Origin of the sequence: Nocardioides luteus (genome assembly GCF_014648595.1) — a bacterium.
In the GTDB taxonomy this organism is placed as follows: Bacteria; Actinomycetota; Actinomycetes; order Propionibacteriales; family Nocardioidaceae; genus Nocardioides; species Nocardioides luteus.
Window position 1 is genome coordinate 1 of the sequence record NZ_BMRK01000005.1, and the last position, 53,161, is coordinate 53,161.

At 70.1% G+C, this 53,161-nt stretch carries 61 protein-coding genes (1 of these 61 cut by a window edge); 41 read left to right on the forward strand and 20 right to left on the reverse strand.

All coding sequences use genetic code 11. From position 1 onward, the window contains the following. The 4 genes from IEY81_RS07810 to IEY81_RS07825 all read left to right on the forward strand — a co-directional run. On the forward strand, window positions 1-524 hold a 524-nt coding region (locus IEY81_RS07810), incomplete at its 5' end, for an HNH endonuclease (RefSeq protein ID WP_189117914.1). Between the two features lie 19 nt (window positions 525-543). After that, complete coding sequence (locus IEY81_RS07815) at window positions 544-960, forward strand: limonene-1,2-epoxide hydrolase family protein (protein ID WP_189117915.1); 417 nt, start codon at window positions 544-546, stop codon at window positions 958-960. A 78-nt stretch (window positions 961-1,038) separates the two neighbouring features. Continuing rightward, complete coding sequence (locus tag IEY81_RS07820) at window positions 1,039-2,364, forward strand: alpha/beta hydrolase family protein (protein ID WP_189117916.1); 1,326 nt, start codon at window positions 1,039-1,041, stop codon at window positions 2,362-2,364. 33 nt (window positions 2,365-2,397) lie between these two features. Beyond that, window positions 2,398-3,045, forward strand: coding sequence for a hypothetical protein (locus IEY81_RS07825; RefSeq protein WP_189117917.1), 648 nt, complete (start codon window positions 2,398-2,400; stop codon window positions 3,043-3,045). Window positions 3,046-3,062: 17 nt separating this feature from the next. On the opposite strand, the gene IEY81_RS07830 is transcribed toward IEY81_RS07825, so the two are convergent. Continuing rightward, on the reverse strand, window positions 3,063-3,644 hold the full coding sequence (locus IEY81_RS07830) for a dihydrofolate reductase family protein (protein ID WP_189117918.1): 582 nt from the start codon (window positions 3,642-3,644) through the stop codon (window positions 3,063-3,065). A gap of 64 nt (window positions 3,645-3,708) precedes the next feature. Here IEY81_RS07830 and IEY81_RS07835 point away from each other — a divergent pair, with 64 nt between their 5' ends. Together IEY81_RS07835 and IEY81_RS07840 are read left to right on the forward strand one after the other, a co-directional pair. After that, window positions 3,709-4,809: an NAD(P)H-dependent flavin oxidoreductase gene (locus tag IEY81_RS07835; protein WP_189117919.1), complete on the forward strand. Its 1,101-nt coding sequence runs from the start codon at window positions 3,709-3,711 to the stop codon at window positions 4,807-4,809. After that, window positions 4,806-5,324 carry a mycothiol transferase gene (locus IEY81_RS07840; protein WP_189117920.1) on the forward strand — a complete coding sequence of 173 codons (519 nt, stop codon included), beginning with the start codon at window positions 4,806-4,808 and terminating at the stop codon, window positions 5,322-5,324. The genes IEY81_RS07835 and IEY81_RS07840 overlap by 4 nt, the downstream gene beginning before the upstream one ends. Before the next feature lie 27 nt (window positions 5,325-5,351). On the opposite strand, the gene IEY81_RS07845 is transcribed toward IEY81_RS07840, so the two are convergent. Beyond that, window positions 5,352-6,005 (reverse strand): SDR family oxidoreductase, encoded by a 654-nt coding sequence (locus tag IEY81_RS07845; RefSeq protein WP_189117921.1) that lies wholly within the window; start codon window positions 6,003-6,005, stop codon window positions 5,352-5,354. A gap of 135 nt (window positions 6,006-6,140) precedes the next feature. On the opposite strand from IEY81_RS07845, the gene IEY81_RS07850 reads away from it, so the two are divergent. From IEY81_RS07850 to IEY81_RS07860, 3 genes are read left to right on the forward strand one after another with little or no spacing between them, the layout of a single operon-like run. Beyond that, window positions 6,141-6,548 carry a DUF6069 family protein gene (locus IEY81_RS07850; protein ID WP_189117922.1) on the forward strand — a complete coding sequence of 136 codons (408 nt, stop codon included), beginning with the start codon at window positions 6,141-6,143 and terminating at the stop codon, window positions 6,546-6,548. 10 nt (window positions 6,549-6,558) lie between these two features. Then, on the forward strand, window positions 6,559-7,656 hold the full coding sequence (locus IEY81_RS07855) for a sensor histidine kinase (RefSeq protein ID WP_189117923.1): 1,098 nt from the start codon (window positions 6,559-6,561) through the stop codon (window positions 7,654-7,656). Beyond that, window positions 7,653-8,261: a response regulator transcription factor gene (locus IEY81_RS07860; RefSeq protein ID WP_189117924.1), complete on the forward strand. Its 609-nt coding sequence runs from the start codon at window positions 7,653-7,655 to the stop codon at window positions 8,259-8,261. Before IEY81_RS07855 ends, IEY81_RS07860 begins: the two co-directional genes overlap by 4 nt. A gap of 21 nt (window positions 8,262-8,282) precedes the next feature. Here IEY81_RS07860 and IEY81_RS07865 read toward each other — a convergent pair whose 3' ends face one another. Next, window positions 8,283-8,729 carry a MarR family winged helix-turn-helix transcriptional regulator gene (locus IEY81_RS07865; RefSeq protein WP_189117925.1) on the reverse strand — a complete coding sequence of 149 codons (447 nt, stop codon included), beginning with the start codon at window positions 8,727-8,729 and terminating at the stop codon, window positions 8,283-8,285. A 140-nt stretch (window positions 8,730-8,869) separates the two neighbouring features. On the opposite strand from IEY81_RS07865, the gene IEY81_RS07870 reads away from it, so the two are divergent. Both IEY81_RS07870 and IEY81_RS07875 read left to right on the forward strand, forming a co-directional pair. Next, a complete protein-coding gene (locus IEY81_RS07870; RefSeq protein WP_373292223.1) occupies window positions 8,870-10,051 on the forward strand; it encodes an MFS transporter in 1,182 nt (393 codons plus the stop codon). Between the two features lie 75 nt (window positions 10,052-10,126). After that, window positions 10,127-10,513 carry a hypothetical protein gene (locus tag IEY81_RS07875; protein ID WP_189117927.1) on the forward strand — a complete coding sequence of 129 codons (387 nt, stop codon included), beginning with the start codon at window positions 10,127-10,129 and terminating at the stop codon, window positions 10,511-10,513. A gap of 16 nt (window positions 10,514-10,529) precedes the next feature. Here the strand turns inward: IEY81_RS07875 and IEY81_RS07880 are convergent, their stop codons facing one another. Then, window positions 10,530-10,958: a hypothetical protein gene (locus IEY81_RS07880; RefSeq protein ID WP_189117928.1), complete on the reverse strand. Its 429-nt coding sequence runs from the start codon at window positions 10,956-10,958 to the stop codon at window positions 10,530-10,532. A 139-nt stretch (window positions 10,959-11,097) separates the two neighbouring features. On the opposite strand from IEY81_RS07880, the gene IEY81_RS07885 reads away from it, so the two are divergent. The 3 genes from IEY81_RS07885 to IEY81_RS07895 are packed head-to-tail and all read left to right on the forward strand — an operon-like array spanning window position 11,098 to window position 12,196. Next, entirely contained in the window at window positions 11,098-11,328 is a 231-nt protein-coding gene (locus IEY81_RS07885) for a hypothetical protein (protein ID WP_189117929.1), read from the forward strand. After that, on the forward strand, window positions 11,325-11,975 hold the full coding sequence (locus tag IEY81_RS07890; RefSeq protein ID WP_189117930.1) for an RNA polymerase sigma factor: 651 nt from the start codon (window positions 11,325-11,327) through the stop codon (window positions 11,973-11,975). The genes IEY81_RS07885 and IEY81_RS07890 overlap by 4 nt, the downstream gene beginning before the upstream one ends. Then, window positions 11,972-12,196, forward strand: coding sequence for an anti-sigma factor (locus IEY81_RS07895; RefSeq protein ID WP_189117931.1), 225 nt, complete (start codon window positions 11,972-11,974; stop codon window positions 12,194-12,196). The genes IEY81_RS07890 and IEY81_RS07895 overlap by 4 nt, the downstream gene beginning before the upstream one ends. 12 nt (window positions 12,197-12,208) lie before the next feature. Here IEY81_RS07895 and IEY81_RS07900 read toward each other — a convergent pair whose 3' ends face one another. Further along, entirely contained in the window at window positions 12,209-12,664 is a 456-nt protein-coding gene (locus tag IEY81_RS07900; RefSeq protein ID WP_189117932.1) for a MarR family winged helix-turn-helix transcriptional regulator, read from the reverse strand. 123 nt (window positions 12,665-12,787) lie between these two features. Between IEY81_RS07900 and IEY81_RS07905 the strand changes: the two genes are divergently transcribed. Together IEY81_RS07905 and IEY81_RS07910 are read left to right on the forward strand one after the other, a co-directional pair. Further along, window positions 12,788-13,738: an alpha/beta hydrolase gene (locus tag IEY81_RS07905; protein ID WP_189117933.1), complete on the forward strand. Its 951-nt coding sequence runs from the start codon at window positions 12,788-12,790 to the stop codon at window positions 13,736-13,738. 32 nt (window positions 13,739-13,770) lie between these two features. Then, window positions 13,771-14,025 carry a hypothetical protein gene (locus IEY81_RS07910; RefSeq protein ID WP_189117934.1) on the forward strand — a complete coding sequence of 85 codons (255 nt, stop codon included), beginning with the start codon at window positions 13,771-13,773 and terminating at the stop codon, window positions 14,023-14,025. 108 nt (window positions 14,026-14,133) lie between these two features. On the opposite strand, the gene IEY81_RS07915 is transcribed toward IEY81_RS07910, so the two are convergent. Further along, window positions 14,134-14,607: a QsdR family transcriptional regulator gene (locus tag IEY81_RS07915; RefSeq protein ID WP_189117935.1), complete on the reverse strand. Its 474-nt coding sequence runs from the start codon at window positions 14,605-14,607 to the stop codon at window positions 14,134-14,136. A gap of 439 nt (window positions 14,608-15,046) precedes the next feature. Here IEY81_RS07915 and IEY81_RS07920 point away from each other — a divergent pair, with 439 nt between their 5' ends. Continuing rightward, window positions 15,047-16,036, forward strand: coding sequence for an esterase/lipase family protein (locus IEY81_RS07920; RefSeq protein WP_189117936.1), 990 nt, complete (start codon window positions 15,047-15,049; stop codon window positions 16,034-16,036). 10 nt (window positions 16,037-16,046) lie between these two features. Here the strand turns inward: IEY81_RS07920 and IEY81_RS07925 are convergent, their stop codons facing one another. After that, a complete protein-coding gene (locus IEY81_RS07925) occupies window positions 16,047-16,424 on the reverse strand; it encodes a YdeI/OmpD-associated family protein (RefSeq protein ID WP_189117937.1) in 378 nt (125 codons plus the stop codon). Window positions 16,425-16,528: 104 nt separating this feature from the next. Between IEY81_RS07925 and IEY81_RS07930 the strand changes: the two genes are divergently transcribed. Further along, entirely contained in the window at window positions 16,529-17,278 is a 750-nt protein-coding gene (locus IEY81_RS07930; RefSeq protein ID WP_229787584.1) for an HAD-IIA family hydrolase, read from the forward strand. A 27-nt stretch (window positions 17,279-17,305) separates the two neighbouring features. Here IEY81_RS07930 and IEY81_RS07935 read toward each other — a convergent pair whose 3' ends face one another. Next, complete coding sequence (locus IEY81_RS07935) at window positions 17,306-17,881, reverse strand: TetR/AcrR family transcriptional regulator (protein WP_189117939.1); 576 nt, start codon at window positions 17,879-17,881, stop codon at window positions 17,306-17,308. An 85-nt stretch (window positions 17,882-17,966) separates the two neighbouring features. On the opposite strand from IEY81_RS07935, the gene IEY81_RS07940 reads away from it, so the two are divergent. Both IEY81_RS07940 and IEY81_RS07945 read left to right on the forward strand, forming a co-directional pair. After that, window positions 17,967-18,716, forward strand: a complete 750-nt coding sequence (locus IEY81_RS07940; RefSeq protein ID WP_189117940.1) for an SDR family oxidoreductase — start codon at window positions 17,967-17,969, stop codon at window positions 18,714-18,716. A 48-nt stretch (window positions 18,717-18,764) separates the two neighbouring features. After that, window positions 18,765-19,661, forward strand: coding sequence for an AraC family transcriptional regulator (locus IEY81_RS07945; RefSeq protein WP_189117941.1), 897 nt, complete (start codon window positions 18,765-18,767; stop codon window positions 19,659-19,661). Here IEY81_RS07945 and IEY81_RS07950 read toward each other — a convergent pair. Then, entirely contained in the window at window positions 19,548-20,714 is a 1,167-nt protein-coding gene (locus IEY81_RS07950) for an MFS transporter (protein ID WP_229787522.1), read from the reverse strand. The two genes, IEY81_RS07945 and IEY81_RS07950, sit on opposite strands and share 114 nt — an antisense overlap. Before the next feature lie 133 nt (window positions 20,715-20,847). On the opposite strand from IEY81_RS07950, the gene IEY81_RS07955 reads away from it, so the two are divergent. From IEY81_RS07955 to IEY81_RS07965, 3 genes are all read left to right on the forward strand, one after another. Beyond that, the gene (locus IEY81_RS07955; protein WP_189117943.1) at window positions 20,848-21,300 is read left to right on the forward strand and encodes an agglutinin cell wall attachment protein; all 453 of its coding nucleotides are present in this window, start codon (window positions 20,848-20,850) and stop codon (window positions 21,298-21,300) included. Window positions 21,301-21,385: 85 nt separating this feature from the next. Further along, complete coding sequence (locus IEY81_RS07960; RefSeq protein WP_189117944.1) at window positions 21,386-22,903, forward strand: NCS1 family nucleobase:cation symporter-1; 1,518 nt, start codon at window positions 21,386-21,388, stop codon at window positions 22,901-22,903. Further along, the gene (locus IEY81_RS07965; RefSeq protein WP_189117945.1) at window positions 22,903-23,604 is read left to right on the forward strand and encodes an aspartate/glutamate racemase family protein; all 702 of its coding nucleotides are present in this window, start codon (window positions 22,903-22,905) and stop codon (window positions 23,602-23,604) included. Before IEY81_RS07960 ends, IEY81_RS07965 begins: the two co-directional genes overlap by 1 nt. Here the strand turns inward: IEY81_RS07965 and IEY81_RS07970 are convergent. After that, complete coding sequence (locus tag IEY81_RS07970; protein ID WP_189117946.1) at window positions 23,594-24,403, reverse strand: helix-turn-helix domain-containing protein; 810 nt, start codon at window positions 24,401-24,403, stop codon at window positions 23,594-23,596. The genes IEY81_RS07965 and IEY81_RS07970 overlap by 11 nt on opposite strands. Window positions 24,404-24,536: 133 nt before the next feature. Here IEY81_RS07970 and IEY81_RS07975 point away from each other — a divergent pair, with 133 nt between their 5' ends. From IEY81_RS07975 to IEY81_RS08000, 6 genes are all read left to right on the forward strand, one after another. Further along, entirely contained in the window at window positions 24,537-24,917 is a 381-nt protein-coding gene (locus tag IEY81_RS07975) for an isomerase (protein WP_189117947.1), read from the forward strand. Next, a complete protein-coding gene (locus tag IEY81_RS07980; protein WP_189117948.1) occupies window positions 24,914-25,537 on the forward strand; it encodes a hypothetical protein in 624 nt (207 codons plus the stop codon). The genes IEY81_RS07975 and IEY81_RS07980 overlap by 4 nt, the downstream gene beginning before the upstream one ends. Window positions 25,538-25,549: 12 nt before the next feature. Then, window positions 25,550-27,604, forward strand: coding sequence for a thioredoxin domain-containing protein (locus IEY81_RS07985; protein ID WP_189117949.1), 2,055 nt, complete (start codon window positions 25,550-25,552; stop codon window positions 27,602-27,604). Window positions 27,605-27,667: 63 nt separating this feature from the next. Continuing rightward, window positions 27,668-29,587 carry a helix-turn-helix domain-containing protein gene (locus IEY81_RS07990; RefSeq protein WP_189117950.1) on the forward strand — a complete coding sequence of 640 codons (1,920 nt, stop codon included), beginning with the start codon at window positions 27,668-27,670 and terminating at the stop codon, window positions 29,585-29,587. A gap of 106 nt (window positions 29,588-29,693) precedes the next feature. Then, window positions 29,694-30,929 (forward strand): acyltransferase family protein, encoded by a 1,236-nt coding sequence (locus IEY81_RS07995; RefSeq protein ID WP_189117951.1) that lies wholly within the window; start codon window positions 29,694-29,696, stop codon window positions 30,927-30,929. 14 nt (window positions 30,930-30,943) lie between these two features. After that, window positions 30,944-31,558, forward strand: a complete 615-nt coding sequence (locus tag IEY81_RS08000) for a TetR/AcrR family transcriptional regulator (protein ID WP_189117952.1) — start codon at window positions 30,944-30,946, stop codon at window positions 31,556-31,558. 13 nt (window positions 31,559-31,571) lie between these two features. On the opposite strand, the gene IEY81_RS08005 is transcribed toward IEY81_RS08000, so the two are convergent. From IEY81_RS08005 to IEY81_RS08025, 5 genes are read right to left on the reverse strand one after another with little or no spacing between them, the layout of a single operon-like run. Then, a complete protein-coding gene (locus IEY81_RS08005; RefSeq protein ID WP_189117953.1) occupies window positions 31,572-32,570 on the reverse strand; it encodes a branched-chain amino acid ABC transporter permease in 999 nt (332 codons plus the stop codon). Next, window positions 32,567-33,439, reverse strand: coding sequence for a branched-chain amino acid ABC transporter permease (locus IEY81_RS08010; protein ID WP_189117954.1), 873 nt, complete (start codon window positions 33,437-33,439; stop codon window positions 32,567-32,569). The genes IEY81_RS08005 and IEY81_RS08010 overlap by 4 nt, the downstream gene beginning before the upstream one ends. 35 nt (window positions 33,440-33,474) lie before the next feature. Further along, on the reverse strand, window positions 33,475-34,731 hold the full coding sequence (locus IEY81_RS08015) for an ABC transporter substrate-binding protein (RefSeq protein ID WP_189117955.1): 1,257 nt from the start codon (window positions 34,729-34,731) through the stop codon (window positions 33,475-33,477). Window positions 34,732-34,779: 48 nt separating this feature from the next. After that, window positions 34,780-35,472 (reverse strand): ABC transporter ATP-binding protein, encoded by a 693-nt coding sequence (locus IEY81_RS08020; protein WP_189117956.1) that lies wholly within the window; start codon window positions 35,470-35,472, stop codon window positions 34,780-34,782. After that, window positions 35,465-36,238 (reverse strand): ABC transporter ATP-binding protein, encoded by a 774-nt coding sequence (locus IEY81_RS08025; protein ID WP_189117957.1) that lies wholly within the window; start codon window positions 36,236-36,238, stop codon window positions 35,465-35,467. The genes IEY81_RS08020 and IEY81_RS08025 overlap by 8 nt, the downstream gene beginning before the upstream one ends. A 244-nt stretch (window positions 36,239-36,482) precedes the next feature. Here IEY81_RS08025 and IEY81_RS08030 point away from each other — a divergent pair, with 244 nt between their 5' ends. Further along, entirely contained in the window at window positions 36,483-38,171 is a 1,689-nt protein-coding gene (locus IEY81_RS08030; RefSeq protein ID WP_189117958.1) for a tannase/feruloyl esterase family alpha/beta hydrolase, read from the forward strand. A gap of 55 nt (window positions 38,172-38,226) precedes the next feature. Beyond that, a complete protein-coding gene (locus IEY81_RS08035) occupies window positions 38,227-39,726 on the forward strand; it encodes an amino acid permease (RefSeq protein ID WP_189117959.1) in 1,500 nt (499 codons plus the stop codon). Window positions 39,727-39,978: 252 nt separating this feature from the next. Here IEY81_RS08035 and IEY81_RS08040 read toward each other — a convergent pair whose 3' ends face one another. Next, a complete protein-coding gene (locus IEY81_RS08040) occupies window positions 39,979-40,941 on the reverse strand; it encodes an ArsR/SmtB family transcription factor (protein ID WP_189117960.1) in 963 nt (320 codons plus the stop codon). Window positions 40,942-40,997: 56 nt separating this feature from the next. Here IEY81_RS08040 and IEY81_RS08045 point away from each other — a divergent pair, with 56 nt between their 5' ends. Further along, complete coding sequence (locus IEY81_RS08045) at window positions 40,998-42,257, forward strand: MFS transporter (RefSeq protein ID WP_189117961.1); 1,260 nt, start codon at window positions 40,998-41,000, stop codon at window positions 42,255-42,257. Here IEY81_RS08045 and trhA read toward each other — a convergent pair. Beyond that, entirely contained in the window at window positions 42,218-42,958 is a 741-nt protein-coding gene (gene trhA / locus IEY81_RS08050; RefSeq protein WP_306341451.1) for a PAQR family membrane homeostasis protein TrhA, read from the reverse strand. The two genes, IEY81_RS08045 and trhA, sit on opposite strands and share 40 nt — an antisense overlap. 87 nt (window positions 42,959-43,045) lie before the next feature. Here trhA and IEY81_RS08055 point away from each other — a divergent pair, with 87 nt between their 5' ends. The 3 genes from IEY81_RS08055 (at window position 43,046) to IEY81_RS08065 (ending at window position 46,428) form a co-directional block, all read left to right on the forward strand. Beyond that, a complete protein-coding gene (locus IEY81_RS08055) occupies window positions 43,046-43,822 on the forward strand; it encodes an isoprenyl transferase (RefSeq protein ID WP_189117962.1) in 777 nt (258 codons plus the stop codon). 299 nt (window positions 43,823-44,121) lie between these two features. Continuing rightward, a complete protein-coding gene (gene phoH2 / locus IEY81_RS08060) occupies window positions 44,122-45,528 on the forward strand; it encodes an RNA 5'-3' helicase PhoH2 (RefSeq protein WP_189117963.1) in 1,407 nt (468 codons plus the stop codon). Window positions 45,529-45,771: 243 nt separating this feature from the next. Then, window positions 45,772-46,428, forward strand: coding sequence for an aggregation-promoting factor C-terminal-like domain-containing protein (locus IEY81_RS08065; RefSeq protein ID WP_229787524.1), 657 nt, complete (start codon window positions 45,772-45,774; stop codon window positions 46,426-46,428). 122 nt (window positions 46,429-46,550) lie between these two features. On the opposite strand, the gene IEY81_RS08070 is transcribed toward IEY81_RS08065, so the two are convergent. Beyond that, entirely contained in the window at window positions 46,551-47,939 is a 1,389-nt protein-coding gene (locus IEY81_RS08070; RefSeq protein WP_229787526.1) for a class II fumarate hydratase, read from the reverse strand. A gap of 18 nt (window positions 47,940-47,957) precedes the next feature. Then, window positions 47,958-48,638: a spermidine synthase gene (locus IEY81_RS08075; protein ID WP_189117966.1), complete on the reverse strand. Its 681-nt coding sequence runs from the start codon at window positions 48,636-48,638 to the stop codon at window positions 47,958-47,960. Between the two features lie 26 nt (window positions 48,639-48,664). On the opposite strand from IEY81_RS08075, the gene IEY81_RS08080 reads away from it, so the two are divergent. The 6 genes from IEY81_RS08080 to IEY81_RS08105 all read left to right on the forward strand — a co-directional run bounded on the left by IEY81_RS08080 (window position 48,665) and on the right by IEY81_RS08105 (window position 52,494). Then, complete coding sequence (locus IEY81_RS08080; RefSeq protein ID WP_189117967.1) at window positions 48,665-49,528, forward strand: glucose 1-dehydrogenase; 864 nt, start codon at window positions 48,665-48,667, stop codon at window positions 49,526-49,528. After that, the gene (locus IEY81_RS08085; RefSeq protein ID WP_189117968.1) at window positions 49,528-50,040 is read left to right on the forward strand and encodes a DUF6328 family protein; all 513 of its coding nucleotides are present in this window, start codon (window positions 49,528-49,530) and stop codon (window positions 50,038-50,040) included. The genes IEY81_RS08080 and IEY81_RS08085 overlap by 1 nt, the downstream gene beginning before the upstream one ends. A gap of 61 nt (window positions 50,041-50,101) precedes the next feature. Further along, the gene (locus IEY81_RS08090) at window positions 50,102-50,548 is read left to right on the forward strand and encodes an NfeD family protein (RefSeq protein ID WP_189117969.1); all 447 of its coding nucleotides are present in this window, start codon (window positions 50,102-50,104) and stop codon (window positions 50,546-50,548) included. A 15-nt stretch (window positions 50,549-50,563) separates the two neighbouring features. Then, a complete protein-coding gene (locus IEY81_RS24455; protein WP_189117970.1) occupies window positions 50,564-51,586 on the forward strand; it encodes an SPFH domain-containing protein in 1,023 nt (340 codons plus the stop codon). A 20-nt stretch (window positions 51,587-51,606) separates the two neighbouring features. After that, window positions 51,607-51,879 carry a hypothetical protein gene (locus IEY81_RS08100; RefSeq protein WP_189118189.1) on the forward strand — a complete coding sequence of 91 codons (273 nt, stop codon included), beginning with the start codon at window positions 51,607-51,609 and terminating at the stop codon, window positions 51,877-51,879. Between the two features lie 33 nt (window positions 51,880-51,912). Beyond that, entirely contained in the window at window positions 51,913-52,494 is a 582-nt protein-coding gene (locus IEY81_RS08105; protein WP_229787528.1) for a GNAT family N-acetyltransferase, read from the forward strand. Here the strand turns inward: IEY81_RS08105 and IEY81_RS08110 are convergent. Then, window positions 52,469-53,161, reverse strand: the end of a protein-coding gene (locus IEY81_RS08110; RefSeq protein ID WP_189117971.1) for a fumarate hydratase. 996 nt of this gene lie beyond the right edge of the window; 693 of the gene's 1,689 nt are visible here — the last part of the coding sequence; the start codon falls outside the window, past its right edge — the gene reads right to left on this strand; its stop codon occupies window positions 52,469-52,471. The genes IEY81_RS08105 and IEY81_RS08110 overlap by 26 nt on opposite strands.

The window sequence follows — 53,161 nt, forward strand, 5'->3', positions numbered from 1 at the left end:
AGATCGTCATGACCGCCGACTCCCTGACCAACAACGCCGACCAGCCCGCGATGGTCGAGGGCTACGGCCCCGTCCCCGCCACCTGGGCACGCGAGAAACTCACCGACGCCGAAGTCTTCGTCCGCCGTCTCCTCACCGACCCCGCCGGCAAGCTCATCACGATGGAGTCAAAGGCCCGCAAGGCACCCGACGGGCTCGCCGAGTTCATCACCACCCGCGACGTTGGCATCTGCCGCACCAACGGCTGCGACGCACCCATTCGCAACATCGACCACATCATCCGCCACGCAGACGGCGGCGAAACCGCAGCCGACAACCTGCAAGGTTTGTGCGAGCGATGCAATCAGGCGAAGGAATCGCTCGGCTGGCAAACAAGGCCAGAACCCGACGGCAGTATCACCACCATCACGCCCACAGGTCACACCTACACCAGCCTGCCACCGGAATCCTGGCGGCCGGACCCACCGCCGATCTCGCCAGGAGAGATCCGCAACGTACTCATCGGTCATGCCCTCGCTGCGTGATCGGCGCTAGCGTGAGTCCATGACGGAGACCCAGATTGTCGAGCAGTTCCTGGCGGCGCTCGAGGCGGGGCAGATCGACGCTGCGCTGGAGTTGTGTGCTGAGGATGTCACCTACCAGAACGTGCCGCTCCCGCCGGCGCGTGGGCTGGGAGAGGTCGGGCACCAGCTGCGGCTGATGCAGAAGTACACGACCGGCTTCGAGGCGCGGCTGGTCAACATCGCGGCGAACGGACCTGTGGTGCTCACCGAGCGCATCGACGTGCTCAGTCGTGGCGCGGTCTCGGCCGAGTTCTGGGTGTGCGGGACGTTCGAGGTGCGCGAGGGGAAGATCGTGCTCTGGCGCGACTACTTCGACTGGACGACCTTCGTCGCGGCAGGGGTGAAGGGTGCGGGGCGGGCCGTGTTCGACATGGTGCGGAAGGTCGCCGGTCGTTGAGCCTTGTGCAGAGCGTACGAGAGGCGTCGTGCTGTGTTTCTGTGACGGCGGTCACAAGATGCCTTTACTCTCAGGATCATGCCCCGTGCGTCAGCCGCTCTCCTCGCCCTGCTCCTGACCGCTTCGGCCCTGGTCGCCTCGACCGGGCCGGCGCTCGCTGATCCCGAACCGCCCGGTGACCAGCCGTTGCCGGGCTACACGATCAGCAACCCACCGGTGACGCCGCTCGAGATCGACGGGCAGCCGACGACGGTGCGTCAGGGCGTTCACGAGCACGCGGCGTACGTCCTGGAGGTGCCGGCGAACTGGAACGGCGAGCTGGTGATGTGGGCCCACGGCTACCGCGGGCTCAGCTACACGCTGACTCCGGAGACGCCCGGCTTCGGGCTGCGGCGTACGTTCCTGGAACAGGGGTACGCCTGGGCAGCATCGAGCTACAGCACCAACGGCTACGACGTGGGTGCCGGGGTGCGCTCGACGCGCGACCTGGCCGAGCACGCCGCCACGCTGCTGCCTCACCGGGCGACCCGCACCTACGTGACGGGGGTGTCCATGGGCGGCCACGTGATCGGCCGGTCGCTGGAGGAGTATCCGGGCTACTACGACGGGGCGCTGCCGATGTGTGGGCAGCTGGGCGATGTGGAGCTCTTCGACTTCTTCGTCGACTACAACCTCGGTGCGCAGGCGCTCGCGGGCCACGACGCCTACCCCTACACCGCGGACTACCAGAGCCTCGACGTCCCGATCATCAAGGAGCGCCTGGGGCTCGACGGCACGCTGACACCCGAGGGCGAGCAGCTGCGGGCGATGACCGTCGAGCGCACCGGCGGTCCGCGGCCAGGTGTGGAGGGCGCCTTCGGCCAGTGGAAGGACTACCTGTTCACGCTGCCGTCGGTGGACGACGGCGGCACCCTGGGCTTCAACATCGCTCGGGTCGCCACCAACCGGCACACCCGCTACGCCCCGAACACACCCGTCGACCTGAACGCCGAGATCGAGCGGATCGACCCGATCGACCGTGCGGGCCGCAACAGCCACCGGCTCAACGCCCCGGCACGGATCGATGGGCGGCCGACGGCTCCGGTGGTGAGCCTGCACAACCTCGGCGACATGTTCGTGCCGTTCTCGCTCGAGCAGATCTACCTGCGCGAGGTGAAGCGCCACCACCGCGACGGCCTGGTGGTGCAGCGGGCGATCCGCTCGGCCGGGCACTGCGAGTTCAGCCCGACCGAGGCCGCGACCGCTTGGAACGACCTCGTCGACTGGGTCGAGCGCGGCGACCGTCCGGCCGGCGACGACGTGCTCGACCGGCAGGCCGTGGCTGCGCCCGACTACGGCTGCGCATACACCGATCCGGCCGCGTACGGCACCGGGTCGCGCGGCCTCTACGCCCGCTGCCCGTGAGAGCCTGGTGCCTTCGAGATCGATGGGAGTGATGTGGCGTTCTGGATCACGAGCCGGTCCCAGGAGTGGGTGGCGGCGGCCGAGGCCGACGACGGCCACTTCACCGACGCCGTCTGGGCCTCCGAGCTGCTGAAGGAGGACCTGCTGCGCTGGTCACGGTGGTGGCTCGGCCTCGCGGCCTTCGTCCTCGCGTTCGCCGCAGTCCCGTTCGCCGGCCTGCTCCCCATGATGCTGATCGTGGAGGCACCGAGCGGTGGTGGTGAGGTGCTCATGGTCCTCGCCGTCACCGCGATCGCGGTGCTCGTCCTCGCCGCCGCGGCGGTCGTGCTGTGGCTGCTCCACCGCTCCGGACGCCGACTGGCGCGCTCGCTGCGCTGGTGGCTGGCCGTACGTGCCGGCGGCAGCCCGGCCCAGGGTGTCGCCGGTTGGCTTGCGCCCCGCGCGGTTCTGTTCGAGGCGGAGGTCTTCGTCCGCGTGCTGACCGCGTCGCTCGCCGGCCTGGTCGGCATCTTCGGGCTCAGCCTGATCGGCTTCTCCATCGCCCAGAACCCGACGATGATCGTCGCCTCCGCGCTGTGGGGTGTGCTCGGCACGGCCTGCTGTATCGGGCAGACCGGAGGAGTGATGCGGCTCGTCGCCGGGCTCGGCGACGCGGACCCGGTCTGGAACCGGATGCGCTAGCCGCCCCTGACGACGGGTCAGCGGACCACGTCGTAGACGAGCTTGACGATGCCGTTGGCGTACGCCTCCGACTCGACGAGCGTGAGCCGCTGCTTCTCCTTGTCGGTGTCGCTCCACATCGTCTTCCCGGCGCCGAGCACGACGGGGAAGACCAGCAGGTGATAGCGGTCGATCAGCCCGGCGTCGGACATGTTGCGGGCGAGCTCGGCGCTGCCGGCGACCAGGATCGGGCCGCCGTCGCCCTGCTTGAGCTGCTCGACCTCGTCGAACGACCGCAGGATGGTCTGCGGACCCCAGTTGCCGACCAGGGCGTCCTCGCCGAGCGAGGTCGAGACGACGTACTTCGGGATCTCCTTGACCACCGCGAAGTCCTCGATGTCGGGCCAGATGGGCGCGAACGCCTCATAGCTGCGCCGTCCGAAGAGCAGCGCCCCGGCCTCTTCCATCTCGCGGCCCTTGATCGCGTAGGCCTCCGGGAGGAACTCGATGTCCTTGAACGTCCAGCCGCCGCTGCGGTGCTGCTCGCTGGGGGAGCCGCCGCCGGGGGAGTCGACGACACCGTCGAGGGAGACGAAGGCTGAGTAGATGAGGGTGCGCATGCGCTGATCCTCCCGCTGCGGAACCGGTCGGCGCCAGGGGTTTCAGAGCGCTACCGTGAGTCTCATGACGGCCCGACGACGTGCTCAGGAGTTCTGCGAGGCGTACGGCCTCTCGATGCCGATCCTGGAGGCGCCGATGGCGGGCGCCTGTCCGCCCGCGCTGGCGGCTGCGGTGGCGGACGCCGGCGGGATGGGCGCGTCCGGCGTGGTGCTCGACCCACCGGAGAAGATCACCGCCTGGGTCGCCGACTTCCGCGCCCGGTCGGCGGGGCCGTTCCAGCTGAATATCTGGATCCCCGACCCGGCGGTCGACGACCCCGCCAGGGTCTCGGCGGCGGAGGAGTTCTTGAGCAGGTTCGGTACGCCGGGCCCCGAGCAGCCTCCGGCGCCGTCGTTCGAGGATCAGTGCGAGGCGATGCTCGCCGCCCGGCCCCGGGCCGTCTCCTCGATCATGGGCCTCTTCCCGCCCGACTACGTCGACCGTCTGCACGAGGCCGGCATCGCCTGGTTCGCCTGCGCCACGACCCTGGCCGAGGCGCGCGCCGCCGAGGAGGCGGGTGCGGACGCGATCGTGGCGCAGGGGCTCGAGGCCGGCGGGCACCGAGGCGTCTTCCAGGCCGAGGCCGCGGAGCGCACCGCCGTGGGTCTCTTCGCGCTGCTGCCCCACATCGCCGACGGGGTGGACCTGCCGGTGATCGCCGCGGGCGGCATCGCCGACGGCCGCTCGGTCGCCGCGGCACTCACCCTCGGCGCGAGCGCGGTGCAGGTCGGCACCGCGTTGCTGCGGTCGCCGGAGACCGGGATCGCCGACGCCTGGGCGGCTTCTCTGGACGGGCTCGAACCGGAGGACACCGTCCCCACCCGTGCCTACTCCGGTCGCCTCGGCCGGGCGGCCCCGACGCCGTACGTGCGCTCCTGGGAGGGGCCGGAGACCCCGGACCCCGCGCCCTACCCGCACCAGCGCGCGCTGGTCGCCAAGTGGCGCAAGGGTGAACCCGGCCCGGCCGCCGAGGTGCCGCTGGACCGCGCCAACCACTGGGCGGGCCAGGCTGCCGCCCGCGCGGTCGCCGCGCCCGCCGCCGACATCGTCTCCCGGATGTGGGAGGAGGCCCGGGCGCTTCTCCCGGATCCCACGTGGAACGACGGTGTAGAACGGAAGGCATGAGCGAAACCTGGCCCCAGCGACTGCTCGCGGACGGCTTCGGCCGGACCGCGGAGAGCCTTCCCGCGATCGTCGACGGCCTCTCGGTCGACGACCTGCTGTGGAGGCCGTACGACGGAGCGAACTCGATCGCCTGGATCCTGTGGCACATCGCCCGGATGGAGGACGCCCAGATCGCGCCCCTGGCCGGCACCGACCAGGTGTGGGTGCGCGACGGCTGGGTCGACCGGTTCGAGCTGCCCTACTCGGCGTCCGCGATGGGCTACGGCCAGAGCGCGGAGGAGGTCGCGGCCTTCCGGCTCGAAGACCCCAAGCTGCTCACCGGCTACTACCAGGCCGTCCACGAGGCGACCATCGAGCTGGTCGACTCCCTGAGCGAGGACGACCTCGCCCGGGTCGTCGACGAGCACTGGGACCCGCCCGTCACCGCAGCGGTGAGACTGGTCAGCATCGTCGACGACGCCGCCCAGCACATCGGCCAGGCGGCGTACGTCAAGGGGCTGCTGCCGCTTCGCTGAGGCGAGCCCGGTCCAGGCCAGCCGGGCTCAGAGGACCGCGGCGATGGCCTCCTCGATCGAGGCCTCGCCCTGGACCAGCTCCCACTGCTTGCCGATGGTGGCGTCGTCGTCGATGACGGCGGCGACCACCGCGGCCACGTCGGCCCGCGGGATGTCGTCGCGATCGAGCTTCTCGGCCAGCTTGACCCGTCCCGTGCCGGGCTCGTCGGTCAGGCGGCCGGGGCGAAGGATCGTCCATTCGAGGTCGCTGTCGCGCAGCGCGATGTCGGCGTCGCGCTTGGCCTCCGTGTAGGCCCTCCAGACCTCGCCGGTGTCGGCGGGCAGCGGTTCGTCGACACTGATGGCCGAGATCTGCACGAAGCGCTTGATGCCGGCCTTCTTGGCCGCGGCGATCGACTTGGTCGAGCCCTCGAGGTCGACGGTGCGCTTGCGCTCGACGTTGCCGTCAGGGCCGCCACCGGCCGCGAAGACGACCGCGTCGCAACCGTCGAAGGCGGCGGCGAACTCGTCGGCGTCCTGGGACTCGATGTCGAGCAGGCCGAACTCGGCGCCGAGGCCCTCCAGCTCGGCTCTGTAGGCCTCGTTGCGCACGAGCGCGAGCGGGGTGTGACCCGCGGCGGCGAGGATCGGATGGAGCTGCAGGGCGACCTTGCCGTGGCCGCCGACGATGGCGATACGCATGCTTCCACGATAGGCACACCGCACCACTGACAATTGTCACCGCCGGGTCCGGACAATCAGATCTGACGTACGAACGCCTCCGAACGGGAGTCTGGAGACACCACTCACGGTGGGTGGTGGAGACGGAGGAATCCGATGACAACGATGACGAGCGACGTCGAGATCAGCACCCGGGTCGGGTGGCCTCGGATCGTCGGAGTGGCGGCCGCCTCGGCCATGGCGGCGACGGCCGTGTGGCTCCTGTGGGACGCGGTCGGCGGAGTGGAGATGGCCGTGAGGTCGGGCACCGGCAGCCAGCAGATCGGGATCGGGTCGGTGATCGTCAGCAGCCTGGTGATCGCGATGCTCGGCGGCGCCCTCCTGCGGTGGTGGCAGAGCAGGTCCGAGAGGGCGACGCGGCGGTGGACGTTGCTCGCGGTCGGGATCGCGGTGGTCTCCCTGATCACCCCGACCAGCGCGCTGAGCCTGGCCGCCGGGCTGGCGCTGGTGAGCCTCCACCTCGTCGTGGCAGTTGTGGTCATCGCCGGCCTGCGCCGACGGTAAGGTGACGAGCGTGTCTGGCCTGGAGTGTCACCTCCGGCGCCACAGCGTGGTGCTGATCTGGTTGCCGGTGCTGCTGCTCTTCCCGCTGCTCAATCTTTCCGGCGGTCCGTTGCAGGAGGCCGGTCAGGCGGCGCTGGTCCTGGTGATCGGCGCGTCGGCGGTGGCCGCCGTCCTGGCCAGCGGCCTCGACGGTCCTGCGCGGCGGCCCCCGCCGCTGGTGCTCGGCCTCCTGCTCGCGCTCGTGGTCCTCGTCGCGCTGGCCGCGCTGCAGGGCGAGGGCTGGCAGACCGTCTGGGGGCTCCTGGCGATCGTCGCCCCGGCAGCCCTGCGCGGCTGGCGACTCGCGCTGCTCATCGCGGTGGCCACCATCGGGGCCGCGGTCTCGATCGCGATCATCGACGGCATCGGCGACACCTACGTGCTCAGCGCCGGTGGCGTGCTCCTCAGCGGGATCACGACGACGTCGTTCCTGCGCTTGCTGGAGGTCATCGAGAAGCTCCGCCGCACCCGTGAGGAGCTGGCCCGGACCGCGGTGGCCGAGGAGCGCGCCCGGATGTCGCGCGACCTCCACGACCTTCTCGGCCACACGCTGAGCGTGATGGTCGTCAAGGCCGAGGCCGTACGCCGCCTCGCGGCTCGTGACCCCGAGGCCGCTGCCGCGCACGCCGCCGACATCGAGGAGGTCGGGCGCGCAGCCCTGGCCGACGTCCGGGTCGCCGTCGACCAGATGAAGACGCTCTCCCTGGCCGAGGAGCTCGACGGCGCCCGCCGGGCGCTCGACGCTGCCGGGATCCGTACGTCGGTGATCGCCGCGCCGCCGGAGATGTCCGACGTCGCGGGCCAGGCCCTGGCCTGGGTCGTGCGTGAAGGGACGACCAACGTGCTGCGCCACTCCGGCGCGGCGAGCTGTCGCTTCGAGCTCGTCGAGGACGATGGTGAGCTCCGGCTCGCCGTGGTCGACGACGGGGTCGGTGGCCCGGTGGACCCCGACGAGCGGGCGGGCGGGCTCGAGGGACTGCGGCAGCGGTTGCGTGCCGTCGACGGTCGCCTCGACGTACTCCCTGGGGCGGACGGGTTCCGGCTCGAGGCGAGGGTGCCGGTCTCGTGATCCGTCTGCTGCTGGCCGAGGACCAGGCGATGATGCGCGGTGCGCTGGCGGTGCTGCTCGGGCTCGAGGAGGATCTCGAGGTCGTCGCCCAGGTCGGCACCGGCACCGAGATCGTCCCGACCGCGCTCGAGGTGCGCCCCGACGTGGCGCTGCTCGACATCGAGCTGCCCGGAATCAGCGGCCTCGAGGCCGCGCGGGAGCTGAGCGCGCAGCTCCCGGAGTGCCGGGTGCTGATCCTGACGACGTTCTCGCGCCCCGGCTACGTGCGTGAGGCGATGGCCGCCGGCGCGCTCGGTTTCCTGGCCAAGGACGGCCCGGTCGAGGACTTGGCCGACGCGATCCGCCGGGTGCTGCGCGGCGAGACGGTCCTCGACCCCGGCCTGGCCGCGGCGACGCTGCGCGCCGCGCCCAACCCGCTGACCAGCCGCGAGCGGGACGTGCTCGCGGCCTCCGAGGACGGCTCCAGCATCGCCGACATCGCCCAGCGGCTCTTCCTCTCGCCGAGCACCGTGCGCAACTATCTCTCCGCCGCGATCGGCAAGACCGGCACCCGCAACAAGACCGAGGCGGCGCTCACCGCTCGGCGCAACGGCTGGCTCGCCTGACGCGGCAACGCGGCCGGCCGATCAGGCCGGCTGCAGCGACCCCAGCGCGTGAACGAGCGGAGCGAGCTCGGGGATCTCTGCGGCCTCGTCCAGCGCCGTACGCAGGACCTCGTCGTGCAGCGGCCGGGCCTTCTTCAGCAGCTCCCGGCCGGCCGGGGTGAGCTCGGTGTAGATCCCGCGCCGGTCGTCGTCGCACAGGATCCGGGTGAGGAGGTTGCGCTTCTCCAGGCGGGTGACCAGGCGTGTGGTGGCCGAGGACGAGAGCGCGGCCGCACGTGCCAGCTGCTGCATGCGCATGTGCCACCCGTCCTGGCGGCTGAGCGCGTCGAGCACCGTGAACTCGACGACCGACAGCCCGTGCTCGCGCTGCAGCGCCTTCTCGAGCGCGGTCTCGATCAGGCCGTGCACCGCGGCCAGCGTGCGCCATCCCTGAGCGCGGATCTCGACGGCGTCGTCTGCGATTCCCATGGGTCCTCCTTCGTGGACGTCTCCAGCATACCTGATTTGCGCGGATAGTGCGCGTGTGCAACTATCAATACGAAGCGTGTGCAACTAATGCACACGCGGACTATCGACAGACGCAACCCGTCCATGTTCAGGAGTCATCCATGCCCGTCGCACTGCTAGCCCTCGCGATCGGAGGGTTCGGCATCGGCCTCACCGAGTTCGTCATCATGGGCCTGCTGCCCGAGGTCTCCACCGACTTCGGGGTCAGCGAGACCACCGCCGGCTACCTCATCTCCGGTTACGCCCTCAGCGTCGCGATCGGCGCCGTCGGCCTCACCCTCCTGCTCACCCGGGTGCCCCGCAAGGCCGCCCTGCTCGGCCTGATGGTGCTGTTCATCCTCGGCAACCTGATCTCCGCGGTCTCGCCCGACTACGCCACGATGATGGTCGGCCGGATCGTCGCCGCGCTGTGCCACGGCGCCTTCTTCGGCATCGGCTCCGTCGTCGCTGCTCAGCTGGTCGCCCCGCACCGCAAGGCCAGCGCGATCGCCTTCATGTTCGGCGGCCTCACCCTGGCCAACGTCCTCGGCGTGCCGCTCGGCACCCTGCTCGGCCAGGCCGCCGGCTGGCGCTCGACCTTCTGGGCGATCACCGTCATCGGCATCATCGCCTTCGTCGGCATCGCGCTCCTCGTCCCGGCCCACACGGGCCGCAGCGAGGAGACCACTCCGGCCGTACGCTCCGAGCTGGCCGCCTTCAGGTCCCCGCAGGTGTGGCTCTCGATCGCCATCACCGTGCTCGGCTACGGCGGCATGTTCGGTGGCTTCACCTACATCGCCTTCACGCTCACCGAGGTCAGTGGCTTCTCGGCCGGAGCGGTGCCGCTGCTGCTCGTCCTCTTCGGTGTCGGCCTCTTCTTCGGCAACATCTTCGGCGGCCGCGCGGCCGACCGCGACCTGGTGCGCACCCTCGGCGTGCTCCTGGTCGCGCTCACCGTCGTCCTCGCCGTCTTCGCCCTGGTCGCCACCAGCCAGGTGCTGACCGTCGTCGCGCTCGTCCTGATGGGCGCGGTCGGCTTCGGCACCGTGCCCGCGCTGCAGATGCGCGTGATGGGCTACGCCGACCGGGCTCCCACCCTCGCCTCGGGCGCCAACATCGCCGCCTTCAACGTCGGCAACGCGCTCGGCGCCTGGATCGGCGGCCTCGCCCTCGCCGCCGGGCTCGGCTACACCTCGCCGCTGTGGGCCGGCGCCGCGGTCACCGCCGTCGGTGTCCTGGTCCTGCTGGTCGCCGTCCGTGCGCCCGGGGGAGAGCGGCGTACGTCCGTGCCTGTCCCTGCCTGACCTCCTGGTCAGGTGTTATCGATCGGTGACCGGCCCAGACGTGGTCTCCGTCCCGGTTCGGGGCATGCTTGGCTCATGCGACTGACGGAGCACGAGCTCACCGTGGCCCTGACCGGGACGGCGAAGACGGTCCTCGCCTCGGGCCGGAAGTTCCGCAAGGGCGGCGGTGACATCGACAAGGTGTGGGACGAGACCGACCGGTTCCAGCGGTTCAAGATCCTGGACAGCATCGGCACCCAGATCTTCCCGGTGCTCACCGACCTCCCCGACGTCGATGTCCCGGTCGGCGGCCGGCCGAGCTTCTCCGAGGACGAGATCCGCGAGTCCGTCGAGCGCAACATCGGCGACGACGTCGGCAAGCTGCGCCGAGCGGTCACCGTCAAGGCGCGCGTCGCGCTCGTCCAGGCCGCCCTCGCCCACCTGCCTCCCCGGGCCGAGGGCGACCTGCGTCTGGACGGCTGAGCGCGCCGCCGGTCGATCAGGCTGCGTGCCGTTCGCGTCGTACGCGGCCGAAGGCGAGCGCCGCGAGAGCGAGTGCGCCGACCAGCAGTCCGAAGTCGCGGAGGGCCACGTCGTAGTAGGCGCCCATCGAGACCAGGTTGACGATGATCCCGGCCAGCCAGGCGGCGACCAGCAGTGCGCCGTACCGTGGAGTGATCGCGACGACGATGCCGGCCACGATCTCGATGACGCCGACCGCCAGCATCGCCTGGTGTGCGGTGCCGGGCACGATGTCGTCGATCCAGGGCGCGAGGTAGCGGTCCCACTCGGTCAGCACCTCGGCGAACTTGTCGAGCCCGAAAGCGATCGGGGCGATGACGAAGACCGTGCGGAGCAGGAAGAACGCACGGTCGCTGCCGGTGGTCGCGGGGGCCTTCACGGAGGTCTGTGTGGTGTCGGTGGTCATGAGCGTGTCCCTTTCGAAAGGTGAGTGGCGGCGTCCTTGGGCCGGTGCCGTCACTGCGTGGGTGTCGTCGACCCGCTCGGGCCTTACCGCCGCTGACGAGGTCGGTAAGAACCCCGTGCCGGGGTGACACCAACCAGTCATGAAGGTGCACCAGCGAGACCACGACGCGCTGCGTACGCGGCAGAGCCACGAGGAGGCGGCGGCGTGGCGACGCCGGAGCCTCCTCGAGGCCGGCTTCCCGGCCGACCTGGCTGCCGGGCTGGCCGAGGACGTACGTCTCGATCTGCATGCCGTGCTGCAGCTGGTCGACCGCGGCTGTCCGCCGGCGCTGGCGATCCGGATCGTGGAGCCTGTCGGGGTGAGATCATGAGTCTCGTGCAGGGTGGCATGGCTGAGATCGGCACCCCTTCGGACGAGCCCTGGGTGCGCGACCTGACCGACCCCGGGCCGCCGGGGCACCTCGCCCAGCGCAGCCTCCACGACCTGCTGCTGCGGGCCACCCGCCACCAGGTGTGGCGGCTGCGCAGCCAGCTGCCGGGTGCCGGTCCGGCTGACCTCGAGGACCTGGCCCAGGAGGCTGCAGACGACGCGTTGGTGGCGGTGCTCGGCAGGCTGGCCACCTTCGAGAGCCGGAGTCGGTTCAGCACCTGGGTCTACAAGTTCGGCGTCCTGCATGCCGGGGTCGCAGTCCGACGGCAGGCGTGGCGCCATCGTGAGGTCACGCTGTCGGACACGTTCGACGTCACCGACGACAGTCCCGCGCCCGAGGGCCTGGTGCAGGCCGGTGACCTCTCGCGCGCGGTTCACGCTGCGATCGACAGCGTGCTGACACCCCATCAGCGGCGGGTCACGCTGGCGCTGCTGGTGGACCAGGTGCCGATCGACGTGCTCGCCGAACGTCTCAACACCAACCGAAACGCGCTGTACAAGACCCTCCACGACGCTCGCGCCCGGCTGCGGGCGTCGTTGCAGGCCACCGGCCATCTCGATGAGTCGTCACCGCGGAGCGCGCCATGAACCACCGACACCGTCCGCTGTCCGCCGCCGCTGTCGACGGGCTGCTGCTCGACACCAGCCCCTACCTCTCCTGCGACGACTGCTTCGATCGGCTCGACACCTACGTCGAGCAGATCCTGGCGGACCCGTCCCGCGTGGATGTCGCGATGCAGGTGCACCTGAAGGGGTGTGGAGCCTGCGCCGAGGAGGCCGAGGCGCTGCTGGATCTGCTCACGTCGTGAGCCGCCGTCTGCTCAGGGGCGGGCGGTCGAGTTGGCCGCAACGTTGTCGCTGAGGTGCTCCAGCGAATCCTTGAGGGTGCTGAACTCCTCGGACTGCAGCGCCATCACGTCGGCGATGGTGTCGGGCACCCCGGCCGCGCGGGTGCGGAGCTCACGGCCGGCGTCGGTCAGCTGCAGCCGGATGCTGCGCTGGTCCTCGGGGCGCTTCTCGCGGGTGACCAGCCCGGCAGCCTCCAGGCGCTTCACCAGCGGGGTGACGGTGCCGTAGTCGAGACCGAGCTGCTCACCGAGCTCGCCGGTGGTGATCGGGGCGCGCTCCCACAGCACCAGCATCGCGACGTACTGGGAGTAGGTGAGCCCCAGGGAGTCGAGGATCGGTCGGTAGGCCGCGGTCACGAGCCGCTGCGCGGTGTAGAGCGAGAAGCACAGCTGCTCGCTCAGCTCGAGGCTGTGGCGAGGTTCCGTCATGTCTCCAGCCTACAACCTTGCGCGCAATCTTTTTTTCCGAGAAACCTTGCGCGCAAGGTAAGTCCGGCGTAGATTCCTTGTGCGCAAGGTAATTCGCCTTCGACTCACCTCTAGGAGAACGACATGTCCAAGCCAGTGCTGGAGCAGGCCGCCGCAGACTTCGCTGCCGCCACCGCCAACCCGCCCTACCTCTTCGACCTCGGCCCGGTCGAGGGTCGCAAAGCAGTCGACCAGGTGCAGTCCGGTGACGGAGTCGCCAGGCCGGAGATCGATGAGGAATGGGTGACCGTCGAGGGCGGCCCGACCGGCGAGGTGAAGGTCCGGATCGTCCGGCCCGCCGGCGTCTCCGGTGACCTGCCCGTTCTGATCTACATCCACGGTGCCGGCTGGGTGTTCGGCAACGCCGCTACGCACGACCGGCTGGTCCGCGAGCTCGCCGTCGGGGCGGGCGCGGCCGTCGTCTTCCCGGAGTACGTCCTCTCGCCCGAGGCGAGGTACCCGGTCGCGATCGAGCAGAACTTCGCAGCGGCCGGGTGGGTCGTCGCGCACGGCGCCGAGAAGGGCCTCGACGCCTCACGCATCGCGGTCGCGGGCGACTCCGTGGGCGGCAACATGGCCGCGGCGCTCACCCTGATGGCCAAGGAGCGTGGCGGGATCGACCTGCGGCAGCAGGTGCTCTTCTACCCGGTCACCGACGCCGCCTTCGAGACCGAGTCCTACCACCAGTTCGCCGAGGGCTACTTCCTGCGCCGGGACGGCATGCAGTGGTTCTGGGACCAGTACACGACCGACGCGGCCGAGCGTGCCCAGATCACCGCGTCCCCGCTCCGGGCGACCACCGAGCAACTCGCCGACCTGCCGCCTGCTCTGGTGATCACGGCGGAGGCCGACGTGCTGCGGGACGAGGGGGAGGCGTACGCCGCGAAGCTACGCGACGCGGGGGTGCCGACCACTCAGGTGCGCATCGGTGGGGTCATCCACGACTTCGTGATGCTGGACGCGCTGCGGGAGACCGAGGGCGCGAAGGCTGCGATGACGCTGGCGATCGAGACCCTGAAGGCCGCGCTCGCCTGACCGCTCGCGCGGCGTCCGTACGCACCATCGCGATGCCGAGGACGAGCGCGCCGGGCACGATCACGAGCGGTGGCACCGGATCGGTGAACCCGCCGGCGACCAGCCCGGCCGTGCTCAGGGCGCCCAGCACCAGGCAGACCACCGTCGTCGTGCGTCCTGCGCGAGGTGCGATGCCGGGCGTTGCACGCGGCCTCGGCCATCAGCGCCACCGCGACGAGCGCGAGCAGCGACAGCGCCGTCACCACCGGCAGCGTGAGCGGACCGAAGTCCTCGACGAGGACCGGTAGATCGTCCGGGTCGGCGAAGAGACCGAGGCCAAGTGGCGCTATCGCACCTGGTGGCACCTCGCCACGACGCCCGGGCCGAGTCCCGCCTGAGGCGGGCGGTCTGTCGGCTCAGTCGCGCAAGAGGGCGGCGATGGCCTGGCCCACCTTGGCCGGGTCGGCCCGCTCGCCGGTGATCATGTCGGTGTAGAGAAACGTCTCCACGACCCGTACCAGGAGATACGCCATGTCCGGCGGGTCCATGGGCAACGTCGCCGCGTCCAGGTGTTCTTCGAGCAACTCTTGCATCGCGGTCGTCATCCGGCCTTGCAGGGAGCCGGCGCGAGTTGTGAGCACCCGTAGGGCGCGCTCCGGCTCGCGTTGCAGAAACGTCGCGAAGTAGTCGGTGGCCAGCAATGTCGCGGTGAAGCTCTCCAGTGCGCCTGCCAACTTCGCGCCGCCCTTCCCTGAGGCTGTTGCCACTGCGTCACGCAGTGTCGGCTCGGCGAGCGACCACAGCACCTCGGTCAGCAACTCGTCCCGACCGCCGACCCAGCGGAACAGTGTCGCCCTGCTCACCCCGATTTCGGTGGCAAGGTCCTGCATCTCGATGCGCCGACCCGCCTGGAACCAGTGGCGCGCGGTCTTGAAGGCGGTCAGCGGCTCGGGCCGGCCCTTCGGGCTGGAGAGCTGCCGGGCCAGCGGCGTCTGGCTGATGAGGGCCTCCTCGTACTGATCTGCGGCAGATCGATCACCCGTCGCATCGATGAATCAGCCTAACAGTGCGTCTCGACTCTCGGAAGGAAAGTGCGACGTATTGAGATCATGACTCGGACTGAGACGAAACCAAGAAGCGTTGCATTTGTGATTCGATCGGAGTAGACAGTGCAGTCAAGCGAGTGCGGTCGCGCTCGCATCTCGGACGGCGATGAGGTGTCACGCCCCTCGCCCTCAAGACAGGAGAAGCATGGTGAGTGGGAAAAGAGGGTCATCGCTGATCGCGTCGATCGCATCCGTCCTGGCCGTGATGCTAAGCGCGCCGGTGATGTCGAGCAGCCCCGCCGCGGCAGCCGAAGGTGGGGCGAAGCCGGCGGTCGGTCGAGACTTCGCCCCGGTCGACCAGCCCGGTCCTCGGCTCTCGGTGCCGGCGCGGGCCTTGGCGAAGAGTCTGATCTGCTCCGGGGACGTCGAGAAGTCCCGTCGCAACGTCGTGCTCCTCGTGCACGGCACCACGATGACGCCGGGCGAGAACTTCGAGTGGAACTGGGGCCGGGCGCTGACGCAGCTCGACCGCGCGTACTGCATGGTGGCGATGCCCAACCGGGCGATGAGCGATGCCCAGGTCTCGGCTGAGTACGTCGTGCACGCGATCCGACACATCCATCAGATGAGCGGCCGCCAGGTCGATGTCCTCGGGCACAGTCAGGGCGGTCTGGTGCCACGCTTCGCTCTGCGGTTCTGGCCCGACATCCGGGCCATGGTCGACGACTACGTCGGTTTCGGGGCGACCAACCATGGCTCGTACATGGTCAACGCCCTGTGCCCGCCGGTGGTCGGCTGCTCGCCGTCGCTGTGGCAGCAGACGGCTGACTCCGCCTTCACGCGAGCGACCAACTCGCGACAGGAGACCTTCGCAGGCATCTCCTACACCAACGTCTACACCCGCACCGACGAGTTCGTACGTCCCGCGCTCGACGACACGGGCACCAGTTCGCTGCACACCGGCGACGGCCGGATCACCAACGTGGCGATCCAGGACGTCTGCCCGCTCGACGTCGCTTCCGAGCACATCGCGGTCGGCTCCTACGACCCGGTGGGTTACGCGCTGGCGATGGACGCCCTCGAGCACGACGGTCCCGCGGATCCGGACAGGATCGCGCGGTCGGTCTGCACCGAGCTGTTCATGCCCGGTGTCGAGTCGCTGCAGTTCGCCACCGAGTACGTGAACTCGATGACCGCCATCGCCAAGGAGCTCGTGCTGCACGACCGCGTCCCGAGGGAGCCCGATCTCAAGGCGTACGTCTACGCCCGCTGAGCACGGTCCGTCACGTCCAGGGGTTGTCCCAGCGTCCGTCGGCCTGGGCGGCCTCGACCTCGGCGAGGCCACCCGGGCGCATCCGGCTTTCGGCGGTGAGGCGCTCGACCTTGGAGATGTTGAGGCGGGACCACTTCGAGCCGGGGCGCCGGCGGGTGTAGCGCTGCAGGTAGGTCTGCGCGTCGCCCCGCCGGCGTACGGCCGAGATCCAGCCGAAGCAGAGGCCGACGTCGACGAGCTCGTCGGAGGTCAGCGACGCGGGTGCGACGCCCTTCTTGGTCAGGCGCAGCCAGACCGCGCGGGTGTCCGGGTCTGCGGCCTCGAAGAACGCCTCGACCTCGGACACGGATGGCCGGTCCAGGAGGGGCTCGTCGTCGATCGTCTCCACCGCGCCAATCTATCGATCCCGCGCGGACGGTTGGCGTCATCGCGGTGATCGGCGAGGATGGCTGCGTGACCGACGAGCGCCCCGTCAAGACCTGGCTGACCGACATGGACGGAGTCCTGGTGCGGGAGGAGGAGCCGATCCCGGGCGCGGCCGAGTTCCTGGCGAAGCTCGCCGAGGCGTCGGTGCCGTTCATGGTGCTGACCAACAACTCGATCTACACCCCGCGCGACCTGCGGGTACGGCTGCTCCGCTCCGGGCTGGACGTTCCGGAGGAGTCGATCTGGACCTCGGCGCTGGCCACCGCGCAGTTTCTCGCCGACCAGCGGCCGGGCGGCTCTGCGTACGTCGTCGGGGAGGCGGGGCTGACGACGGCGCTGCACGAGATCGGCTACGTGATGACCGAGAACGATCCCGACTACGTGGTGCTGGGGGAGACCCGCACCTACTCGTTCGAAGCGATCACCCGAGCGATCCGGCTGATCGAGGGTGGCGCGCGGTTCATCGCGACCAACCCGGACCCGAGCGGGCCGAGTCCGCAGGGCAAGCTGCCGGCGACCGGCTCGGTCGCGGCTCTGATCAGTGCGGCGACCAACCGCAAGCCCTACTTCGTCGGCAAGCCCAACCCGCTGATGATGCGCAGCGCGCTCAACCGGCTCGAGGCCCACTCCGAGACGACGGTGATGATCGGCGACCGGATGGACACCGACATCATCAGCGGCCTCGAGGCGGGCATGCGCACGATCCTGGTCGAGACCGGGTCGACCCGGCGCGAGCAGGTCGAGACCTTCCCGTTCCGGCCGACGCGCGTGGTCGCCTCGGTTGCCGACATCCTGCCGCTGCTCGAGGGGCAGTAGCCCTGGCCTAGCCCTGGCCGGAGCGGGTCAGCGCGGCAGCAGACGGTCCGCCAGGTCGTTCGCGACCGAGCGCAGCATGTCGAGGTCCATGCCCGTGCGGCCCATGTAGAGCACGCCCTGCTGGGCGGCCAGCAGCGAGCGCGCGAACTCCTTCGCGTCCTGATCGGCAGGGAGGTCGCCCTCCTGCTGGGCCTTGGCGACGCAGGCGGTGATCAGCTCGGTCATGGTCTCGTACGCCTGCCGTGCCTCGGCGCGTACGTCGGCGTGCTGGGTCGCGAGCTCGCAGGTCGAGTTCGCCAGGAAGCAACCGCGTTCGGCGCCCGGGTTGACCGGCGACAGGAGCACCTTCCGGAGCGCGTCGACGGCACGCGGCTCGCTCTCCAGGGTCGCCCGCAGGCCCTCGTTCCCCTCGGTGACGTAGGTGCGCAGCGTACGCAGGAACAGGCTGTGCTTGTCGCCGTACGCCGCATACAGGCTGCCCTTGCCGAGGCCGCTGATGCGCATCAGGTCCTGCAGCGAGGTCGCCGAGTAGCCGGCGTCCCAGAACCGGTCCCGCAGCTCGTGCAGCACCCGGTCCTCGTCGAAGCTCCGTGGTCGCGCCATGGCCCTGAGTCTAGTTGTTGTTGACCGATTGGTCCAGAAATGTCATTGTGGACCGAACAGTCAACAACGAATGCAGGAGTGGAGCATGTCAGCACTGAAGAACAAGGTCGCACTCGTCACCGGTGGATCCCGAGGCCTCGGGGCGGCCACCGCGCGAGCCCTCGCAGCCGACGGCGCCGACGTCGCGATCAGCTATGTGGCGTCGAAGGAGAAGGCGGCAGCCGTGGTCGAGGAGCTCACCGCGCTGGGCGTCCGAGCGGCCGCTTTCCGTAACGACCAGGCCGACCCGGTCGCGGCCGCGGAGCTCATCGCCGAGGTCACCGCACACTTCGGCGGCCTCGACATCCTGGTCAACAACGCGGCGGTCGGCACGAACCCGGGGCTCCCGGTGGACTCCGCGGAGGCCGACGTGGCCGAGTGGGACCGCATGCACGCGACCAACTACCTGGGCGTCATCGCGATCACCCGGGCGGCCTCGAAGGTCCTGCGCGACGGCGGCCGCATCATCACCGTGAGCTCGGGTCTGGGCGCCCGCACGGGCCTTCCCGGCTCGGCCGACTACGCGGCGACCAAGGCGGGGATCACCGCCTACACCCGCGGGGTCGCCCGTGACCTGGCGCCGCGCGGGATCACCGCCAACGTGGTCCAGGCGGGGCTGATGGCCACCGACATGAAACCGTCCGCGGAGGTGCTGGAGGCGCTGACGTCGACGCTGGCGATCAAGCGCCAGGGCCTGCCGTCCGAGCAGGCCGAGGGGATCCGCTTCCTCGCCACCCCGGCGGCGTCCTACATCACCGGTGCGGTCCTCGACACCAACGGCGGCTACCTGGCCTGATCCGGGCCGACGGGAATAGGTCGACCTCGAGCGCGCGCTGGTGCAGTTGTGAACCAGGACGGTCAGCCGTGGGAGATGACGCTCGCCTTCAAGCAGGAGCTGCCTCCCGGCTCCGCCGGTGAGGAGGTACGCAGCGCCACCTGGCTCCTCGTCGAGGACGGCACCGTGGTGCTGAGCGCGGCCGGCCAGTCGCACCTGCTCCGCACGGGCGACGCCGTCCTGGTCGGCGCGCAGGTCAGGCACCGGGTGGCGACCCACGAGGGCGCCTCGCTGATCCTCGCCGACCTGCGCGCGGTCGCGGTGGCGTACCCGTTGGCGAACCCGCTGGTGGTCCGCGACTTCGTCGGTCGCCACGGAGGGGTGGCCGAGCTGCTCCGGCGGTGCCCGCTGGCCGGCCCGTGCCGGCCCTCGGCGCTGTTCGCCTCGGGCTACGCCTCGCTGCTCGGGGCGGCGATGACCGCTTCCTGGCTCGAGGACACCGGGCGTGGGATCTCCGGCCCCGCGCCCGTCCTCGACCCCGCGGTCGCGCAGGTCCTCGCTGCCCTGGTGGCCGATCCCGGCCGCGCCTGGACCGTCGAGGCGATGGCGGAGTCGGTGCACCTGTCGCGGTCGGCGCTGGGCGAGCGCTTCCGGCGCAACCTCGGGCAGAGCCCGCGCGAGGCGCTGCGCGACGTACGCATGCGCGCGGCGCGCCACCTGCTGACCGGGAGCGACCGGCCGGTCGAGCAGGTGGCGTACGCCGTCGGCTACGGCTCGGGCGCGGCGTTCAGCCGCGCCTTCAGCGCCGTCCACGGGAGCGCCCCGCAGGCGTGGCGCGACAGTGCGATCGCGTCAGTCGCGCGGCAGGCGGATCGCGGCGAAGCCCGCCGCGGCGACGACCGCGGCACCCGCTCCGATCACGAGCACGTGGCCGATGCCGTACTGGTCCAGCACCGCGCCTCCTAGCGCTGCTCCGATGGTGATCGCGACCTGGAACGCGGTGACCTGAAGGGCCAGGGCCGACTCGGTGCGCTCGGGCTCGGCGCGGGTGACCCACAGCTGGGTGCCGACCGGAATCATGTTCATCCCGATGCCCCACACGACCATCGCCAGCGCCATCACCGGCGTGCTCCCGGCCAGCAGGGTGGTCACCAGGCCGGCCGCGAGGAGGAGCGGCGCGACCGTGACGACCGCGCGCAGCCGGTGTGCGAACCGGCCGGCGGCGAGGTTGCCGACGAGGCCGCCGAAACCCCACAGCGCCAGCATCCACATGCCGCTCCCGGGCGAGGTCTCGGCGATCGCGATCCGGATGAACGGGTACGCCACGAAGTTGCCGAGCACCACCACGACGACCAGCGCCACCCCGGCCACCAGCCTCGGGTTGCGCAGCGCCCGGCGCATCATGGCCAGCCCCGCGCCGGGGTGGGCCGGCACCGGCGGCAGCGCGCGGGAGAGCGCGGCGGCGGAGACGAGGCTCAGCACGGTCGCGACCGCGAAGCCCCAGCGCCACCCGGGCCCGTCGGCAAGCAGCGAGCCGAGCGGCAGGCCGACGATCGTGGCCACCGTGACACCGAGGGCGATCGAGGTCGAGATGACGTGGTCGCGGCCCGGCGAGGCGTACGTCCCGACGGCGAAGGCGAAGGACCAGTAGCCGGCGAGCGCCGCGCCGAGGACCAGGCGGCCGAAGAGGAGGACGAGGAACCCGGGGGCCACCGCGACCGCGAGGTTGGCGACGGCCGAGGTGACCAGCAGGGCGACGAGCAGCGTACGGCGGTCCATCCGGGGGAAGATCATGGCGATGCTCGGTGCGGTGGCGGCCCCGGCGATCGCGGTCGCCGCCACGGCGAGGCCCGCCGTGCCTTCGGTGATCCCGAGGTCGTGGGCCATCAGTGGCAGCACCCCTGCCGGCAGGAACTCGCTGGTCACCAGGATCGCGATGCCGGCGGCGAGCGCCACCACGGGCCCCGGCCGACCCGGGGGAGCGTCTGTCTGGGCGATGTCTGACGTAGTCGTTGTCACTCTTCGATGGTGATCGCGATCCAGGTGGTCGGATTGATCGGCTGTCGCCCTCGTTTGACCGGATGGCCATTTATCGCCGCTATGCGGACCAAAGTCCCGGGTCGGGGACGCGAGCGGTAGTAGGTTGACCGCCATGCCCGTTCCTCCTGTGGTCAGACAGGAACAGCTCATCGATGAGATCGCCCTCCACCTCGCCGACGAGGTCGACGGCGAGTGGTCGACGTTGATCTTCAACCACCGCAACCTGTCGATGTTCTTCACCGGACGCATCGACGTGCACCGCCCCGACGGCAGCCTCGGCCTCGTACGCCCGCCCGACAGCGTCCTGACGCTGACCGACGAGCTGCGCCAGGTGATGTACGAGCCCGGCCGCGGCGCCTGGTTCTCCGCCCGCTGGACCATCGCGAGCGGCGAGGAGTCGAGGAACACCACCAGCATCGCGTTCAACTACGACGACGAGCCCGTCTGGCGCTGGCCGGCGCACCCAGGTCTGTACGCCCTCGATCTCGAGGCATATCCGCGCGACGACGCGAGCGTCCCCGACTGGCTGCGGGAGAAAGTCAACGGAGCGCGGCGCACCTTGTGACACGGACCTGACCTCTTCGGCGATCAGGCGAAACACACGCTCCTCACGATGGAGTGTCGAGTTCCCCCACCGCCAGGAGCGTGCCATGACCGCTGCCGATGAAGTCGTCCACGACGGAGCCGTCGCTGCGAGGGCCGGCTACCACCCTCGGCTCTCCAACGAAGATCTGGACCCGCTCCGCGAGCAGAAGTGGGGCTGGTACAACATCTTCGCCTTCTGGATGTCGGACGTGCACAGCGTCGGTGGTTACGTCACCGCCGGCGCGCTGTTCGCGCTCGGTCTGACCGGCTGGCAGGTCTTCGTCTGCCTGATCGCCGGGATCCTCCTGGTGCAGCTGTTCTGCAACCTGGTCGCCAAGCCGAGCCAGCAGACCGGCACGCCCTATCCGGTGGTCTCACGGGCCTCCTTCGGCGTGCTCGGCGCGAACATTCCGGCGATCATCCGCGGCGCGATCGCGATCGCCTGGTACGGCGTGCAGACCTTCCTCGCCGCCGGCTCGCTCACGATCGTGATCCTCAAGCTCATCCCGTCGCTGGGGGCGTACGCGACTGCCTCCCACTCGTTCCTCGGCCTCTCCTACCTCGGCTACGTGAGCTTCGCGATCCTCTGGGTCGCCCAGGCGCTGGTCTTCTGGCGGGGGATGGAGTCGATCCGCAGGTTCATCGACTTCTGCGGGCCGGCCGTCTACGTGGCGATGCTGGCGCTGTGCGTCTACATGCTCTACCGGGCCGACTGGCACATCTCGTTCTCGCTCTCCGACAGGGAGCTCACCGTCGGTCAGCAGGTGGCGGCGATGCTCGGCGCGATCGCGCTCGTCGTCTCGTACTTCTCCGGCCCGATGCTGAACTTCGGCGACTTCGCCCGCTACGGGAAGTCCTACCGGGCTGTGAAGACAGGCAACTTCTGGGGTCTTCCGGTGAATTTCGTGCTCTTCTCACTACTCACCGTGCTCACCGCCTCGGCGACCGTGCCGGTCTTCGGTGAGCTGATCACCGACCCGGTGGCCACGATCGAGCGGATCGACACCTACACCGCCGTGCTGCTCGGCGGCCTCACCTTCGTCGTCGCGACGGTCGGGATCAACATCGTCGCCAACTTCATCTCCCCGGCCTTCGACTTCTCCAACGTCGCTCCGCAGAAGATCTCCTGGCGGATGGGCGGGATGATCGCCGCGGGCGGCTCGGTGCTGCTGACGCCGTGGAACTGGTACGCCAACGACGAGGCGATCTTCTGGACCCTCGGCCTCCTCGGAGCCCTGATCGGTCCGCTGTTCGGCATCCTCATCGCCGACTTCTACCTGGTCAGGCAGCAGAAGATCGACGTCGACGACCTCTACTCCCTCTCCGAGAGCGGGGCCTACCACTACGTCAGTGGCACCAACCCGGTCGCAGTCCTCGCGCTCGTCGTCGCCGCGGTCTTCTCGTTCGCCTCGGTGCTCGTGCCGAAGCTCGGCGGGGTGCTGACCTGGCTCCCGGAATACTCCTGGTTCATCGGCTGCGGCGTCGGGTTCGTGGCCTACTACGTCTTCGCCTACGCCGCGGACGTCGCCGGCGTCGCTTCGCGCCACGCCGCGCCGGAGGAGGCGGCGGGGTCGGTCGGCTGATGCGGATCCTGGTGGTCAACCCGAACACCACGGCGTCGATGACCGCACTGATCGGCGAGTGCGCGCGAGCGAGCGTCGGCCCGGGCGTGACCGTCGACGCCGTGGACCCGGGAGCGGGCCCGGTGTCGCTGGAGTCGCACTACGACGAGGCGATCGCGGTGCCGCACCTGCTCCGGGTGCTCAAGGATCGGGATGGCTACGACGGGTTCGTCATCGCCTGCTTCGGCGACCCGGGGCTGCACGCTGCCCGGGAGATCGTCGCCGGACCGGTCGTCGGGATAGCGGAGGCGGCGATGCGCACGGCCGGCTACCTGTGCCGGCGGTTCTCGGTGGTCACCACGCTGTCCCGCGTCGTGCCGCACACCTGGTCGATCGCCCGCGACTACGGGGTCGCCGACCTGGTCGGCGGCATCCACGCCTGCGAGGTCCCGGTCGTCGAGCTGGAGACCGACCCGGTGGCGTACGCGAGGATCCTGGACGTCTGCCGCCGAGCCCTGGTCTCGGACCGGTCCGAGGCGATCGTCCTCGGTTGCGCGGGTATGGCCGACCTCTGCGCCCGGCTCTCCGTCGACCTGGGAGTGCCCGTCATCGACGGCGTCGCGGCGGCAACCGCGGAGGTGGAGAAGCTCGTCCGTCTCGGGCTGAGCACCAGCAGGCTGGGCGAGTACGCCGCGCCGCCGGTGAAGGAGATCATGGCGTAGCGGTCTCGGTGTCCGGGCCGAGCGCGCGGAGCGCGGCTGCGGTCGCGTCGTCGGCGGGGAAGAAGGTCTCGATCGCGATCTCGTCCAGGGTGACGTCGCGAGCGGCGCCGAAGACCGTCAGCGCGTAGTGGAACGACAGCTCGCCATCGTCGGTGGCGATCCGCATGGGCACCACGAGGTCGTTGGCGGTCGTGTCCACGGTGTCGTCTGTGCCGGCCGGCGCCGGGTAGGACTCGATCTCCGCCAGCAGGTCGGCCAGCCCCTCGGCCGCGGTGCGCTCGAGCTGGCGGCGGACCCTGCGTACGGCGTGGTCCCGCCACTGCGTGAAGTTGCGGATCCGGGGCGCGAGGCCGTCGGGGTGCAGCGTCGCGCGGAGGACGTTGACCGGCGGTGTGAGCAGCTCCGGTGCGATGTCGCCGAGGAAGAGCTGCATCGACCGGTTGGCCGCCAGCAGCTCCCAGCGGACGTTGACGGCGAGCGCCGGATTGGGCTCGTGACCGGAGAGCACGGTCTCCACGGCGCTGCGGGCGACGCCCAGGTCGGGCAGCGGACGTTCTCGGTACGCCGGGGCGAACCCTGCCGCCAGGTGGAGGGCGTTGCGCTCCCGCAGCGGTACGTCGAGCTCGTCGCAGAGCCGTTCGATCATCTCGCGGCTCGGCCTTGCGCGTCCGGTCTCGATGAAGCTGAGGTGGCGGGCGGAGAGGTGGGCGGCGATCGACACGTCCAGCTGCGAGCGGCGTCGCCGCTCGCGCCAGCGCCGCACCAGCTCACCCACGGGCACCTCCGCAGTCATCGTCATGCCGCTCAGGTTGCCGCTCCCGGGTGTGTGCCACAACTACCTGGCAGGTAATCGACAGGCCGCATCGGCCGGTCGCAGATTGGTGGAGCCGGCCTGACCGGGCAGGCGGTCCGACAGGAGAGAGGGAGAAGCCATGAGCAAGACCATCGATGCGTACGTGAAGTTCTGGAACACCGAGGCCGGAGACCCGCAGCGCCGGGCCGGCGCCGAGGTCTTCACGCCGGACGTCCGCTACATCGCACCGAGCGGCGTCCGCGTCGGCGTCGATGCGCTCGTCGAGTTCACTGAAACCTTCGTGGCGGGGGTCGGCGCGTACGAGTTCTGTGCTCGCGCCGAGCCGGAGGTCCACCACGACCGGGCACGGCTGGCGTGGGAGCTGCGGGTCGGCGGATCCTCTTTCGCAGAGGGCACCGACGTGCTCGTCACCGACGACGCCGGCCGGATCAGCACGATCACCACCTTCGTCGACCGCGCCCCGGAGGGCGGAGCCGTGGCTGATGGAGGTGCGGCATGAACCTGATCGAGATCCGCTGTCCCGCCGGCGCGCTGGACGACTCGGATCGAGCCTGGCTCGCCGCAGAGATCACCGCCGGCCTGGTCGGCGACGGGATGACCGAGGAGGTGCCGGCGGAGACGTTGAGCCGGGCACGCGCGATGACCCATGTCGGCTTCTTGGCGCTGGACGGCTGGACCACCGGCGACGGTCCGTGGCCGCGCGATGTCGGTGTCGCGCCGCCGATGTGGATCACCATGACGGTGCCGGAGCAGTGGCGCGAGGAGATGTCCAGGTATGTGATCGGCTGGTTCCGCCGCGCTGTGCACGGACTCGACGCCCGGAAGGGCTGGAAGCGGTCCGGGGGCGACTTGTGGATCAATCTGGTCGGCGTCGTCGACGGCAGCATCGGGCTCGACGGCAGGCCGAGCACGGCCGACGACGTCGTCGCGACGATGACCGCCGAGTTCCGTGCCAAGGCTGATGCCGGCGACGTCGATCTGCCCGACGGCGTCGTCATCGACCCGATGTGCGGGATGAAGGTGCGGCTCGGCAAGGGCGCGATCACCCTCGAGCACGACGGCGTCACGCTCGGGTTCTGCGCGATGGCCTGCCGCGACGCGTACGTCAGGCTCGCGTGACAGGCTGAAGGCATGGCCAACCGTCTTGCGAACGCGACCTCTCCTTACCTCCTGCAGCACGCCGACAACCCCGTCGACTGGTGGGAGTGGAGTCCGGAGGCGTTCGAGGAGGCGCGGCGGCGGGAGGTGCCGGTGCTGCTCTCGGTCGGGTATGCCGCCTGCCACTGGTGCCATGTGATGGCGCACGAGTCGTTCGAGGACGAGGCGACCGCGGCGTACATGAACGAGCACTTCGTGAACATCAAGGTCGACCGGGAGGAGCGGCCGGATGTGGATGCGGTCTACATGTCGGCGACCACTGCGATGACGGGGTCGGGTGGGTGGCCGATGACTGTGGTGCTCGACCACGACGGAAACCCGTTCTTCGCCGGCACCTACTTCCCGGAGACGCCTCGGCACGGGCAGCCGGCGTTCACGCAGGTGCTGCAGGCGCTCTCGGAGGCGTGGACGCAGCGGCGCTCGGAGGTCGGGGCGGTGGCGGAGAACGTACGCCAGCACCTGGCCTCGATCTCCGGGGCAGCAGGTGCAGGGGGTGAATGGCAGGTGGACGTCGCGGCCGCGGTCGAGACGCTGGCGGGGGAGTTCGACCCGATGGCGGGTGGGTTCGGGGGCGCGCCGAAGTTCCCGCCGTCGATGGTGCTGGAGTTCTTGCGGCGGGCATCCGGCAAGGCTTCGTCGACCGACGCCGCGCGGATCTCGCAGATGCTCTCGCGCACGGTGGCCGCGATGGCCGGTGGTGGCATCTACGACCAGATCGGCGGCGGGTTCGCCCGCTACGCCGTCGACCGGGGCTGGGTGGTGCCCCACTTCGAGAAGATGCTCTACGACAACGCCCAGCTGATCGGCCTCTACGCCCGCCTCGGCACCGAGCTCGGCGACCGGGTCGCGCGGGAGAGCGCCGACTGGATGATCCGTGAGCTCGGCACCGCCGAGGGCGGGTTCGCCTCCGCGCTCGACGCCGACAGCGAGGGCGTCGAGGGGAAGTTCTACGTCTGGACGCCGGCTCAGCTCGTCGAGGTGCTCGGGCCCGAGGACGGCGCCTGGGCCGCTGAGGTCTTCGAGGTGACCGAGGCCGGCACCTTCGAGGAGGGGGCGTCCACGCTGCAGCTGCGCCACCGTCCCGAGGATGTCGAGCGGCTCGAGTCGGTCAAGGCTCGGCTTTTCGCTGCCCGTGAGGAGCGGGTCCGGCCGGCGCGTGACGACAAGGTCGTCGCTGCTTGGAACGGGCTGGCGATCAGCGGGCTGGTCGACGCGGGGTTGCTGCTGGGGGAGCGGCGGTATCTCGATGCGGCGATCGGCGCCGGGGGGCTGTTGTGGGACACGCACTGTGTTGGTCTCGACACGCCTCCGCCTGGCGGCTCCGGCGGCTCGACCAGCGGGGTGCGCCTTCTCCGCGTCAGCCGCGACGGCGTCGCAGGAGCGCACGCGGGAGTGCTCGAGGACTACGGCTGTGTCGCGGCTGGCTTCCTCGCGCTCGCGCAGGCGACCGGCGACAGCGCTTGGCTCGGTCGGGCGACGAGCCTGCTCGACACCGCACTGACCCACTTCCGAGCCGAGGACCCTGCGACAGGCTCAGGACACCGCGGCGGCTTCTACGACACCGCCGACGACGCGGAGTCCCTGGTCACCCGCCCGCGGGACCCCTCGGACAACGCCAGCCCCGGTGGCACCAGCGCGACGGTCCATGCGCTCGTCACCGCGCACGCGCTCACCGGCGAGGGCCGCTACCGGACCGCCGCCGAGGAGGCGCTCGCCGCCACGAGCACCCTGATGGCCAAGGCGTCCCGGTTCGCCGGCTGGTCGCTCGCGGCAGCGGCCACGATGGCCGAGGGGCCGCTCGAGATCGCGGTGGTCGGCCCGGGCGGGCCCGACCGGGATGCGCTCGAGCTCGCCGCCCGGCGCCGGCCGGGAGCGGTGGTGGTCGTGGCCGACGAGGCTCGCGACGACATCCCGCTGCTGACCGGTCGAGTGCCCGTGGACGGGCGGGCGGCTGCGTACGTCTGTCGGGGGTTCGTCTGCGAGCGCCCCGTCACCACGGTGGAGGACCTGGAGAGATCAGCCACCTGAACGACGGCAACTATGTGGCCGTCCCATATGTCGGCGAGCGCGTGAAAGTGTAACTTCGGTCACATGACGGTCGATGTGGTCGCGTTCCTGGAGCTGCTGGCCGGGGATGCCGCGGAGGCCGACTTCGAGGGACCGTCCGAGGTTGCCCGAGCGGCTGGCGCGACGCCGCAGGAGCTGGAGCGGATCGACTACGCCAAGGGGCTCGCGCTGCAGGTCAGAGCCACCCTCGAGGAGCGGCGCCGGCGCGAGGGTGAGCTCGGCGCGCTGTTCGAGTCGGCCAACGACCTGGCGATGCTGACCAACCTGGAGGCGGTGCTGCAGGCGATCGTCACCCGGGCCAAGCAGCTGCTGAACACCGACGTGGCCTACCTGACGCTCAACGACGAGCGCCGGGGCGAGTACATGCGGGTGACCGAGGGGATCCGCACCCACGCCTTCCGCACCACCCGCATCCCCTATGGGATCGGGCTCGGCGGCCTCGTCGCCCAGGCGACGAAGCCCTACTCGACCGCGGACTACATCCCCGACGAGCGTTTTCGGCACGCTCCCGACATCGACGCTGCGGTGAGCGGCGAGGGCATCCGCGCGATCATCGGGGTGCCGCTCCTGCTCGGCACCCAGGTCATCGGCGTGCTCTTCGCCGCCAACCGCACCGTCACCCCGTTCGGTGCCGAGGCGAGCGCCCTGCTCGTCTCCCTCGCCGCCCATGCCGCGATCGCCGTCGACAAGGCCCGGCTCCTGGAGGAGACCCGGGCGGCGGTCGCCGAGCTCGAGGTCACCACCCGCGAGCTGCAGACCCGCAACGAGGCGGTCGAGCGGGCCGCCGACGCTCACGACCGGCTCACCCGGATCGTCGTCGAGGGCGGCGGCGTCGACGATGTCGTACGCAGCGTCGCCGAGGTCCTCGGCGCCCGGGTCGTCGTCCTCGACCTCAGCGGCGACACCATCGCGAGCAGCGCACCCGACCAGGCCGTCTCCGACTACGAGGCTGCGGTGAGCCGGCGGAGCCTGGACCTGAGCCGCACCGCGGGCAGCAGCGACATCTACGCCACCCCGGTCCTGGCCGGCGCCGAACAGCTCGGCTCGATGCTCCTGGGGCCGCGCGAGGTCGACCGCGACGACGGGGACCCTTCGACAGGCTCAGGACACCGTCTGGACGACGGCGACCAGCGCATCCTCGAGCGCGCGGCACTGGTCACGGCGCTGCTGCTGCTCTTCCGGCGCAGCGTTGCCGAGGCCGAGGGCCGGGTGCGGGGCGAGCTGCTCGACGAGCTCCTCTCCGGCACCACCCCCGCCCCCGAGACGCTGCGCGAGCGCGGCCGGCTCCTGCAGGCCGACCTGTCCAGGCCCTACGCCGTGGTGGTCGCGGACGTCCCCGGCGACCGTGCCCGGGTGGGCCAGGCGGCGACCTTCGTGGCCGCGACCCATGACGGGTTCGCGGCGGTGCGGCAGGGGCAGGTCGTGCTGATCTTCCCCGACTGCGACGCCCGCTCCGCGGGTGAGCTGGTCGTCGAGGGCCTACGTCTCTCGGCGGGTGCTCCCGTGACCGTCGGCGCGGCCGGGCCGGTGCCGGGCCCGCTGAGCAGCCCGGACGCCGTGGTGCAGGGCTACGAGGAGGCCCGCCGCTGCCTCGCCGCGGCGATGACCCTGGGGCGCGAGGGGCAGGTGGTCACCGCCGACGACCTCGGCTTCGTGGGGCTGCTGCTCGGCTCCGACGGCCACCCCGCTGCGTACGTCACCTCGCGGCTGGGTCCGGTGATCGACTACGACGCCGCGAAGGGGTCGAAGCTGGTCGAGACGCTGCGCGCCTACTTCGCCGCCGACCGCAACCTCACCCGCACCGCCGCCGCGCTGCACGTCCACGTCAACACCGTCACCCAGCGGCTCGAGCGGGTCACGCGGCTGCTCGGCAAGGGCTGGCAGGAACCGGAGCGCCAGCTCGAGGTGCAGCTGGCGCTCCGGCTCCATCAGCTGGTGGCCTGAGCCGTCTTCAGCGGCTGACAAGCGAATCAGGGTCGTCCCTGAGATTTCCCCTGGTCCCTTCCTGTCCATATGGACAGGAAGGGTTTACGTGAATAGCTTGCTGTCCATGTGGACAGGAACTGGAGCGCTGCCTGGGCCCGACATCCCGGCAGCCGCGACCGAGCGACCGGACCGACTGCACCACCTCGACTCGCTGAGGATCGCCCTCTCGGCGCTGGTGATCCTCCATCACGCTGCACAGGCTTACGGGCCGAAGGACTGGTGGTACGTCGAGGGCCAGCCGAAGGCGCAGTGGATCGAGACCTTCGCGGTCCTCAACGCGCCGTTCAAGATGAGTCTCTTCTTCCTGATCGCGGCCTACGTCCTCCCGATAGCGGTCGACCGGCGCCGGTCGAGGCCCTATCTCTGGCCGCGCCTGAAGAAGCTCGGCGGCCCGATCCTGATCGGATTCTTCCTGGTGATCCCGGTGCTGATGTGGGCCTACTACCTGAGCTTCCGCGACTACGGTCCGATCGGTTTCAGCGACTACTACTGGCAGGTCTATATGGGCGGGGGATCCGAGCCCGCGGGCTGGAGCGGCCCGACGTGGCCGGACCGGCAGTTCGGCCACCTGTGGTTCATCCAGCACCTGCTGCTGTATTCGCTGGTCTACCTCGCTTGGCGGATGGTCGCCGAGCGGATCCGGATCCGTCGGGGTCTCCCGGCGGCCCCCGGTACTCGCCGCGTACCCGAGCACGTCGGCGGCACCGCCGTCCTCGCCTTCGCCGCGATCATCGCGGTCGGCACGGCGGTGCTGCGGATCTGGTTCCCGGTCGACGAGTGGGTGGGCGTGCTCGAGATCATCCAGACCGAGCGCGCTGACCTGGCTCAATACATCCCCTTCGTGGTCGCCGGCGTGCTCGCCTACCGCCGCGGCTGGCTGCAGACGTTGCCTACTCGAGTCGGGCTGGCCTGGCTCGCTGCCGCGACGGGGCTGAGCCTTGTCTACGTCGTCTTCCGGGCGGAGCTGGCCGGTTTCTTCGAGTGGGGCGGCGCGAGCGTCGGGCAGTTCGCCTGGGCGGGCTACGAGACGGTGCTGTGCGTCGGGTTCGCGCTCGGGCTGCTCGTTCTCTTCCGTGACCACGTCCGTGGCACCAGCCGGCTGCAGCGCTCCGCAGCCCAAGCGACCTTCGCGATCTACCTGATCCATCTGCCGATCGTCGTCGGCCTGCAGTACGCCGCGAGGGACCTCCCGGTCGGCGCGAGCGGTCGCTTCGTGCTGGTCGCCGGCGTCGGCTTCGTGGTCAGCGTGGCGGCGGCGCTGGTGCTCCGACGGATCCCGGTCGTCCGAGCGATCCTGTGAGCTACGCTCGCGCCGTGACCGCCACCAGACCCAGGCCGAACCGGGGCGAGGCGGGCGCCGCTCTCGTCGTCGCGGCCCGTCGCCTCTTCGCCGAGCAGGGCTATCGGGCGACGACGACCCGGCAGATCGCGGCGGAGGCCGGCGTCTCGCACGCACTGCTGCGCTACCACTTCTCCTCCAAGGAGGGTCTGCGTGACGCCGTCGACGAGGACGTTCTCGGCTCGTTCGGCCAGGCGGTCGGCACCGCCGTCGAGGAGGGGGTCGCCCCTGGCACTCTGGCGGAGGCGGGGCGTGCCACGGCGCTGGTCTTCGGGGCCGACCCCGACCGGCGGCGATACCTGAGGCGGGTGCTGGTGGACGGTGACGACCGCTCCTCGGCGCTCCTCGGACGCCTGGTGACGGGGGCCGAGAACGAGATCGACCGGCTCGTCACCGACCCGGACTCGCTCTCGGCAGAGGACCGTCGGTGGGCGGCGTACCAGGTCCTGTTCCTGATCCTCGGGCCGCTGCTGCTCGAGCCGTCGCTGGAGGTCGTCCTCGGTGGCGACCCGTTCGAGCCGTCCGTGCTGGCCGCGCGCAGCGCCGCCAACCAGCGGCTCCTGCAGCGCGGGCTGTTCGACCCGCGCTGAGGAGTGGCTTCGGTCAGGAGCGCTTGCGGTTCAGCCAGAGGTGGCGGGCGGTGCCCCAGATGCCGCGGCGGAAGAGCAGCACCACGGTCACGAACACGCCGCCGGTGACGATCCCGATGCCGTCGAACCCGGACGAGGCCAGATAGTCGGCGAGCATCACGATCAGGCCGGCGCCGATGACGCCTCCCCACAGGGTGCCGATCCCGCCGAGCACGGTCATCAGCACGACCTCGCCCGAGGTGGTCCAGTGGAGCTCGGGCAGCGCGACGAAGCCGTGGGAGACCGCGAAGACGCCGCCGGCCAGCCCGGAGAGCCCGGCCGAGAGCACGAAGACGATCAGCTTGTAGCGCTCGACGTCATAGCCCAGCGCCCGCGCCCGCGGTGCGTTGTCGCGGATCGCGACGAGCACCCGCCCGAAGGGCGAATGGACGATGCGCCAGGCGGCCCACATGCCGAGCAGGATGATCGGCAGGGCGGCGTAGTAGAAGAAGAACGCGTCGGTCTCGACGGCCTCGATGCCGAAGAAGGAGCGCGGCACGCCCTGGAGCCCGTTCTCGCCCCCGGTCAGCGAGGAGGCCTGGTTGGCGATGAAGAAGAGCATCTGCGCGAAGGCGAGCGTCACCATCGCGAAGTAGATGCCGGACCGCTTCACGGACAGATAGCCGATCGGCACCGCCAGGATCATCGCGAAGACCGCTCCGCCGAGCACGGCCAGCGGGAACGGGACGCCGAGGTGGATGGCGATGAGCCCGGTGGCGTACGCGGAGCCTCCCCAGAACGCGGCGTGGCCGAACGAGAGCAGCCCGCAGTAGCCCAGCAGCAGGTCGAGAGCGACCGCGAAGAGCGCCCAGGCGGCGATGTCCATCGCCACCGGCGGGTAGACGAACCAGGGGAGCCCGAGCGCCACCAGCAGCCCGACGGCCAGCAGCACCAGCCGCTGCCACGGTCGCGCGCCGGCGATCGCCGCATGCTGCTCGGTGACGCTGGCACCGGCTGTCGCGATGGACGTCATGCCGTCGCCTCCTCTCGGCCGAAGAGCCCGGCCGGCCGGGCCAGGACGACCACGGCCATCAGCACGAAGATGAGCACCTGCGCGAACGTCGGTGCGTACGCCTGGCCGAAGGCCTCCACCAGCCCGACCAGGAAGCCGCCCACGACGGCGCCCACGATCGAGCCGAGGCCGCCGATGACCACGACCGCGAACAGGATGATGATGAAGTCGCTCCCCATCTCGGCGGTGATCGCGCGGAACGGTGCGGCCAGCACGCCGGCCAGCCCGGCGAGCGCGACCCCGAAGCCGAAGACCGGGGTCACCCAGCGTCCGACGTTGATGCCGAGCGCACCGGCGAGCTCCGGCCGCTCGGTCGCAGCGCGGACGATCATCCCCACCCGCGTACGCGTCATCAGCAGCCAGACGCCGAGGCAGACGAGCAGCGCGACCCCGATCACGAAGAGCTGGTAGACCGGCAGCCCGATCCCGGCCACCTGGACGCGCCCGTCGAGCGCGTCCGGGCGGTCGTAGGGGAGCCCGCTCACGCCGTAGCGGCGCTTGACCAGGTCGACCAGGAGCAGCGTGAGGCCGAAGGTGAGCAGCAGGTTGTAGAGCGGGTCGAGCGGCAGCAGCCAGCGCACCAGCAGCCGCTCGACCAGCATCCCGAAGACCAGCATCAGCACCGGCACCACGATGAGCGCCAGCCACAGGCTCATCCCGACGGTGTCCAGGAGCACCGCGGCGGCGACCGCTCCCAGCATGTAGAAGGCGCCGTGGGCGAAGTTGACCACGCCCAGGACTCCGAAGATGACCGCCAGGCCGAGCGCGGCCAGCGCGTAGAAGCTGCCGGCCGCGAGCCCTTGGACGGTGTATTGCAGAACCGCGTTCATCCTGATCCTTCTGCCAGATCCGCCTCGTCCGACGCCTACATCGAGCAGCCGGACTCGGCGGCCGGGCGGAACGCCTTCTCGGCCGGGATGGTCTTGATGATCTCCTCGTAGTCCCAGTCCTCCTCGACGTCGGCCGGTCCCTTGACCCGGGCCAGGTAGACGTCGTGGATGACCCGGTGGTCCTCGGCGCGGATCTCACCGTTGCGCAGGAACATGTCGTCGACCTTCTTTCCCTCGAGCTCCTCGACGACCTTGTCGGCGTCGTCGGTGCCTGCCGCCTGGACCGCCTCGAGGTACTGCAGGGCCGCGGAGTAGTTGCCCGCGTGCGCGTACGTCGGCCGGTCGCCGGTCTCCTCCATGTAGCGGTCGGCCCACTCGCGCGACTTGTCGTCGAAGTTCCAGTACCAGGCGTCGGTGAAGATCGTGCCCTCGAAGGCCTCGACCCCGAGCGAGTGGATGTCGGAGATGAACATCAGGCCGACGGCCAGGGAGATGCCCTGGTCCTTGAGCCCGGACTCGTTGTACTGCTTGACCAGGTTGATCAGGTCGCCGCCGGCGTGCATGGTGCCGATGACCTGCGGCTTCGCGGCCCCGGCCTTGGTGATGTACGTCGCGAAGTTGTCGTTCGGGAACGGCGTCGCGATCGTGCCACCGACCTTGCCTCCGCCTGCCTCGATCGCCCCGGTGAACGACTTCACCATGTCCTGGCCGAAGGCGTAGTCGGGGTAGATCAGCTGCCAGTTCTTGTCACCCTCCTCGGTCACGACCGTGCCGGTGCCGTTGGCCAGCATCCAGGTGTCGTAGGCGTAGTGGAAGGTGTACTTGTTGCACTGCGCGCCGGTCAGCTCGGTGGTGCCGGCGCCGATGTTCATGTAGAGCTTCTTCTTGTTCTTCGCCTGCGTCGCGACGGCGAGCGCGGCCGAGGAGGTCGGCACGTCGAGGATGATGTCGGCGCCCTCGCGGTCGTAGAGCTCCTGCGCCTTGGTGTTGGCGATGTCGGGCTCGTTCTGGTGGTCGGCCGAGGTCACCTCGATGTCGTCGACCACCGCCTCGTCGCCGTACTTCTCCTTGTAGTCGTCGATCGCCATCTGGATCGCGATCTTCGAGTTGGGACCGGAGACGTCCTTGTAGACGCCGGAGGCGTCGTTGAGCAGGGCGAGGACCACCTTGTCGTCGGTGAAGTCGCCTCCGCTCGCGCTGGGACCACCGGCACCGCAGGCCGCGGTGACCAGGGCGCCTGCCGTCAGCCCGGCGATCAGCGCAGCCGCACGGGCATTCCTGGGCTTGTTCATCGTGTCTCTCCTCGCGGGGGTTGGAGCGGAGCAAATCGTGGAGGTGCGTCAGATCCCGAGGTGTTCGAGCAGCTCGTCCTGACGCTCGACGAACTCGTGGTTGTCCAGAGACTCGACCAGGCGGCCCTGGGCGAGCAGGTAGTGGCGGTCGGCGACGGTGGCGGCGAAACGTACGTTCTGCTCGATGAGCAGCACGCCGACGCCGGCCTCCTTCGCGGTGCGCACGATGTCGCCGATCTGGGTGACGATGACCGGGGCGAGCCCTTCGGAGGGCTCGTCGAGAAGGAGCACGCGCGCCCCGGTGCGGAGCACCCGGGCCACGGCGAGCATCTGCTGCTCGCCGCCCGAGAGCGTGGTGCCGCCGGCTCGCCGCCGGGCCCCGAGAGCGGGGAAGGCGTCGTAGACCTGGTCGAGCGACCACGCCGACTCGGAGATCTTCGGCGGCAGCAGGAGGTTCTCCTCCACGCTCAGGTTGGCGAAGATGCCGCGGTCGTCCTGGACCCACCCGAGCCCGGCGCGGGCGCGCTTGTGCGCGGGCAGCGAGGTGATGTCGCGGTCGTCGAGGCGGACCGATCCGGTCAGCTGCTTGTGGAGACCCATCAGGCAGCGTACGAGCGTGGTCTTGCCGGCGCCGTTGCGGCCGACGAGCGTGACGACCTCCCCCTCGCCGACGCTCAGGGTGGCCTCGTGCAGCGCCTGCGCCTCGCCGTACCAGGCGCTCAGGTTCTCGATCTCAAGCACTGTGGGCCTCCCCGAGGTAGGCGGTGATCACGCGCGGGTCGGCCCGTACCTCGTCGTAGGGGCCCTCGGCGAGCACGGAACCCTGCTGCAGCACGGTGACCCGGTCGGCGAGCTGTCCGACGACGTGCATGTTGTGGTCGACGAAGACGACCGTGCGGCCCTCGGCGATGCGCCGGACGAGCTCGATGGTGCGGTCGACGTCCTCGATGCCCATGCCGGCGGTCGGCTCGTCGAGGAGCAGCAGCTTGGGCTCGACGGCGAGGACCAGGGCGAGCTCGAGGGCACGCTTCTGGCCGTACGCCATCAGCCCGGTGGGTTTGTCCGCCAGCTCGGTCAGGCCGACCTCGGCGAGCAGCCGGTCGACCTCGTCGCGGCGCCGCCCGAGCAGCTTCTCCGAGCGCCAGAACCTCAGGCCCTGGTTGGTCAGCCCCTGCAGCGCGATCTCGACGTGCTCGCGCGGGGTGAGGTTCTCGAAGAGGCTGGTGATCTGGAAGGAGCGGGCCACCCCGCGATGGGTGATCCGCTCCGGTGCCATCCCGGTGACGTCGTCGCCGAAGACCATGATCCGTCCGCTGGTGGGTTTGAGGAACCCGGTCAGCAGGTTGAACAGGGTCGTCTTGCCGGCTCCGTTGGGGCCGACGAGCGCGTGGACGGTGCCCTCGGCGACCTCCAGGTCGACGGAGCTGACCGCGCGGAAGCCGCGGAAGTCCTTGGTGAGACCCTCGGTCCGAAGTGCGCACCTCGGGGTCGGTGTGGTGCTCGTCACAGGGGCGACGGTAGGGAAGTGGTGAGACGTACGCCATAGGGGTTCGCGACACACTGAATCGGTTCACTGTGTGGCCGATCGCCATTTCCGCGCGTGCCGGGGTCGGCCTCTCGCGGGCCCGGCTCGCACACACTCCGGCCCGGCGAGATGTGTGCGTGTCCCACATGGCGGACGTCACATCGTGTCGCGATGCTGTTCGGGTTCGTCGGCCGGCCGCCGCTGGCCCAGTCCAGGAGGCCACACCATGCCCCACCCCCGTCCCGTACGCAGATTCCTGACCGTCTCCTCGTCGCTGGCCCTGGCCACGGCGGTCCTCGTCGTCGGCCATGCGCCCGCGACAGCAGCGACCGGATCCGCAGCGCCCCCGAAAAGCACCGCGGACTGTGCGGCGCTGGCCGGGCTGGAGATCCCCAAGCGCCGCATCGGCCTGCCGACCACTGGCGCCGAGATCACCGCGACGACGACGGTGCCGGCCTCCGGGACCGGCCCGGCGGCGCTGCCCGCCTACTGCCGGGCCGACATCGCGATCCACCCCGTTGATCCGGACGCTCCGGACATCCTGATGGGCCTCGCGCTGCCGGAGGGGTGGAACGGGAAGACGATGATGTTCGGCGGTGGCGGCTACAACGGCACCGTCCCCAACCTCGGGCAGAACGTGCCGTTCGGCCCCGTCGACCAGCGCACCCCGCTGGGGCGCGGCTACGCCACCTACGCCAGCGACTCCGGACACCAGGCCGACACCGGCCGACACCCGATAGCCAGCCTCGACGGCTGGTTCGGTCAGAACGACGAGGCGGTGCGCAACTTCTCCGGCGATGCGCTCAAGAAGGTGCACGACACCGCGCGCTACGTGATCGGCAAGGCCTTCCACCGCAAGCCGGGCACCGCCTACTTCGCCGGCGGCTCGACCGGCGGCCGTGAGGCGCTGGCGGTAGCGCAGCGCTGGCCGCGCGACTTCGACGGCGTGATCGCCGCCTATCCCGCCTGGAACGCCGCCACGCTCGACCTCTACTTCGGCCGGCTCACCCACGAGTTCGGCAAGCCCGGCGCGTTCCCGGCGAAGGAGCAGCAGGATCTCCTCGCCCAGCGCGTGCTGGCCGCCTGCGACGGCGACGACGGCGCCGAGGACGGCGTGATCTCGGACGAGGCCGGCTGCGACTTCGACCCGGAGACGCTGCTGTGCGACGACGGCGAGGCGCCGGGGGAGACCTGTCTCTCCCGTGAGCAGGTCGACGCGGTCGTGGCCGCCGACAGCAGCTGGAAGCTGCCCTACCGCGTCGCGAGCGGGGAACGGAGCTACCCCGGGTTCCCGGTGCTGTCAGGGGCGCGGATGTCGACGCCGACCCTGGGCTTCGGCACCGCCGCTCCGGCCGACCCGATGCCGGTGACCGCCGGTTATGGCATGCAGTTCTGGAACCAGTGGGCCAAGTACTTCGTCGCCCGTGACCCGCAGATCAGCCCGTTCGCCATCGACCCGGCCGCTCCGGGGAAGTGGCAGCGCCGGATCAGCGAGCTGACCGCGATCCAGGACGTCAACGACGCCGACCTGCGCCCCTTCGCCCGCTCCGGCGGCCGGCTGATCCTGGTGCACGGTGCCGCCGACGAGCTGGTCAGCCACCGCTCGACGATCGACTACTACCAGCGGGTCCAGCGGGTGATGGGCGAGCGAGCGACGGAGAAGTTCTCCCGCTTCTACCTGGTGCCCGGCGCCAACCACGCCAACTTCCCGCCGGTGGCCTACTCGGCCGCGTACGACTCGCTCACCGCGCTCGAGAAGTGGGCCGAGCGTGGCGTCGCGCCGGGCGACGACCAGGTGGTCGCCGACGGCAACGCCGGGGCAAACCGCACGCGGCCGCTGTGCGAGTGGCCGACCTGGCCGGCGTACGTCGGTGGGCCCGTCTCGGAGGCCGGCAGCTTCGAGTGCCGCGGATAAAGGTTTGCCCCCCCGGCCTATCTTGTCCGCGGTTCGAGATGGTTTCCTTTCGGGCATGTCCGTCTGGCGAACCAAGTCCATCGAGCAGTCCCTCGCCGATGCCGACCACCCCGACTTCAAGCTCAAGCGACGGCTGACCGCTGTCGACCTGACCGTCTTCGGGATCGGCGTCATCATCGGCGCGGGCATCTTCACCCTGACCGGGCGTGCCGCCGCGGAGTACGCCGGTCCGGGCGTGGTCTTCGCCTTCGTCATCGCGGCGACCTGCTGTGGCCTGGCGGCGCTCTGCTACGCCGAGTTCGCCTCCAGCGTGCCGGTCTCGGGCTCGGCGTACACGTTCTCCTACGCGACCCTCGGTGAGATGCTCGCCTGGATCATCGGCTGGGACCTGATCCTGGAGATGATCCTCGGCGCCTCGGTCGTCGCGCAGGGCTGGAGCGCCTACCTGGTGACCCTCCTGGAGGAGATCGGCCTCGGCTGGCCGGAGGGCTTCGGCCCGGACGCCAACGCCGAGTTCGGCCAGCCCAACCTGGCCGCGCTGCTGCTCGTGGTCGTCCTGGTCGGCCTGGTCACCATCGGCATCAAGGAGTCGCTGCGGGTCAACCTGGCCCTGGTCGCGGTGAAGATCTTCATCGTCCTGTTCGTCATCGTCGCCGGCCTCTTCTACGTCTCCGGCTCCAACTACGACCCGTTCATCCCCGAGCGTGCCGGCCAGGTCAGCAGCGAGGGCATCCACCAGCCGCTGATCCAGTGGGCCTTCGGCCTAGAGCCGCAGACCTTCGGCGTCCTCGGCATCATCTCGGCCGCGTCGGTGGTCTTCTTCGCCTACATCGGCTTCGACGTGGTCGCCACGACCGCGGAGGAGGCCAGCAACCCGCAGCGCGACCTGCCGCGCGGGATCATCGGCTCGCTGGTGATCTGCACGCTGCTCTACGTCGCCGTCGCGCTCGTCATCACCGGCATGGTGCGCTACGACCAGATCGACCCCGAGGCCGCGCTCGCCACCGCCTTCCGTGACGTCGGCAAGAGCGGCTTCGCGACCTTGATCTCCGCCGGCGCGGTCGCGGGTCTGACCACCGTCGTGATGACGCTGATCATCGGCTCGGTCCGGGTCGTCTTCGCGATCAGCCGCGACGGGTTGCTCCCGGTGAAGCTCGCCCACGTGAACCCGAAGACCGGCACCCCGATCCGGATCACCCTCATCGTCGGTGCCCTGATCGCGCTCGTCGCCACCTTCACTCCGGTCGGCAAGCTCGAGGAGATGGTCAACATCGGCACCCTGACCGCGTTCGCGCTCGTCTCGATCGCGGTGCCGGTGCTGCGCAAGCGCCGCCCTGACCTGGAGCGGTCGTTCAAGGTGCCGTTCAGCCCGGTGCTGCCGATCCTCGCCGCGCTGATCTGCGTCTACCTCTCGCTCAACCTGAGCATCGAGACCTGGCTGCGGTTCCTGGTGTGGATGGTGATCGGCTTCGCGATCTACTTCTTCTACGGCTACCGCAACTCCCGCGTCGGCAAGGGTGGCGACGAGACCCCCGCCGAGCCCCTCCACATGTGACCCGACGCCGAGTCGGCGCATCTGCCCCACGTCAGAACGCCCAGTCGGCGCGTCTGCCCCGAGATTCGGTGCCCAGTCGGCGCGTCTGCCCCGCTTGAACGCGCCGAGTCGGCGCATCTGCCCCAAGGCCTGGGGCAGATGCGCCGACTCGACGTACGTGGGCGGGGCAGTTGCGCCGACTGGGCACGTATTTCTGGGGCAGTTGCGCCGACTGGGCGTTGCATTTTGGGGCAGTTGCGCCGAGTCGGGGAATCAGGTGGCGGCGTCGATGAGGCGGTCGCCTAGGTCGGAGCGGAGGTAGAGGACCGAGCGGCCGTGGCGGGCCGAGGTCAGCAGGCCGGCGGCGCGCATGGCGCGGAGGTGCTGGTTGACGGCGGTGGGGGTCACCCCGAGGCGTACGGCCAGCTCGGTGGAGGAGGCGGGGGCCTCCAGGAGGGTCAGCAGGCCGGAGCGGGTCTCGCCGATGAGATCGCGCAGGGCCTGCGGCGCTCGCGGACGGTCGCTCGTCCACAGGGTGCCGAGGCCGCGGGCCGGGTAGAACATGACCGGCGGCTCGTCGGGTGAGATCGGCGTCGACGGGTTGCGGCTGAACAGGGTCGGCACCAGGGTCAGCCCGTCCCCCGCGGTCGTACGCCGGTAGTCGACCTTCGAGCTGGAGAGCTGGATCGTGAGGAGGTCGTCGGCGAGGGCGACCCGCGGTGAGATCCCGGCGAACATCGTCGCCATGCCCGAGACCACGATCGTGCGGCCGCGGTGGACGATGTCGGCCTCGAGCACGGCGCGCATGCGGTGCCAGTGCGGCTCGAAGCAGGCGTCCCAGTAGTCGCGGAGAGCCGTCACGACACGCCGCAACGCAGTCTGCGGGCGCCCAGCGAGCGGCGCCGGCACCTCGCCGTCGTAGTGGACGGAGGCCAGGTCGTCGCGCACCCGATGGGGAGGAGTCGCGGCGACGACGTCGAGCTCGTCCTCGAGCCGGGCGAGCGGGCTGCGTGGCCGGGGGTTGATGAAGTCGGGGGTCCAGAGCCGCTCGTTGGTGAGCGCGAACAGGGTCTCCCGGTCCAGGTCGGCGCCGGCGATCGAGCGGAGCCACGGCAGGTGCAGCGGGAACCGGCCGGGATCCCGCAGTGCCCGCAACGACAGCGTCAGCTCGTTGAGCGGCGAGATGGCGAACCGGACCTCGCCCAGGTCCGGCCCGGCCAGCTCGTACGTGATCATGAAGCAATACGCTACATCGTTAGCGGCGGGCGGCCGGGGCTGAGAGAACTGGGCTCATGATCCGTCTCCCCAGCGAGCCGGTCGAGCGTCCGCTCGTCGGTGCTATCGCCGCGCTCTCCCTCGCCCGCGGCATGTTCTTCGCGGTCAGCGCCCTCTACTTCACCCGCACGATCGGGCTCTCGGCGGTCACGGTCGGCATCGGCCTGACCGTCGCCGGGGGAGTCGGCGTCCTCACCACGTACGCAGGTGGGCGGCTCAGCGACCGGTGGGGAGCCGACCGGGTGCAGCTGTGGTCGATGGCGAGCTACGGCATCGCCCTGCTCGCCTACGCGCTGGCCCGGGACGTGGTGGCGTTCCTCGTGGTCGCCACCTGGGTCTCCGCCTCCCGCGGGTTCCAGTCGAGCGCCCAGTCGACGCTGATCGCGCGCTGGTTCGAGGGTCCCGACCGGGTGGCCGTGCGGGCCCGGCTGCGAGTCGTGATGAACGTGATGATCGGCGCCGGCACGCTCCTCGCGGCCCTGGCGCTGGCGGTCGACACCGCTGCCGCCTATCGCGGAACGATGGTGCTGGTCGGCCTGCTCACCACCGTGGCCGCACTGCCGCTGGTCGGGCTGCGCCGCCGGGTGGCGGGGCTCGGCCGGCGGATGGACGCCGGCTCCGACCCGGCGGTGGCCACGGGCCCCTCACCCCTGCGCGACCGCACCTACGTCACCGCCACCGTGCTCACCGGGGTGATGGCGATCCACTTCGGGGTGACCTCGATCGGGGTGCCCCTGTGGGTCGCCGACCACACCGACGCCCCGACGGTGCTGGTCTCGCTGCTGCTGGTGGTCAACACGGTCTACGTCGCGCTCTTCCAGGTGCGGGCCTCGCGCGGCACGCACGACATCGTCACCGCAGGCCGAGCCGTTCGTGGCGCGGGCTTCCTGCTGCTCGGATCCTGTGTGCTCTTCGCGGCCGCGGCCCAGGTGGGCCCGGCGGTCGCCACCGGCGTACTCGTCCTCGCGGCGCTGGCCTCCTCAGCCGCCGAGACCCGGGGCGAGGCGGGCAGCTGGGGGCTGGCCTTCGAGCTCGCCGATCCGCAGCGGGCCGGGGCGTACCAGGGCGTGAGCCAGATGGGCTACGCCCTGGCCCACATGCTCGCGCCGCTCGCGGTGACCGCCACCGCGATCGACCACGGCACCGGCGGCTGGCTGGTGCTGGGCTCGGTCTTCGCCGTGACCGGGATCCTCACCGCGCTGCTCGCGCGGCATGCGGCGGCAGCGCGGGGCGAGCCTCAGCGCAGCGAGTACGTCGCCAGCGAGACGCCGGTGTAGTGGACGATGAACGCCAGGATCGTGAAGGTGTGGAAGATCTCGTGGAAGCCGAACCACTGCGGCCACGGGTTGGGCCGCTTGAAGCCGTAGATCACGCCACCGGCGGTGTAGAGCGCGCCGCCGACGATGATCAGCACGAAGACCGCGATGCCGATCCCGACACCCAGGGCGACCGCGCCGGTGAAGAAGGACGGGATGAAGAAGATCGCCGCCCAGCCGAGCGCGATGTAGTTGGGCACGTAGAGCCAGCGCGGCGCCTCGGGCCAGAAGACCCGGAAGAAGACACCGAGGATCGCGCCGGTCCAGACCACCGAGAGCAGCACGACCTGGGTGACGCCGTCGAGGAGCAGCAGCGAGAACGGCGTGTAGGAGCCCGCGATCATCAGCATGATGTTGGCGTGGTCCCAGCGCTTCAGGATCGTGTGGGAGCGCGGGTTCAGCTTCCCCATCGCGTTGAAGCGGTGGTAGACGGCCGAGACGGTGAAGAGCAGCAGCGCGGCCATCGTGAACACCGCAGCGCCGACCCGCGGCGCTCCTGAAGGGGCCAGCACGATCAGAACGATCCCGGCCGCGAGGGTGAGCGGCGCGCTGGCCAGATGGATCCAGCCACGCAGCTTCGGGAGGGCCTCTTGCACGGTCGAGGAGACCGAGTCGGTGATGTTGCCGACCTTGAGTCGCATCGCGTCAGTCATCTCGCTCATGACCCCCAAGGATATCGGCCGAGCCTGAAGATCCGGTGAATCACGTCCCGCTGGGAGATGTGAGTGTGGCCCGGATAACCTTCTCCCGTGGCGGACTGGAAGGACGGCGTACGCAAGGTGCTCTACCCCGCTTACGAGGCGAGGATGCTCCGTAAGCTCGACACCACCAAGCTGCCCAAGCACGTGGGAGTGATGCTCGACGGCAACCGTCGCTGGGCCCGGGAGGTCGGCCAGTCCACCGCCCACGGCCACCGCGCCGGCGCGGCCAACATCGAGCCGCTGCTGAGCTGGTGCGACGAGATCGGCATCGAGGTGGTCACCCTGTGGCTGCTCTCCACCGACAACCTCAACCGGCCCGCCGAGGAGCTCGCCCCGCTGCTCGAGATCATCGCCGACGCGGTCGACTCGCTGGCAGACGTACGCCGCTGGCGGCTGCACCCGGTCGGCGCCCTCGACCTGCTGCCCGACTGGTTGTCCCACCGTCTCAAGGCGGCCGAGGAGGCCACCCGCGACGTCGACGGGATGCTGGTCAACGTGGCCGTCGGCTACGGCGGCCGCCGCGAGATCGCCGACGCGGTGCGCGCGCTGCTCAACGAGCACGCCACTCGCGGCACGTCGCTGGAGGAGCTCGCCCAGATCATCGACGTCGAGCACATCGCCGACCACCTCTACACCAAGGGCCAGCCCGACCCCGACCTGGTGATCCGCACCTCGGGGGAGCAGCGCCTCGGCGGGTTCCTGCTGTGGCAGAGCGCGAAGTCGGAGTTCTACTTCTGCGAGGCCTACTGGCCCGACTTCCGGCGCACCGACTTCCTGCGTGCCCTGCGTGCCTACGCCCACCGCGAGCGCCGCCTCGGAAGGTGACCGCTGGCCGGAACGAACGGCCGCGTCACCAGGTGTTCACAAAGAAAAATTCTGCGTGTTGCCACCGATGGGCGCCTCAGCGCCGTAGCGTTGTCTCAACGGCGGGGAACGAAATCCCGTCGCACCTGGAGGCCCGTTACGTGAATATTCACGAACCGAACCTGCGTCAGGATCATGCCGATCCTGACGGGTGTGAGGCGGTCGGCACCCCGACTGACGGTCCACCGTCCGGTCCATCTGATTAGTGATGAAATGGCCGGACTCATGGGTGTGTGAGCCGGTCGCGAGAGGTGATCCGCGTGGCCAACCCAACCACGAACGAGCATGTCACCGAGGCCGAGTCATCGGCCCCTCCGACACCGGCGTCGGAGGCCCCGAAATCGGACGGAGCCGCAGAGAGCGAGGCGCCGTCAGGGCGTACGTTCGTTCTCGACACCAGCGTCCTGCTCTCGGACCCGAAGGCGATGACGCGCTTCGCCGAGCACCAGGTCGTGCTTCCGGTGGTGGTGATCACCGAGCTCGAGGGGAAGAGGCACCACCCGGAGCTGGGCTACTTCGCCCGCTCCGCGCTCCGTCAGCTCGACGAGCTGCGGGTCACCCACGGCCGGCTGGACACCGCTGTCCCGGTCGGCGAGCTCGGCGGCACCATCCGCGTCGAGCTCAACCACACCGACCCCTCGGCCCTGCCGAGCGGTTTCCGGCTCGGGGACAACGACACCCGGATCCTCGCCGTCGCGCGCAACCTGAAGGGCGACGGGCTCGACGTCACCCTGGTCTCCAAGGACCTGCCGATGCGGATCAAGGCGTCCGCGGTCGGGCTGAAGGCCGAGGACTACCGCGGTGAGCGGATCAACGACTCCGACCCGGGCTACTCGGGCATGTCCGAGCTGGACGTCTCCTCCGGGGACCTCGACGAGCTCTACGACGACGGGGTGCTCGACCTCGACGCCGCCCGCGACCTGCCCTGCCACACCGGCCTGGTGCTGATGTCGGACCGCGGCACCGCACTGGGACGCGTCGGACCGGACAAGCAGGTCCACCTCGTCCGGGGCGACCGGGAGGCCTTCGGCATCCACGGCCGCTCCGCGGAGCAGCGGATCGCGCTGGAGATGCTGCTCGACCCCGAGGTGGGGATCGTCTCGCTCGGTGGCCGGGCCGGCACCGGTAAGTCCGCGCTGGCGCTCTGCGCCGGCCTGGAGGCGGTCATGGAGCGCAACCAGCACAAGAAGGTCGTCATCTTCCGCCCGCTCTTCGCGGTCGGTGGCCAGGAGCTCGGCTACCTGCCCGGCACCGAGAACGAGAAGATGTCGCCGTGGGGCCAGGCGGTCTTCGACACCCTCTCCGCGGTGACCTCGCAGGACGTGATCGACGAGATCATGGACCGCGGCATGCTCGAGGTGCTGCCGCTGACCCACATCCGCGGCCGGTCGCTCCACGACTCCTTCGTCATCGTCGACGAGGCGCAGTCGCTGGAGCGCAACGTGCTCCTCACCGTGCTCTCCCGTATCGGCGCCAACTCGAAGGTCGTGCTCACCCACGACGTCGCCCAGCGCGACAACCTCCGGGTCGGTCGACACGACGGCGTGGTCGCGGTGATCGAGAAGCTCAAGGGTCACCCGCTCTTCTCCCACGTCACGCTGACCCGTTCCGAGCGGTCGCCGATCGCGGCTCTGGTCACCGAGATGCTGGAGAACGTGGTGCCGTAATCCTTGTCACGTCAACGGCCTCAGACCTGTAAGGTCTGGGGCCGTTGTGATTTCTGTGACTCATGTTACGGAAGTGATGCTCAGGACGGTCATTTCTGACCTACAAACGGTGCGTCCGGTTTGATACGGCCTCTGGGCTCATGCATTGTTTGCGGGTCTGTAATGCCTCAGCCCCCGAGAGAGCCAGTGTCCCAGCCTGTTCATCGCGCCCCGCGACATCGCGGCGCGCCAGCGAATCCGCTTGTGGACGTCCCGCACAAGGCTGCGCGTGCGACCGCAAAGACAAGCCTCCTCCTCTCCGTCCTCGCCATGGGCGGCACCGGCGCTGCTGTCGCTGGCGGTGTGGCCTACACCGGCCCCGCCACCGACGACGCCAAGCTCAGCGCAGGTGAGGCGGCAGCCACCGATCTTCCCGAGCTCACCGACGCCCAGCGCGCCGCGATCGAGGCCGAGTCCGCCGCCCGCGGCAACGAGACCTCCTCGCTGTCCCGCTCGGCCGGCGACCGCCGTGAGGTCGCCGACCCCGGCAAGCAGGCCGCGCTGTCGGCCGGCAACGACGTCCGCGCCATCGCCGGCGTCGAGGAGGTCGAGATCGACCTCCGCAACCCCAAGGACATCGCCAAGTCGATGCTCCGCGACTTCGGCTGGGGCCTCGACCAGTTCTCCTGCCTCGAGCCGCTGTGGGAGAAGGAGTCGGGCTGGAACCCGCACGCCGCCAACCCCTCCTCCAGCGCCTACGGCATCCCGCAGGCCCTCCCCGGCTCCAAGATGGCCTCCGCCGGTGAGGACTGGGAGACCAACCCGGCCACCCAGATCAAGTGGGGCCTCGGCTACATCAACGACCGCTACGGCTCGCCCTGCGGCGCCTGGGGCCACTCCCAGTCCTCCGGCTGGTACTGACCCCCCGCCGAGTCGGCGCAACTGCCCCGAAATCAAACGCCGAGTCGGCGCATCTGCCTCAACATCTGGGGCAGATGCGCCGACTCGGCGGTTGTGGGTGGGGCAGACGCGCCGACTCGGCGTCACGGGTGGGTCATGGACTCGACGTCGAGCGCCTTGTCGAGGTCTTCCACACTGATGGTGCCGTCGGCGACGTAGCCCATCTCGATGACGGTCTCCTTGATCGTGGCGCCCTGGGCGAGGGCCTGCTTGGCGACCTTCGCGGCCGCCTCGTAGCCGATGTGCTTGTTGAGCGGCGTGACGATCGAGGGGGACGACTCGGCGTAGGCGCGCAGGCGCTCCGGGACCGGCTCGATCCCGTCGACGGTGCGCTGGGCCAGGACGGTCATCGAGGTGGAGAGCAGGCGGATCGACTCGAGGATGTTGCGGGCCATCACCGGCATCGCGACGTTGAGCTCGAAAGCGCCCGAGGCGCCGGCGGCCGCCACGGCGGCGTCGTTGCCGATCACCTGGAAGGCGACCATCAAGGTGGCCTCGGGCACGACCGGGTTGACCTTGCCGGGCATGATCGAGGAGCCCGGCTGAAGGTCGGGAAGGTGGATCTCGGCGAGGCCGGTAGTCGGCCCTGACGACATCCAGCGCAGGTCGTTGTTGATCTTGATCAGCCCGACCGCGATCGTCTTCAGGACCCCAGAGAGCTCGACGAGCGAGTCGCGGGTGCCCTGGGCCTCGAAGTGGTTGCGCGCCTCGGTGAACGGCTGGCCGGTGCGGTTGGAGAGGTCGGCGATCACGGCCTGCGGGAACCCCTGGGGCGTGTTGATGCCGGTGCCGACCGCGGTGCCGCCCAGCGCCAGCTCGCGCACCCTCGGCAAAACGGACTCGAGCCGCTCGGCCGCGTAGCGGACCGTCGCTGCGTACCCGCCGAACTCCTGGCCGAGGGTGACCGGGGTCGCGTCCATCAGGTGGGTGCGGCCCGACTTCACCAGGCCGGAGAACTCCTCGGCCTTGGCCTCCAGCGAGCTCGCCAGCACGTCGATCGCGGGCAGCAGCTGCTCGCTGACGGCGACGGCGGCGGCGACGTGGATCGCGGTGGGGAAGGTGTCGTTGGAGGACTGGGAGGCGTTGACGTGGTCGTTGGGATGTACGTCGCCGCCGGCCCGCGCGACCAGCGAGGCGATCACCTCGTTGGCGTTCATGTTGGACGAGGTGCCGGACCCGGTCTGGAAGACATCGATCGGGAAGGCGTCGTCGTGCTTGCCCTCGGAGACCTCGCCGGCGGCCGCGATGATCGCCTCTGCCTTGTCACCGGGCAGGACGCCGAGATCGAAGTTGGCTAGGGCGGCCGAGGCCTTCACATGCCCGATCGCGTGGATCAGCGCCGGTTCGATCGGCGTCCCCGAGATCGGGAAGTTCTCCACGGCCCGCTGGGTCTGGGCCCGCCACAGCGCGTCCTTCGGGACCCGGACCTCGCCCATGGAGTCGTGCTCGATGCGAAAGCTCATGTCGTCCATATCTGGTTCAACCTTTGATCAGTAGGTGCGATTCCCTGATGAGGCGGTACCCACATAGAGCCAGTACGTCTCCTCGTGACCCTGCAGATCGATCGGGTAGGGGAGCCCCTCGGCATGGTCGAAGACCTGCGCCATCACCTCGAGGAGCGCCGGAGCCTCCGCCGCCGACCACACCACCACCGTGCCATGCGCCCCGGCGGCGCGGCGGGCGTCGGCCAGCGCGGGCGCCTCGTAGAGCGCGCCGTTGGCGTCGTGGACCAGATAGCCGGGGCCGTTGTCGACGTCCAGCAGGACGATGTCGTAGGACGCCTCCGGGCTCTCCCGCAAGGCGTCGGCGACATCGGCGACCTCGACCCGGACACGCTCCTCGGCCAGCAGCGCCGGGCCGTGCGGGACCCTGCCGGTGCGCATCCACTCGACCAGCCGCGGCTCGATCTCGACGACGGTCGCCTGCTCGACCCGCGGGTCGGCCAGCACCGCCTCGAGGGTGAAACCGAGCCCGAGACCCCCGATGAGCACCCGGCCCGGCTGCGGGTGCAGGTCGAGCGCGTGCGTGGCGAGCGCCTTCTCGGTCGAGGTCTCCCGGGTGTCCATCACGAAGATGCCGTTGGCGCGCAACTCCAGGTGGCCGTCAGCCCGGTGTCGCAGAGCCAGCCCGCCGTCCACGATCACCGATTCCGTTCCGCTCACGGTTGCCATTGTGGCCGATTGGGTACCGGGCCGACATGAGTGATGACACCCAGTTCCCAGCACAGCAGCAGCAACCTCCTGGGCTCACGGGGGAGATGGACCCGCAGCCCGACCACGGCGAGTCCAGCTATCAGGGCCACGGCCGCCTCGATGGCAAGGTCGCGCTCATCACCGGCGGCGACTCCGGCATCGGCCGTGCGGTCGCCATCGCGTACGCCCGCGAGGGGGCCGACGTCGCCATCGTCCACCTTCCCGAGGAGGAGCCGGACGCGCAGGCGACCACGAAGCTCGTCGAGGAGGCTGGGCGCAAGTGCCTGGCCATGCCGCTCGACATCCGCGAGCGCGAGGCGTGCGACGAGGCGATCGAGCGCACCGTGCAGGAGCTCGGCGGCCTCGACATCCTGGTCAACAACGCGGGCTACCAGTTCGCCCGCGACGACAGCCTGCTGGACATGGACGACGAGCGCATCGACCGCACGTTCAAGACCAACCTGTACGCCCTGCTGTGGCTGACCCGCGCGGCCGTACCGCACCTGAAGAAGACCGGCGGGTGCGTGATCAACAACGCCTCGATCCAGGCCTACGAGCCGTCGACCACGCTGATCGACTACGCCGCGACCAAGGCGGCCATCAACAACCTCACGGCCAACCTCGCCGCCGAGCTCGGCCCCGACGGGATCCGCGTGAACGCGGTGGCCCCCGGGCCGATCTGGACGCCGCTGCAGCCCGCGACCCAGGCTCCGGAGAAGATCGAGAAGTTCGGGGCCAACACGCCCCTGGGCCGTGCCGGCCAGCCGGCCGAGGTGGCTCCGGCGTTCGTCTTCCTGGCGTCCCAGGCCGAGGCGTCCTACGTCTCCGGCACCGTTCTCGGGGTGACTGGAGGACGACCGGTGTTCTGATGGCGAGCAGCTTCGACGACGGTGAGATCAGGGGCGATGTCAAGGGCGGCGGCCCGAACGAGCGCCCGGAGGAACGCCTCGTCCGCAACTGGAACGAGCTCCTCCAGGAGTTGAGGGTGCTGCAGACGGGGGTGCAGATCCTCACCGGCTTCCTGCTGACGGTGCCGTTCTCCCCGGCCTTCCCGAACCTCACCGAGGATCAGCGCGTCATCTACCTCGTCGTGCTGGTCGGCTCCGTCATCACCACCTCGCTCATCATCGCGCCGGTCTCCTTCCACCGGATGCTGTTCCGGCAGCGACAGCGGCCGTGGCTGGTCAGGGCCTCCCACATCTGTGCCCGCGCGGGTCTGGTGGGGTTCGGGATCGTCTCGTCGCTGGTGCTTCTGCTGGTCTTCGACGTCGTCCTCTCCCTCGGCGCCGGGATCGTCGCGGCCGTGGCGGCGCTCCTCCTCTTCGCGAGCCTCTGGGCCGGTCTGCCCCTGATGAACGCCCGGAACAACAACTCCCACTGACCCGGTGTGATGAGCGCCACACCCGGAGTACGCTGGTGTGGAACCGAGTCGGGTGGGATGTATGTGGTCGATCTTCTGGATCATCGTCGCGGTGCTCCTCGGAGTCGCCGAGGCGTTCACGATGACGCTGGCGTTCGCATTCGTCGCCGGCGGGGCACTTCTCGCTGCCGGGAGCGCCGCGCTCGGTGCCCCGGTGCTGGTGCAGGCTCTCGTCTTCGTGCTGGCCGGCGGCGGCAGCGTGCTGCTGGTGCGCCCCGTCGCCCGCCGGCACATGGCGCTGCCACCGCCGGTGCGTGACGGCACCGACGCGCTGGTCGGCCGTCAGGCCGTCGTCCTCGCCGAGGTCAGCTACGCCCACGGGCTGGTGCGCCTGGCCGGCGAGGAGTGGACCGCCCGGCCCTACGACGAGGACCTCGTCATCCCGGTCGGATGCCGGGTCGACGTGCTCGAGATCGAAGGCGCGACGGCACTCGTGCACCCGCGGGACCCGCTGTCGCTGTCGCCCTGAGGAGGGACGTACGACATGGAACTTCTGCTGATTGTGCTGGTCCTGGTCGCACTGGTCGTCGGGGGAGTCGCCTCGACGGTGCGGATCGTGCCGCAGGCCCGGCGCTACAACATCGAGCGGTTCGGCCGCTATCGGATCACCCTGCAGCCGGGGCTCAACTTCGTCATCCCGCTGGTCGACCGGGTCAACACCAAGCTGGACGTCCGTGAGCAGGTCTACTCCTCCAACCCGCGCCCGGTGATCACCGAGGACAACCTGGTCGTCGCCATCGACACGGTGCTCTACTACCAGATCACCGACCCGCGGGCGGCGGCCTACGAGGTGGCCAACTACCTGCAGGCGATCGACCAGCTCACCGTGACCACGCTGCGCAACCTCATCGGGTCGATGGACCTGGAGACCACGCTGACCTCCCGCGAGACCATCAACACCCGGCTGCGCGAGGTGCTCGACGACGCCACCGGCAAGTGGGGGATCCGGGTCAACCGCGTCGAGATCAAGGCGATCGACCCGCCCGCCTCGATCAAGGAGGCGATGGAGAAGCAGATGCGCGCCGAGCGGGACAAGCGTGCCGCGATCCTGCACGCCGAGGGCAAGCGGGCCTCGCTGATCCTCGAGGCGGAGGGCACCCGGCAGCGCTCGATCCTGGAGGCCGAGGGGCACCAGCAGGCGCGGGTCCTCGAGGCCGACGGTGAGGCCAAGGCGCTCGAACGCGTCTTCCAGGCGGTCCACGCCAACGACGCCGACGCCAAGGTGCTGGCCTACAAGTATCTCGAGATGCTGCCCTCCCTCGCCGCCCACGGCAACTCGTTCTGGGTCATCCCCGGCGAGCTCACCGAGGCGATGCGTACGGTCACCGGCGCCTTCGCCGACAACGCCTCGAAGGCCTCCACCAACGGCGACGAGCGACGTACGCCGCCGGTGCCCGCTCCGCGCAACGCGATCGAGCAGGCGCAGCGCGAGGCCCACGAGGAGGCCGTCAAGGCGGTCGAGCAGGCCAAGGAGGAGTCTGCCCGCGCGGACCGCATCGTCGGCTGACGCGCGGGTACCGGGTGAGCATGAGCGAACGACAAGACGAGCTGCTGGACAACGGGAAGGACGACCAGACGGATCAGGCCGACCAGACCTCGCAGCCCGAGGACGATCAGGACGGCGGCCAGGTCTCCGAGGTGCAGCAGATGGGCGAGGAGGGGGAGACGCCGATCTCCCCGGGCGATTCGGTCGCCGGATACCCCGACTCGGAGTCCGGCGAAGCGGACACCCGCGGGGCGGGTCCTGACGGCATCCCGCCGGAGAACCGGCGCGACAACGAGTTCGGTCCCGCCGAATAATCGGGTCGAACCCGGGCCCGAGGAGGCGGCAGGATGGCAGCCATGGTGCTGCCCACTCCCACGCTGCGTACCTCACGGCTGCTGCTGCGGCCCTTCACCGAGGCTGACAAGGAGCCGCTGTTCGCGTTGCAGAGCGACGCCTACGTGCTGCGCTACTGGGACTCCTCGCCCTGGACCGACCCCACCCAGGCCGACCGTTTCCTCGCCCGCTGTGAGGAGATGGCCGAGGAGGGCAGCGGGGCCCGAGTGGTGCTCGAGCGCGCCGAGGACGGGGCGTTCCTCGGCTGGTGCACCGTGAACAGCTTCAACCCCGACTTCCGCAGCGCCTCGCTGGGCTACTGCCTGGCCGAGAAGGCCTGGGGTCAGGGGTACGCCACCGAGGCAGCTGGTGCGCTGCTGTCGTGGGCGTTCGACACCCTGGACCTCAACCGGGTGCAGGCGGAGGCCGACACCCGCAACCCGGCCTCCGGCCGCGTCCTGGAGAAGCTCGGCTTCGTGCTCGAAGGGACGCTTCGCGAGGACTGCATCGTCGACGGAGTCGTCTCCGACACCAGGGTCTACGGGCTGCTCCGCCGCGAGTGGCGCCCGCTCAGCGCTCCTTCGACCGCACCCTGATCCCGCTCAGGGGCACCGTGGTGGTGCCGGAGGGGTCGGTGAAGAAGTCGTTGCCCTCGCCGTCGACGACGATGAACGCGGGGAAGTTCTCGACCTCGATCTTCCACACCGCCTCCATGCCGAGCTCGGGGTACTCGAGCACCTCCACGGACTTGATGCAGTCCTGCGCCAGCCGTGCGGCCGGGCCGCCGATCGAGCCGAGGTAGAAGCCGCCGTACGTGCCGCAGGCATCGGCCACGACCTTGGAGCGGTTGCCCTTGGCGAGCATGACCATCGATCCGCCCGCGGCCTGGAACTGCTCCACGTAGGAGTCCATCCGGCCGGCCGTGGTCGGGCCGAACGAGCCGCTCGCCATGCCCTCGGGCGTCTTCGCCGGGCCGGCGTAGTAGACCGGGTGGTTCTTCATGTAGTCCGGCATCTCCTCGCCGGCGTCGAGCCGCTCCTTGATCTTGGCGTGCGCGATGTCGCGCGCCACGACCATCGGGCCGGTCAGCGAGAGGCGGGTCTTGACCGGGTGCTGGGAGAGCGTCCTCAGGATCTCGGGCATCGGCTGGTTGAGGTCGATGTCGACGACCTCGCCAGCGGAGATCTCCTCGGCCATCCCGGCGTCGGGCATGTACTGCGCCGGGTCGGTCTCGAGCTGCTCGAGGAAGACACCGTCGCGGGT

Bases quoted from the DNA above. Each gene is read 5' to 3' on its own strand.
- IEY81_RS08040 (WP_189117960.1), bottom strand. From the start codon at position 40,941: ATGATCACGTACGAGCTGGCCGGGCCGGACCTGGGCGAGGTCCGGTTC.
- IEY81_RS07835 (WP_189117919.1), top strand. From the start codon at position 3,709: ATGACGGCCCGACGACGTGCTCAGGAGTTCTGCGAGGCGTACGGCCTC.
- IEY81_RS07935 (WP_189117939.1), bottom strand. From the start codon at position 17,881: ATGGCGCGACCACGGAGCTTCGACGAGGACCGGGTGCTGCACGAGCTG.
- IEY81_RS07885 (WP_189117929.1), top strand. From the start codon at position 11,098: ATGAAGGTGCACCAGCGAGACCACGACGCGCTGCGTACGCGGCAGAGC.
- IEY81_RS08100 (WP_189118189.1), top strand. From the start codon at position 51,607: ATGAGCGAACGACAAGACGAGCTGCTGGACAACGGGAAGGACGACCAG.
- IEY81_RS08005 (WP_189117953.1), bottom strand. From the start codon at position 32,570: ATGACGTCCATCGCGACAGCCGGTGCCAGCGTCACCGAGCAGCATGCG.
- IEY81_RS07870 (WP_373292223.1), top strand. From the start codon at position 8,870: ATGCCCGTCGCACTGCTAGCCCTCGCGATCGGAGGGTTCGGCATCGGC.
- IEY81_RS08035 (WP_189117959.1), top strand. From the start codon at position 38,227: ATGTCCGTCTGGCGAACCAAGTCCATCGAGCAGTCCCTCGCCGATGCC.
- IEY81_RS07845 (WP_189117921.1), bottom strand. From the start codon at position 6,005: ATGCGTATCGCCATCGTCGGCGGCCACGGCAAGGTCGCCCTGCAGCTC.
- IEY81_RS07850 (WP_189117922.1), top strand. From the start codon at position 6,141: ATGACAACGATGACGAGCGACGTCGAGATCAGCACCCGGGTCGGGTGG.
- IEY81_RS07900 (WP_189117932.1), bottom strand. From the start codon at position 12,664: ATGACGGAACCTCGCCACAGCCTCGAGCTGAGCGAGCAGCTGTGCTTC.
- IEY81_RS07955 (WP_189117943.1), top strand. From the start codon at position 20,848: ATGCCCGTTCCTCCTGTGGTCAGACAGGAACAGCTCATCGATGAGATC.
- IEY81_RS07890 (WP_189117930.1), top strand. From the start codon at position 11,325: ATGAGTCTCGTGCAGGGTGGCATGGCTGAGATCGGCACCCCTTCGGAC.
- IEY81_RS07895 (WP_189117931.1), top strand. From the start codon at position 11,972: ATGAACCACCGACACCGTCCGCTGTCCGCCGCCGCTGTCGACGGGCTG.
- IEY81_RS07880 (WP_189117928.1), bottom strand. From the start codon at position 10,958: ATGACCACCGACACCACACAGACCTCCGTGAAGGCCCCCGCGACCACC.
- IEY81_RS08070 (WP_229787526.1), bottom strand. From the start codon at position 47,939: ATGGACGACATGAGCTTTCGCATCGAGCACGACTCCATGGGCGAGGTC.
- IEY81_RS08010 (WP_189117954.1), bottom strand. From the start codon at position 33,439: ATGAACGCGGTTCTGCAATACACCGTCCAAGGGCTCGCGGCCGGCAGC.
- IEY81_RS07940 (WP_189117940.1), top strand. From the start codon at position 17,967: ATGTCAGCACTGAAGAACAAGGTCGCACTCGTCACCGGTGGATCCCGA.
- IEY81_RS08015 (WP_189117955.1), bottom strand. From the start codon at position 34,731: ATGAACAAGCCCAGGAATGCCCGTGCGGCTGCGCTGATCGCCGGGCTG.
- IEY81_RS07865 (WP_189117925.1), bottom strand. From the start codon at position 8,729: ATGGGAATCGCAGACGACGCCGTCGAGATCCGCGCTCAGGGATGGCGC.
- IEY81_RS07980 (WP_189117948.1), top strand. From the start codon at position 24,914: ATGAACCTGATCGAGATCCGCTGTCCCGCCGGCGCGCTGGACGACTCG.
- IEY81_RS08105 (WP_229787528.1), top strand. From the start codon at position 51,913: ATGGCAGCCATGGTGCTGCCCACTCCCACGCTGCGTACCTCACGGCTG.
- IEY81_RS07840 (WP_189117920.1), top strand. From the start codon at position 4,806: ATGAGCGAAACCTGGCCCCAGCGACTGCTCGCGGACGGCTTCGGCCGG.
- IEY81_RS07930 (WP_229787584.1), top strand. From the start codon at position 16,529: ATGGACGGAGTCCTGGTGCGGGAGGAGGAGCCGATCCCGGGCGCGGCC.
- IEY81_RS07875 (WP_189117927.1), top strand. From the start codon at position 10,127: ATGCGACTGACGGAGCACGAGCTCACCGTGGCCCTGACCGGGACGGCG.
- IEY81_RS07905 (WP_189117933.1), top strand. From the start codon at position 12,788: ATGTCCAAGCCAGTGCTGGAGCAGGCCGCCGCAGACTTCGCTGCCGCC.
- IEY81_RS24455 (WP_189117970.1), top strand. From the start codon at position 50,564: ATGGAACTTCTGCTGATTGTGCTGGTCCTGGTCGCACTGGTCGTCGGG.
- IEY81_RS07970 (WP_189117946.1), bottom strand. From the start codon at position 24,403: ATGACGATGACTGCGGAGGTGCCCGTGGGTGAGCTGGTGCGGCGCTGG.
- IEY81_RS07985 (WP_189117949.1), top strand. From the start codon at position 25,550: ATGGCCAACCGTCTTGCGAACGCGACCTCTCCTTACCTCCTGCAGCAC.
- IEY81_RS08085 (WP_189117968.1), top strand. From the start codon at position 49,528: ATGGCGAGCAGCTTCGACGACGGTGAGATCAGGGGCGATGTCAAGGGC.
- IEY81_RS07820 (WP_189117916.1), top strand. From the start codon at position 1,039: ATGCCCCGTGCGTCAGCCGCTCTCCTCGCCCTGCTCCTGACCGCTTCG.
- IEY81_RS08080 (WP_189117967.1), top strand. From the start codon at position 48,665: ATGAGTGATGACACCCAGTTCCCAGCACAGCAGCAGCAACCTCCTGGG.
- IEY81_RS07990 (WP_189117950.1), top strand. From the start codon at position 27,668: ATGACGGTCGATGTGGTCGCGTTCCTGGAGCTGCTGGCCGGGGATGCC.
- IEY81_RS07830 (WP_189117918.1), bottom strand. From the start codon at position 3,644: ATGCGCACCCTCATCTACTCAGCCTTCGTCTCCCTCGACGGTGTCGTC.
- IEY81_RS07975 (WP_189117947.1), top strand. From the start codon at position 24,537: ATGAGCAAGACCATCGATGCGTACGTGAAGTTCTGGAACACCGAGGCC.
- IEY81_RS07965 (WP_189117945.1), top strand. From the start codon at position 22,903: ATGCGGATCCTGGTGGTCAACCCGAACACCACGGCGTCGATGACCGCA.
- IEY81_RS07995 (WP_189117951.1), top strand. From the start codon at position 29,694: ATGTGGACAGGAACTGGAGCGCTGCCTGGGCCCGACATCCCGGCAGCC.
- IEY81_RS07815 (WP_189117915.1), top strand. From the start codon at position 544: ATGACGGAGACCCAGATTGTCGAGCAGTTCCTGGCGGCGCTCGAGGCG.
- IEY81_RS07920 (WP_189117936.1), top strand. From the start codon at position 15,047: ATGTCGAGCAGCCCCGCCGCGGCAGCCGAAGGTGGGGCGAAGCCGGCG.
- IEY81_RS08030 (WP_189117958.1), top strand. From the start codon at position 36,483: ATGCCCCACCCCCGTCCCGTACGCAGATTCCTGACCGTCTCCTCGTCG.
- IEY81_RS08090 (WP_189117969.1), top strand. From the start codon at position 50,102: ATGTGGTCGATCTTCTGGATCATCGTCGCGGTGCTCCTCGGAGTCGCC.
- IEY81_RS07960 (WP_189117944.1), top strand. From the start codon at position 21,386: ATGACCGCTGCCGATGAAGTCGTCCACGACGGAGCCGTCGCTGCGAGG.
- IEY81_RS08075 (WP_189117966.1), bottom strand. From the start codon at position 48,638: ATGGCAACCGTGAGCGGAACGGAATCGGTGATCGTGGACGGCGGGCTG.
- IEY81_RS07910 (WP_189117934.1), top strand. From the start codon at position 13,771: ATGCCGAGGACGAGCGCGCCGGGCACGATCACGAGCGGTGGCACCGGA.
- IEY81_RS07915 (WP_189117935.1), bottom strand. From the start codon at position 14,607: ATGCAGGACCTTGCCACCGAAATCGGGGTGAGCAGGGCGACACTGTTC.
- trhA (WP_306341451.1), bottom strand. From the start codon at position 42,958: ATGAGCGAGATGACTGACGCGATGCGACTCAAGGTCGGCAACATCACC.
- IEY81_RS08045 (WP_189117961.1), top strand. From the start codon at position 40,998: ATGATCCGTCTCCCCAGCGAGCCGGTCGAGCGTCCGCTCGTCGGTGCT.